Here is a 57,671-nt window from a genome sequence, read left to right as displayed (position 1 = left end):
AGCGTCCGGGACCGATAGAACGTACCGTGAAAGCACGTATGCTGTTGGCTCCTCCTACGTAGAACTGTTCGTTATAGGGAGCAATGGTCTTGTTACCGTATGCCCAGATTACTCCGGCCATCAGTCGTCCGGCAATCTGCTGCTTGTCGTTGATGTAGTAAAGCGGTCGTATCTCGCTCGAGAACTTCAGGAACTGTGCAAATGGAGTTCCGAGGAATTTCTTTTCTCTTTCTTTCAGACTCTTGCCGAAGGCTGCATAAATAAGTGAGGTGACATTACCTGCCGAGCTGAAAGAGTTTTCCCACCATATTCGCATCCGGCGGTGACGCCATGAATCATCGTAGGTAAAGGTATAGGTGACCGAAGGGATGAACTGGTCGTCCAGACTGTGAAACAGCATGGGGTTGGTCTGTGCAATCGAGTCGAATGTAGCCGTACGGTGCTGCAAATGGTTGAACGCCAGATGGAGTGGTGTTACGGTATGTTTCATGCTTCTTGACGGGCGGAAACTGTACGAAACGGTTCCTCCGAAAGACAGCATCTTGAAGTATCGTGCACGGTTTACCTGTTCGGCATAAATCTTGAAGTTCGTTTGCGACGGGAAGCGGAACGGGTCAATGCGGTCGCGTACCCATGGAAGTACAAGGCGAGGGAACTCCAGTGACAGGGCTGCTCCCAGTTCGTAAGAGTTCATGACAGACTTGTCGCCGTCGACGGTTGAGCTGGTCTGCCATTCGTATGAACCTTTCAGCTCCAGATTGAGTGAGGCTCCCATGCGGCGGAAGTTTTTACGCGACAGGTTGAATATGGCTCCGGGACCGGTCTGCTTGGTACTCTTGGTAGTGACGTTAAGCTCCAGCTCACTGTTGTAGGGCAAGTCGAACATGGCATTCACGCGTACGTCGAGTGTATCTTTTTCTGCTCCTGTACGGGGAGTATATTGAAACTCGTTGAACTTGAACACACCCAGTCGTGCCAGAGCTTCCTGGGTATAGTTCTGTCTGGTCTGCGAATAGACTTCTCCCTTACGGTACAGGAAACGCTTGCGCAGTACGCCGTAGCGGATGCCCGGCTTCTTTCCGGAGTAATAGATGGTAAAGTTGCGCATCTTCAGTGAGTCGTCAGGCTGTTCACCGTTATATCCCGTCAGGTACACAGAAGTATGTCCGATATGATACGTGCGGAGGGCTTCTTCGGGAATACTTTGCCGGGGTACAATCTTTAACTTGACGTACCCTTTGCGCATGATTGTATCGGCAAGGAAAGTGATGAATTCATTTCTTGCGTAGTAGTATCCGTTGTCGCGGAAGAGGTCTATCAGACGCTGCCGTTCCTGATTCAGGACCGTCACGTCGAAATTATCTCCGCTGTGTATCAGCCGTTCGTCGAAATGTGCATGAATCAGACTGTCGGTTTGTGGTCTGAATCCTTCGTATGTCACGGTATCTATGTAGTACGGATTTCCCATATCGATGTCGTAACTCAGTTTTACAGCCCGCGGGTTACGGGTACTGTCTACCCGGTAAGTTACTTTTCCGCCGAAATACCCGTAGTCGTGCAGCAGATTGGACGCTACTTTTATTCGGGTTTCTGGATTTACGGTAGAAACATATACCGGTTTGGCAGCCAGTTTTTTGAATATCCACTTTCCGAAGCCTTTTTCATACCTTTCAAAGCGATTGTATATCCATAGTCCGAAAGGTATCGGAAAACGGATATTGGGCTTTACCACGATGGCGTTGTTCGGAGCAATGCTGATAGCTCCTTCCGCTTCGGCAAGTGCCTTTTGTCCTGCCTTGCTCTTGTCTTCGTTGTTGATGGTTACTTTCTTCAATCCCAGATACAAGGTTTCCCCTTCCGGCAAGTGCTTTGTTGTAGAGCATGATACAGCCATCATGGCTGCAAGCAGAAGCGTCAGGATATGATATGTTTTATATTTCTTCATGGATATGTAATTATGCTTCAATCAGTTTTCTGTTGTTTGTTCGGGCTGTTTCTTTTTGCGGGAGCGGAAGATGAACAGTTCGCTTAGTTTGCTCACTTTCTTTCTCAGTACGATACCGGCTCCTGTTTCTATCACTTCACCGTCGAGTATGCTTTCGTAATTCTTGTCGTGGAAAATCTTGATGTAGCGTGTACCGCTGTTGTCCAGACGGTATTCCAGCGAAATGTTGTCGATAAACGACTCGTCTTGCTGCTGTACATCGTTTCCGGTAGATATTTTTCCTCCGATGATAACCTGGAAGCGGTTGTTCCAGAATCGTTTGGCAAACTGGAAGTTATAATCCGTACGGGTATTTCCGGTTGCGCCTTCATCGGTCGTTTCCATACCGAAGTTTATATCTATTGTTTTCAGTGCATTTCCTGCTATCTTGTTTATCTCACTTTGCAGGAACGAGTTCAGCATACTGTTGGTGTCGAATCCTTTGCCTCCGGTATTGCTTTCTGACATATATATACCCGTAACCAGCATGGTGACAGCCAGCTTGTTTTTCTCTTCGGCCGATCTGGCAGCGAGTTCGTTCTGCATGGCACCGTCGTCGGGAGCTTCGAGTGTGAAGGTAAAGCCCAGATCTTCCAGGCGGTTTGTCAGATTCACTCCCACGTTGAAGTTTACCATACGCGTACTTTCTCCATCGGAAGAAACCGACGCACGCACCCGTTCCGAAGCCTTTATGTTCAGATTCGGGTTCATAACGTTTCCGGTCCATTCGATATAGCTTCCATCCTGAATGTAGAAAGTCTTCAGCGGGATGATAGGCATTTCGTATTTCATTTCTCCGCTTATCAGCGAATAACGGCCGTTGAGCAGCATGTTTCCGTCGGGCTGATACTGGAATGACAAGTCGCCTCCACCTTCCAGCAGCATGTAGTTGCTTCCGCTTTCATTTAAGTTGACACGTGCCTGCACAGCCTCGTCGATGTGAAGTGTCATCAAAATATCCATACCTCCCAGCGACATGGCAGGAATGTGAGGCTTGGCTATGTGAGTCGTATCGCTGAAGTCCACAAACGTGACAGTTTCGTTCAGGCGGTCTTCTACGGTCAGCGGAGAGTCTTTCAGTACATAAGTGAAATCACTGCTTCCTAAAATATTCATGTTGCCTCTCATGGTAAGGGCATCCGACCGTCCTTTCAGCATGGCATTTACATCGACATAAATCTTACCGTGTACCAGCGACTCTTTGGTCTGTTTGGCATTGATCAGCTCAAAGTTATGCGCTTCCATTTTCAGGTTTATATCCATGGCAGCCATGTCGGTCATGTCTACGTAACCGTCTATGCTGAACGGTGTCTTTCCCTTGGTAAAGATGTTGAAGCGTTCGAATTTTAGTCGGCTGTTCTCAATCTTCAGCGGTCGGTTGTCGAGTTGCAGGTTCAGTGAAGCCTGTGGAATATTGATTATTACACTGTCAAGTCCTAGTTCTCCGTTCAAGACGGGCTGTGACGTGGAACCCTCTATGGAAATCGAACCGTCCAGGTCGCCTTTCAGCCTGGCTATATCATCGGAAATGAATGCGTTGGCTACCTTCAGCGGCAGATGATGCAGGTTCACATCTGCCGTCAGATTATCTTTATCATTTTTCCCCGTGGCAGAAAGGTACGTTCCGTTCAGGCTCATTATTTCTTCATCGTTCAGCATCAGGAAGCCGTCTATGCTGTGTTCTCCTGTTTCTTTAGGCAGATATACGGCACTCATTTCCCAGTTGCCCAGCTGTTGCTTGTTGTAGGCAAGGTTGTTGATTTCTATGTCGGTTGCAACTTGCATGCTCGACTCGCTTTGTATATAGTGTGCCTCGGCGTTGATAAAGCCGGCTATGTCGGGCATATATGGGATGATGCGCCGGAACTCAGCTATGTCTATCTGGTTGAGAGCTACGGTAAGATCCTGCTGTACGAGAGAATCCGGAGTAGAATATAAGGATAATCCGGAATGATTCTCATCGTATATCTTGACGTCGGCATGGATACGTCCCTCGTCGCTCAGATAGATATAGTTGCCGTGGTTCACCTTAAACGGACGATATACCAGAGTAGGATTGTCCGGAGTGATGTGCATGCTGATGCCGTTGGGGCGTAGCTGTGCCTTCAGGCCGAGATCAACTCCGGTTTCTCTTTTACCGTTCAGGTAACCTATTGCCAGTTGTGCATCGGTAGATCCGATATATCCGTTCAGTGAAATGTCGAAGGCTTCCTGACGTTTGTTGGCAAGAGCCTTTACACCACTGTAGAATTTCACCTGCACAGAGTCTTGCAACGTCTTGAAGTAAATCGTATCCAGTTGAAGACTGTCGGTCCGCAAGCCGTACAAGTCGATGGAACCGTTTAATCCGTCTTCCGGCGAAGTGCTGAAGCTGGCCCGCAGACGATTGTAGTTTACATGCTGTGAAGCCAGGAAGTTGGCCACCGGATTGTCTGATCCGGAGAATACTTTCAACTGTGCCGAAGGCAGCATTTCTCTGATCAGGCGCTGATTTATGTGTTTTTTCTTCCACTGCTCTCCAAACTCCTTGGCTACCAGGTCGCTCTTGCTCATAAACTTGTCGAGGCTGTTGGCCGATTTGAACAGGAAAGTCAAATCGCCTGCATTGACATATCCCCTTACCGAATCGGTAGCCATATCGAAACCGGCATGCAGGTCTTTGGTCCTGAAGTTTCTTTCGGCTGTTACGAGCTGTATACCGCTGACGGTAGCACGTGCTTTGTGGCGTTGCTTCATATCCGTCTGTGCATGTACCTCGATGTTCATCGACGAACTGAAAGGCGTGCTCATAAGTGACAACGCCTGCCAGTCTAACAGCCGTACATGAGTGTTCAGGTCGGCTTTTATCATATTCGGCTGAAGCAATGCCTGCAAATTGGCCGATACGTCTATTGCCCGGTTGTTGACATTCAGCATCATTGAAGCCTGAGAGTGTTTCAGACCGGCATCGAGTGTGACTCCGGAAAACAGAAGCGAGCCATACCGGAAGTGTGAAACCTCACCCTTCAGCAGAGCGGATGTTTTCGGAGAGAAAAAGTCGAATCCGTTTCCTTCGGCATGCAGTGAGGTCGAAAGTCCGAATATCGAATCATGCGGCATAAACTCGTGTATGTTGAGGCTGTCGATATTCAGGTCGACCAGATAGCCTTCTTTTTGCAAATCATAGTCAGCTTTTAAAATAACATTGGCTTTTTTGCCCGGAAAGAACTGCATGTTTGCTCCGAGCAGACTGCCGTTGACCGAAGCTTCTCCTTCCAGTTTCATGCCATGTGGCAGTACGACACCGCTGAGCATACTTTCTACAAAGTTCAAGTTGCCCGTTTCTACCGATAAGTTGATGTTACCGTTTCTCTGGAGACTGTCCATAGGCAACGTAATACTTCCCGTAGCCTGTGCACGGAAAGCATCCTGAATGCTTGCCGAGAGCGTGGTAAGACGAATCTCCTTCAAGTTTCCGTCTATGCCGGCACGTATCTGCAATGGGGCAGACGGATATTTTTTTATGAAATCTTCCGGCATTCCGGTGATAACCTTCAGTAAATCATTCTTGCCGATGTCAGCCATCAGACGAGCATTGATCATACCGTCTTTTTCAGCATCAGTCGCCTCCCAGTCCATAGATGCGCTGAATTCGAGATACGAATCGGGGGTTGTTATCTGCAACGACGGAACTTTCAGTGTCTTGGCATCCGATACCAGTTTTCCTTTTGTTGAAACAATTTCCAGTCCGGAGCGTTCCTTTAAGTTGAAGTCGCGGATATTGGCATAGATATCATTTCCGGCATAGTAGGCAGAATCTACATCCAGCTTGATGTTGGTAATGCCGATATGCGATGCATCGAATCCTTCGGCAGCAGGAAGTGTATTGGTATCAAGATAAGCACTACCGTTTGTCAGTTTAAGTGAACCTGCCGAGTATGCCGACTTATGTAAGTCAACCAGTCCGTTCCGTAGAGAAAGCTTTTCGAGCGATGTTGACATGCTGAATGTACCCAGCGGCATTTGCATGGCAAACGAAACGTTTTCGAAATCAACATTTTTCAGTTGTATTTTCCAGAAAACCGGTTGCGAGCTGGTCGTATCTGAGGCTGTAGTATCGGCCATGCAGATGGATAAATGAGTATCCTTTAAAGAAAGAGTGTTGACAATGGCAGTTTCCGGATCGAGCTCTACGCCATGTGAGGATACGAATAGCTCTCCCAGATTTCCTTTCAGCGTCATACCTTCGATGAGGTTTGCCGTATTTACAGATGCCTTGCTCAACTCCAGACCGTCAAGTTCGATTTTCTTTCTCAGCAGGGGAGTTAACTGGATCTTCGCTGTTAATTTCTTGGCATTCAGTATGGTATCCTGCTTGTCGATAATTACGGTATTGTTTACTACCAAATCTAACGGAAATGAAAGAGAGATTCTTCCTATCGAGATTTGCATACCTGTGGCTTCGGAAGCGTAGCGTGTAGCCGTGTTTACCAGAAAATTCTGAATAGGAGGTATGTATATCAGAATACATAGCAATATAAATAATATGAACGGAGATGCTATGGCGATCCCTGTCCATCGCAGATATTTTTTCATAGGCCAAGTCAAGCTGTATTGTTTGTGCGAATTTATATAAAATAACCGAATTAGTATTCATTTTGTTCTGGAACTATTTAGTTGTATTTATATAAATTCTTTACCTTTGTGCTATAACTTAATTTTAAAAGATATATTATGAAACCAACTTTGTTTGTTCTGGCTGCCGGAATGGGAAGTCGTTATGGAGGTTTGAAACAGCTTGACGGTCTGGGTCCCAATGGTGAAACAATTATGGATTATTCCATTTTTGATGCTATCCGTGGCGGATTTGGAAAGATTGTATTCGTAATCAGAAAAGATTTTGAAGAAGATTTCCGTAAGAAAATCATCAGCAAGTACGAAAACCATATTCCAGTAGAAGTAGTATTTCAAAGCATCGACAAGCTTCCTGAAGGATTTACTTGTCCGGCTGAACGTGTAAAACCATGGGGTACAAACCATGCAGTGTTGATGGGTAAGGAAGTGATCCGTGAACCTTTTGCCGTAATCAATGCTGACGACTTCTACGGACGTGACAGTTTTGCTGTAATCGGTAAATTCTTGTCTGAACTTCCTGAAGGAGCTAAGAATACATATTGTATGGTAGGATTCCGTGTTGGAAATACCCTGAGTGAAAGTGGTACAGTAGCTCGCGGTATCTGTTCTACCGACGAAAACAGACATCTGACAACAGTAGTAGAACGTACTGAAATTATGCGTATTAACGGTGTCGTTTCTTATAAAGATGAAAATGGCGAATGGGTAGGCATCGAAGATAATACTCCGGTTTCAATGAATATGTGGGGCTTCACTCCTGACTATTTCAACTACTCTGAAGAATATTTCATCGACTTCCTGAAAGAAAACATCGATAAGCCTAAAGCTGAATACTACATTCCGCTCATGGTCAATAAGCTGATCAACGATGGTACTGCTACTGTAGAAGTTCTTGATACTACTTCTCGCTGGTTTGGAGTAACATATGCAGCCGACCGTCAGGGTGTAGTTGATAAATTGCAGGCTCTTGCCGACTCTGGAGAATATCCTAGCAAGCTGTTCTGATAATTGAACATATACTATACAGGGAAATTTCCTTTATGCGTAAGCTTTGTGTTTGTCATGAAGTAAGCGTGTAAAGGAAATTTTTTTGTTGAAGTTATGCCTGACCGTTAAATATTGCGAAATGGATTTTAATCTTTTTTTCTGAATTTTGGTTAACTTTGCACTAATATAAAAGATATTATGAGGAAGCACATTTTATTTTGGCTGCTAGTTAACTGGATTGGATGGATTTATGCGGAATCGGTGGAAAAAGAGATTCCGCAGCTTCTTGCTACACTCGATTCTATATTAGTACAAACTGGAGAGTTGGCATCGCAGAAAGAGCTTAAAATAGCGCAATTGAAGAAAAAGTTATCGAATGCTGCAAATCTTGAAGAGGAATTCTGGATAAATAAAATGCTATATGACGAATCTTTCGTATTCAATGCTGATTCTGCAATGAAATACGTTGACCGTAATATACAGATTGCTACCGAACTTAAAAAGAAGGACTGGCAGGATGAATGGCTGATAAACCGTTCGTTTATGTTTGCTGCAACAGGATTGTTAAAAGAAGCAGGTGAAGTGCTGGAAAAAGTTGATTCTACCAGTTTGTCTGACGGACTGAAACTCTCGTATTACTATCAGCGTTCTTACCTGTATTCGCATTTAGGGCAATATATGGGCGACCAGAAGCAGGTTAATAATAAGTATTATAATGAGTTCGAGAATGCCAATAAGCACATGCTGGCCTTAGTCCGTCCGAAAGATCCCCTTTATTGGTGGTGTGTAGCGTCATGTAATGAACTCTCTCCTGAAGATAGCTTGTTTTCGGCCTTAGAGAACGTTGTATTGTCTTCTCATCATAATACACGGCTGGATGCAATGAACGCTTATGGCCTTTCGAATATGTATAAGCGGCTAGGAGATAAAGAAAAAACCATGATTTATCTGATTTATTCGGCAATGGCTGATTTGAGAGTCTGCAATCGCGATATTGCTTCGTTGCAGGAACTTTCATCGTTATTGTATGATGCAGGAGATATTGACCGCGCGTATGCTTACATGAATTATTGCTTGAAGGCTGCTTTGCTTTATCCCAACCGGGTGCGTATCATTAATATATCTACAGAATTAGATAAGATATATGCTAATTATCAGCAACGTGATATAAGATGGCGTAATTCATTGCAAAATTATTTGTATGTAGTTACTTTTTTCTCGATAATCCTGGTACTGGCCTTGATTGGTCTTTATCGTCAGACGAAAAAGTTGAGAAAGTCGCGTACAGAACTGGATTCTGCAAATCACTCTCTTAATCAACATGTTGTTGAACTTTCACAGATGCATAAACAGCTGGCCTTAGCCAATCAGGAGCTTCAGAACTTGAATGAACTGCTTAGAAGTGCTAACCAGAAGCTTCAAGAGTCGAATGATGTAAAAGAAGAATATATCGGATATGTGTTCTCTATTTGCTCGAACTATATCAGTAAGTTGGATGAGTATCGGAAAAACATTAACCGTAAACTAAAGACTGGTCAGTTTGAAGAGGCAAGACAATTGACTGATAACTCTTCATTGACTCAAAACGAACTTAAAGACTTTTATGCCAATTTTGATGCTATCTTTTTGCGGGTTTATCCTGATTTTGTAGCGGATTTAAATTCTTTGCTTCGTCCTGAAGAGCAGATTTTATTGAAAGATGCAAGCGAACTGAACACGGAAGTTCGTATTTATGCATTGGTCAGATTGGGTATAAATGATAGTGTCAAGATTGCTGACTTTTTGCATTGTTCTCCTCAAACAGTGTACAATCATAGGTTGCGCATGCGAAATAAAGCAATTATACCTAAAGATAAATTTGCCGAAGCTGTTCGCTTGTTGGGAAGAGGAGGCAAGTAATAGGAAATTCAAAATAGACTTTTTTAGCGGAGAGAACTTCTTGATTTAAGTTTTTCTTCCGGTTGAGAACAGGTCATAGTACACGCTATTTTGTAGTGTGCTATGGCTTGTTTTCTTGTATTGTTCATGTTTTAGAAAAGCTTGTTCTTTCCTGTTGTAATGGGAAGAAGAGGTAAATCTCATTCCCGAAAGCTGCTTTTCAGACTTGTAAAGGCGTATAAGTCACTCTATATGTCAATCGTATAGTTTACCTGTTAGTTTTATATATGCATTGATAATAAGTATGTTATCTTTTTGTAATCTTACTTGCTGACTTTACTTTAGAATAGATTAACGTCCTTTAGTATCTAATTTTGCTTCCAGAATTTTTAATCAAATATTCTATTATGTTAACTAAAAAAATTACTAGTATGAAGAACAATTTTCAACCGGTACAGATTACTCGGTTTGTATTGTCTCTATGTTGTTTATTGTGTTTTTCTGTTCATTTGTTTGCACAACAAATAACAGTAAGTGGAAACGTCAAAGATTCATCGGGCGAGCCGGTAATTGGAGCCAGCGTTTTGGTGAAGGGAACTACCAATGGTGTGATAACCGATTTTGACGGTAATTTTAGTATTGCCAATGTAGAAGATGGTTCTCAAATTGAAGTATCGTACATTGGTTATGTAACGCAAATGAAAAAGGCAACAGGTACACAACCTTTGAATTTTATTTTAAAAGAAGACACCGAAACTTTGGATGAAGTCATTGTAGTAGGTTATGGAATTCAAAAGAAAAGTGTTGTGACAGCATCTATCAGCCGGGTTAGCTCTGACGATTTGAAAAATGTAACTCCTACCCGTGTAGATAATATGTTGAAGGGACAGACTTCAGGAGTAACGGTTACTTCTGCATCCGGACAGCCTGGTGATGCTGCAAAGGTACGTATTCGTGGTATTGGTACCATAAACAATTCTGACCCTCTTTACATCGTTGACGGTATGCCGGTTGATGGTGGTATCGATTATTTGAATCCTTCTGATATAGAATCTATCGAGGTCTTGAAGGATGCAGCTTCTGCTGCTGTGTATGGTGCTCGTGCTGCCAATGGTGTAGTATTGGTTACTACAAAAGGAGGAAGCAAAGGAAAAGCTGTTATTAGCTATGACTTCTCATACGGTTGGCAAAATCCTTGGAGAAAGAGAGATGTTCTTAATGCAGTTGAGTACGAAACGTTGATGAATGAAATGGCTGTTAACTCAGGCAAAGATGCTCCTTATGCCAATCCGGAAGCAGCAGGAGAGGGAACAGACTGGCAAGATGCTTTGTTCAACTCTAATGCACCGATAATGAATCACCAGATAAGTGTCAGTGGAGGTTCTGATAAAGGTTCATACTTTTTGTCAACAGGATATTTCAAGCAAGACGGTATTGTTGGAGGTAATTTCGATCGTTCAAATTACGAACGTTTCACTTTACGTATGAATTCTAATTATACATTGTTCGATCAGACTAAAAACCGTAACTGGCTTTCATCATTTAAAATTGGAACCAATATCGGTTATACTCGTATTAAATCAGTAGGAGTTGATACAAACAATGAAAAAGGTGGTCCGTTGGGTAGTGCGCTGATGATTGCTCCTACACTCCCTGTGTATGCTGAAGATCCTGAAGCTGTATTGAAAGAATATCCTACAGCAATAAAAGATAAAAATGGAAATGTTTATACCATTGTTGGTGATGCGTATAACGAAATAACCAATCCGCTGGCTCAATTGGAGCTGCCGGGAGATGTAAACAACTCTGATAAATTCGTCGCTTCTTTCTGGGGTGAACTTCAACTGTGGGACAATCTTAAGTTTAAAACAACTTATGGTGCTGATTTGGCATTCTGGGGAAATGATGGCTGGATATATCCTTACTATCTGGGAAAGAGCAACAGTCAGACTCAGTCTTCTGCATGGTCGGGCATGAACAGAGGATATACATGGCAGCTGGAAAATGTATTGTCGTATGACAAGACCTTTGGACAGCACTCAGTATCTGTTATATTAGGACAGTCTGCAAAGAAATATCAGGGACGTACCTTGTGGGGAAAGAACTACAATTTGCAATCTCTGGATCCTGATAAAGCCAACATCAACTTCGGACAAGGAACAAAAGCCGATCAGGAAGCTACAGGACAAGCTCAGCCTTTTTCAACACTGGCATCTATGTTTGCTCGTGTCAGCTACAACTATGCTGAACGCTACATGTTCCAGGCAACAATACGTCGGGATGGTTCATCTAACTTTGGCCCGAATAACAAATATGCTGTATTCCCTTCATTATCTTTAGGATGGAATATCACAAATGAAAAATTCATGGAAAAACGTCCTGAATGGCTTACTTCTATGAAATTACGTGCAAGCTGGGGTAAGAATGGTAATGAACGTATTGATGCCTTCCGCTATACAGCCATTATGAACAGTGGTAACAATTATATTTTTGGTGCTAACGGCAATGAAGCTATTGTGGTAGGAGCTAAACCTAATGGATTGCCTAACCCTGATTTGAAATGGGAAGAAACCAGCCAGACTGATTTGGGATTGGATTTCGGATTTTTGGGTAATGCACTTACTTTTACAGTAGACTGGTATAAGAAGAAAACAGATGGTATGCTGATGCAGATGCCGTTGCCTGCTTATGTTGGTGATACTCCTCCGATGGGTAATGTGGGTAAGATGGAAAACTCTGGTATTGAAATGGATTTGTCTTATAGATTCCAGGTTTCTGATTTGAATGTTAAATTCGGAGCCAATGCTTCTTACCTGAAAAATAAACTGATCGAACTGGGTAATGCCGAAGGTTGGGCTAACTATGATGCTATCCAGAATATCGGAACAATTACACGTGCCGAAAACGGAGAACCTTTCCCGTTCTTCTATGGAAAGAAAACTGCTGGTATCTTCCAGAATTGGGATGAAGTCAATTCATATGTAAATTCAAAGGGAGAGAAAATCCAGCCTAATGCACAGCCAGGAGATGTACGTTTTGTTGATGCGAATGGAGATGGAAAGATTGATGACGCAGACCGTGTGAAGATCGGTAAAGGTATGCCAGACTGGACTGTAGGATTCTCTATCGCTTTAGACTGGAGAGGATTCGACCTGAATGCTTTCTTCCAGGGTACTATCGGTAATGATGTCTTTGATGGTTCTCGCCGTATTGACTTGAAGAGCATTAACCTGCCTTCTTATATGTTAGACCGCTGGCACGGAGAAGGTACTTCCAACAAATATCCTCGTTTGAGTGAAAATGATGAAAATGGAAACTGGTTGTCTTCTGATTTGTATATAAAAGACGGTTCATACTTACGTCTGAAGAATATTCAGTTAGGATATACTTTGCCTAAGGCTGTAACAACAAAATTCTTTGTGCAGAATTTGCGTGTATACGTTGGAGCTGAAAACCTGTTTACAATTACAGGCTACGATGGTTTCGATCCGGAAATTTCTTCAGGTGGTACTTCTTTAGGTGTTGATAAAGGAGTTTATCCTCAGGCCAAGACATTTACAGTTGGCGCAAATATTACTTTCTAACTTTTAAACTGAGAAAAAATGAAAAAATATTTTATATGTGGTGCTTTAGCACTAATGAGTTTGGCTTCTTGCAGTGATTCTTTTCTGGAAGTATATCCTACCGTGAATATAAGCGAGGATGAGTATTATAACTCGGAAGAACGTATTTATAGTGCACTGGTTGCTGCTTACGATCCTTTGCAGTGGCCTGACTGGGGACTGGGACAGTATAATCCTTTGAATCTGGTTGCAGATGTTATGTCGGACGATATTTATGCCGGAGGTTCAACAGAGCAAGATAATGAGCACTGGCATCGCATGCATAAGTTTACAGCTACTCCCGAAATCGTTTGCAGTAGTTTATGGAGTGTATTTTATTCAGGAATCAACCGTGCCAATATTGTTATGGCAAAAATGGATGGTATTCCTGGTATATCTCAGGAAAATAAGGAACGTTATTTGGCTGAAGCACATTTTCTGAGAGCTTATTATTATACATGGCTGTGGAAATTGTGGGGAAACATACCTTATTATACCGTGAATCCTTCTACTTCTCCTTATTTGGTAGAGCAGATTTCAGCAGATGAAGTGTATCCGAAAATTATAGAAGATCTGGATTATGCATTGGGAGAAAATCGCTTGCCCGAATCTGTTGATATTACAATGAAAGGAAGAGTTACCAAAGCTGTCGCACAAATGCTGAAAGCAGAAGTTGTGATGTATCAGAACGATGAAAGCCGTTATGCTGAAGTCTTGTCGGATATGCGCTCTATTATATCTTCTCAGTTGTATAGTCTGCATGATGATTTTGCTGGAATGTGGGAAGATGCAGGCGAATGGTGTGAAGAATCCATTTGGGAAATAAACTATCACGATCTGAATGCTCAGCGTAGCTGGGGAAATCCGATCGCTGCCGGTGGTACAGTTCTTCCTACTCTGATCGGAATAAACGAATGTAAAGATGAAAAGTTTGCAGGCGGATGGGGATTTGGTACCGTGAATCCGGACTTGTATAATTCTTACGACGATGATGACCAGCGTAAGGACGGCGGTATTTTGAATTTTGCAAAATATCAAGAAACTCATCCGAATGCTTCGTATACACCGCGCTATGAAGATACTGGTTATTTCTTGTTGAAATATTTACCTCGCCAGGGTGGAAATAGTCAGTGTACGGGTGACAAGGACTTGAATTATAGAAATAACTTACGTGTATACCGTTATGCTGAAACATTATTGAATGCAGCCGAACTGATATTGCGTACTGGAGGCGATACTGCCGGGGCACAAAATTATCTGGATCAGGTAAGAGCCAGAGCTTATCGTACTACTGTAGAAAATTTGGGAGCTCATAAGGTTGTTGCCAATATTGATAATGTTTTGGAAGAAAGACATCTTGAATTGTATGGTGAAGGTAAGCGTTTCTGGGATCTGGTACGTTCAGGAAAAGCTAATGAGGTTTTAGGAAGTCGTGGTTATAAAGATAACAAAAAGTATTTACCTATACCGTCTAGTGAAATCGATAAGTCTGCTGGAACTTTGACACAGAATCCATATTAATCACAATGAGGAAAGGCTTTTCAGTGATTTATATCATTGGAATGCCTTTCCTGAAATGTAAATAATTTGTTTATGAAAAATAAAATATACTTACTGTCGGCTTCTCTTATGGTGGCGACATTTTCTTTTTTTTCTTGTGTTTCATCCGGAGAAAAGGAAACAGGAAAAGATGAGATAGAGAAAAAGGTCGAGAGTCTGTTAGGGAAGATGACACTTCAGGAGAAAATCGGCCAAATGAACCAGCTGAGTCCGTATGGTAGTGAGGAAGAAATGTATGCTTTGGTCAAAGAAGGAAAAGTTGGTTCGTTTCTGAATATTGTAGATGCGGAAGTCGCAAATAAGATACAGAAGACAGCCGTAGAGCAGTCACGGCTGGGTATTCCCGTACTGATGGCACGTGATGTTATTCATGGATATAAAACAATTTTTCCGATTTGTTTAGGACAGGCTGCTTCTTTTAACCCGGATCTGGTTCGTGAGTCTGCCAGAGTTGCCGCTATTGAGGCTTCTGCCGATGGTATACGATGGACGTTTGCTCCGATGATTGATGTATCCCGTGATCCACGTTGGGGAAGAATTGCCGAAAGCTGTGGTGAAGACCCTTATCTTACAGCTGTATTGGGAAAAGCTATGATTGAAGGTTTCCAGGGAGATTCACTGAATGATCCGACTTCTATTGCTGCATGTGCAAAACATTTTGTAGGATATGGAGCTGCGGAAAGTGGAAGAGATTATAATTCAACCTTCTTGCCGGAACGCTTGTTGCGTAACGTATATCTTCCGCCTTTTGAAGCAGCAGCAAAAGCTGGAGCTGCAACTTTTATGACATCTTTTAATGACAATGATGGAGTGCCTTCTACCGGTAATAAGTTTATTTTAAAGAATGTCTTGCGGGAAGAATGGAAGTACGATGGAATGGTTGTTACCGATTGGGCTTCTGCTACCGAAATGATTACTCATGGCTTTTGTAAAGACGCTGCCGATGCTGCAAAAAAATCACTTGATGCAGGAGTCGATATGGATATGGTTAGTGGAGCTTTTTCTGGCAACTTGGAAAATCTGGTGAAAGAGAATAAAATATCCGAAAAACAGATAGATGAGGCGGTTCGTAACATCTTGCGCTTAAAATTCCGATTGGGCTTGTTTGAAAATCCTTATGTTTCTACTCCACAATCAGTAAAATATTCACCAGAACATTTGGCTAAGGCAAAACAGGCTGTAGAACAGTCGGTTATTCTTTTGAAAAATACAAATCAGACATTGCCTTTAAATGCTGACGAAGTACATACTGTAGCTGTCGTTGGTCCTTTGGCTGATGCTCCTCATGATCAGATGGGAACTTGGGTGTTTGATGGAGAAAAAGCACATACGCAGACTCCTTTGGCTGCATTGCGTGCTGTATATGGCGATAAGGTGCGTATTATTTATGAACCGGCACTGGCATATAGCCGCGACAAACAGACAACAGGATTGGCAAAAGCTGTCAATGCAGCTAAGCAAGCTGATGTCGTATTGGCTTTTGTAGGTGAAGAATCCATTTTATCAGGTGAGGCTCATTCTCTGGCCGATTTGAACTTGCAAGGTCTGCAATCGGAACTGATAGAAAAATTGTCACAGACAGGAAAACCTCTTGTTACTGTTGTTATGGCAGGCCGACCACTGACAATAGCTAAAGAAGTAGAAGAATCGGATGCTGTACTTTATGCTTTCCATCCGGGTACAATGGGAGGACCTGCTTTGGCTGATATCTTGTTCGGAAAGGTGAATCCAAGCGGAAAAACACCTGTTACATTTCCTAAGATGGTAGGTCAGCTTCCAATGTATTATGCTCACAATAATACCGGACGACCGGCATTGGAGAAAGAAATGTTGCTTGATGAAATTCCGATGGAAGCAGGACAGACTTCAGTGGGATGCCGTTCTTTCTTCCTTGATGCAGGTTCTACACCATTATTCCCATTTGGATATGGTTTGTCATATACGACATTCAGTTATGGTAATCTGAAGATTGTTTCGAGCAAATTGACGGTCAGTGATACATTGAAAGTTTCTGTTGAATTGAAAAATACCGGACGTTATGAAGGTACAGAGGTTGTACAGTTATATGTGCAAGATAAAGTTGGCTCTGTAACCAGACCGGTGAAAGAGTTGAAGCGCTTCCAGCGTGTCAATTTACAGCCTGGTGAATCTAAGCAGGTTATGTTTGATTTGCCGGTATCAGAATTGGCTTTTTGGAATATAGATATGAAGAAGGTAGTTGAACCGGGCGACTTTAAATTGTGGGTAGCTTCCGATAGTCAGGGAGGCTTGACAACTGAGTTTAATGTCGCAGAATAAATATAGGAGCTTTTTTTATGATAAAACAGATTATAGCACTCACTTTGGCCGGATGTTTATTTTCTTGCCAGCAATCTCAAAAGGAAGTTGGAAATCAACTGGATGAGAATAAATTTGTACATGTTGAAGGTGCCTGTCTGATAGAACCGGATGGAGATACCTTACACATAAAAGGTACTAATTTGGGAAACTGGTTAAATCCTGAAGGATATATGTTTGGTTTCACCAATACCAATTCTGCCAGAATGATTAACCAGATGTTTTGTGAACTGGTAGGACCTGATTTTACGGCCGATTTTTGGAAACAGTTTAAAGACAATTATATAACTCGTCGTGATATAGAGTTTATTGCCGGTTTGGGAGCAAATACAATCCGCCTTCCGTTCCATTATAAGCTATTTACTGATGAAGATTATATGGGACTGACAGCGGAACAAGATGGATTTGCACGTGTTGACAGTGTTGTTAACTGGTGTAGAGATAATAAATTGTATTTGATCTTGGATATGCACGATGCTCCGGGCGGACAGACTGGCGACAATATTGACGATAGTTATGGTTATCCCTGGTTATTCGAAAGCGAACGTAGCCAGCAGTTATTCTGTGATATCTGGAGAAACATTGCTGAAAGGTATAAAAATGAACCTGTAATATTAGGTTATGAACTGATAAATGAGCCGATTGCTCCGTATTTCGATAACATGGAGGAGTTGAATGGTAAATTGGAAGCTTTGCATAAGCGTGCTGTCAAGGCAATACGTGAAGTCGATACCAACCATATCATATTATTGGGAGGTTCTCAATGGAATGGCAACTTTAAGCCGTTTAAGGATGCCAAATATGATGATAAACTGATGTATACCTGTCATCGTTATGGCGGAGCTCCTACGAAAGAAGCAATTCAGGAATTCATAGCTTTTCGTGATAGTGTAAATTTACCTATGTATATGGGAGAGATAGGACATAATACTTCAGAATGGCAGTCATCTTTTTGCAAAGTCATGGAAGAAAATAATATAGGATGGACATTCTGGCCTTATAAGAAAAAGGATGACTCGTGTATAATGGGAATCCAGATGCCTGATAACTGGAATCATATTGTTGCCTTTTCTGAATCTCCCAGAGGCAGCTATGCCGAAATTCGTAAGGCACGTCCTGATCAGCAGATGGTACGGAAAGCGATGAATGATTTCATTCAGAATTGTAAGAAAGAAAATTGCATACCTCAAAAGGAATATATTCACTCGTTAGGTTTTAGTTTTCAATAGTTGAAATAGTTCTTGAAATATCATAAAACATTTAATATCATGAAAAAACAAATATTGTTAGGTGCGTTGGCGTTTGTTCTGTTTGCCTCTGTTTCGGCGCAGTCTGTCGACACACCTGTTTATTTAGATGATACAAAGCCTGTTGAGTTACGTGTTGAAGATGCCTTGTCCAGAATGACACTGGAAGAGAAAATTGCTATGATTCATGCTCAGTCTAAGTTCTGTTCTCCCGGTGTTTCCCGCTTGGGTATTCCTGAGATCTGGTGTACTGACGGACCTCATGGTATTCGTCCGGAGGTTTTGTGGGACGAATGGGATCAGGCCGGATGGACAAACGATTCATGTGTTGCATTTCCGGCATTAACATGTCTGGCTGCGACCTGGAATCCTGACATGGCTTTGTTGTATGGCAAGAGTATCGGTGAAGAGGCTCGCTATCGAAATAAAACTATTTTATTAGGACCGGGCGTAAATATTTATCGTACACCCTTGAATGGACGTAACTTTGAATATATGGGAGAAGATCCTTATCTTAGCAGCAAGATGGTGGTTCCTTATGTACAAGGGGTTCAAAGTAATGGCGTTGCCGCCTGTGTAAAGCATTATGCTCTGAATAATCATGAAGTCAATCGCCATACAACCAATGTGATTGTCGATGACAGAGCTTTGTATGAGGTTTATCTGCCTGCCTTTAAAGCTGCGGTACAAGAAGGTCATGCATGGAGTATCATGGGAGCGTATAATCTTTATAAAGACCAGCATTGCTGCCATAATCAATATCTTCTGAATGATATATTGAAAGGTGAATGGGGATTTGACGGAGTTGTTGTCAGCGACTGGGGTGGTACTCACGATACTGACGAGGCCATTACTAACGGTTTGGACTTAGAGTTCGGAAGTTGGACCAACGGACTGTCGAACGGAGCAAGTAATGCTTATGACAATTATTATCTGGCTAAAGCTTATCTGGATAAAATTAAATCGGGTAAATATACAACCAAAGAGCTGGACGAGAAAGTTCGTCGCATCCTTCGTCTTTCATTCCGTACGACAATGAACCGCAATCGTCCTTTCGGATCTATGGGAAGTCCTGAACATTTTGATGCGGCCCGTACCATTGCAGAAGAAGGTATCGTGTTGCTTCAGAATAAAGGAAATGTGCTTCCGATTGATTTGAATAAAGCTGCAAAAATAGCAGTAATTGGCGAGAATGCATTGAAGATGATGACCGTTGGCGGAGGTAGCTCTTCTTTGAAGGTAAAACATGAAATTTCACCGCTCGATGGCTTGAAAAAGAGAGTTGCCGGCAAGGCAGAAGTTCTTTTTGCAAGAGGATATGTCGGAGATGCCAGTGGCGAATACAACGGAGTTGTTACAGGACAGGATTTGTCAGATAACCGTTCGTCGGAAGAACTGATTGCTGAGGCTGTCAGCCTGGCAAAAGAATGCGATTATGTAATCTTCTTTGGTGGTTTAAATAAAAGTGCAGGTCAGGATTGTGAAGATGCAGACCGTGCACAGCTGGGATTGCCCTACGGACAAGATCAGCTGATAGAAGCTTTGTCAAAAGTGAACAAAAACTTGATTGTCGTAAACATATCGGGTAATGCCGTTGCTATGCCTTGGGTGAAATCTGTGCCGTCTATTGTTCAGGCATGGTTTTTAGGCAGTGAAGCCGGAAGCGCCATAGCATCTGTCCTTTGGGGAGATGTCAATCCTTCAGGTAAACTTCCTTTTACCTTCCCTGTTTGTCTGGAAGATGTTGGAGCTCATAAATTGGGTGAATATCCTGGTGTAAAGAGAGAGAACGAGAATATCTGGGATACGAAATACAATGAAGGTATTTTTGTGGGTTACCGTTGGCTCGATAAGGAAAATATTAAGCCTTTGTTTGCCTTTGGACATGGATTAAGTTATACTCAGTTTGAATACGGCAAGGTTACGCTGGATTCTAAAGAAATGACTCAGAATGGAAAAATTGTGCTGACAGTCCCTGTTACCAATGTAGGCAAGAGAGAAGGAGCAGAAATCGTTCAGCTTTATATTTGTGATAAAAAGAGCTCACTTTCTCGTCCGGAAAAAGAATTAAAAGGTTTCTGTAAAGTCAAACTGGCTGCTGGAGAAACTAAAACAGTTTCTTTTACAATAGACAAATTGTCTTTGAGCTTTTTTGATGACAAGCAGCATAAATGGATTGCAGAACCTGGAAAATTTGAGGCTGTTATAGCTGCTTCTGCGGAAGATATAAAGTCGAAAACCGTATTTGAATTGAAATAAGTTTTTAGTTAATCTTTGCAGATAAATATGTTCTTCCCTCTTTCGGCTTTGTGATACGAAGCTGGAAGGGGGAAGTTTTTTAAGGGAAGGGTTTGGTCTGCTCAAAATAGAAGTTTATTTTCTTTGTAACAGGATTAAAGCTAGAAGAGATGACTTTTAAAATTAGGTGCTAAAAAATACGCAGTAAATTTTCAGCGATAAAAAGTTGTATATTGATTCGTGATATAGTTGTAGTATAGGGTATAACGGGTGGGCTGGAGGTAGAATTAAGTGTTGTTACGCAGAATTTTTATTTATTAAAAAAGATATTTTTTGAATTGAATCCGTTTCTGTTATTCATAGAAGCGGATTTTCTTTTTATGTACTTGTTTCTTGTTTATAATGATGAATATTAGTGATTTATAAAATGTGAAATACTATTCTGGATAGTTTCTTTCTTTTTTTGAATAGATATTTTTCCTTGTATTATATACCTCAAATTACTTTTGCGTTGATTGATTTTTACAATCTTAAATTTAATTTATGATTTAAACTTTTTATTTAATGTTTTATGAAAAACTTGATGCATGTAAAACATGGTGGTATCTATTGGATACTGAGTTTTATTCTGGGGCTATCGGCATGTAAAGATAGCATATCAGAAGAAGGGAATATCCCTTATGATCCAAGTCTTCCTGTTGCGATTACAGGTTTTACTCCAGATTCGGGAGCGGTAAAGACACAGATGGTTATTGAAGGTGAGAACTTTGGAACGGATACATCCTTGGTTAAGGTTTTCATTGGCGGCAAAAAGGCTGTATTGATAAGTGCGAAAAGTAACTTTATCTACTGTATGGTTCCTGCAAAAAGTTATGAAGGAACTGTATCCGTTACGGTTGGTGATCAAACAGCTACAGCTTCTGAGAAATTTCACTATAATAGAGAAATGATGGTCAGTACGCTGTATGGAAAAGTGCGTGATGATGGTAAATATGATGTGGTAGATGGAGCTTTTGATGAATCATTTATAAATTATTATGGTGTACAAGAACCTACATGGTTCTCGTTTAATCCGAATGATTCAACAGAACTTTATATGTCGCAGGATAACGGAAAACCAATTCGTATTTTTGATTTAGACGAGAAGGTTGTTCGTACAGGTTTGACGACCGGTGAAGCTGGTACTCGTCGTATGAGAACCCTTTCGTGGACTGCGGATGGTGATACATTGATAGTAGCCAGTGATGATGGCGGCGGAGGCGATAATGACAAGGATCGTAAGAGTGCGATTTATGTTACAAAAAATGGAAACGGAGAATTTAGAAATGCTGGGGTGTTAGCTGCCGGAAGACAGTGTAACGGAGTAGCAATTCATCCGGTTAACCATGAAATGTATTATAATAATTTCTCGAAAGGTGTACTTTATCGTTTCGACTATCATAAATGGGGAGTAGGACCTGAAAACTGTATGGCACATCGCGAATATATTACTACTATTCAAGATAATGAATGGGAATTTAATATTGTGATTCATCCTAGTGGGGACTATGCTTATCTTGTTGTAATCAATCGTCATTATATCATGCGTATGAATTATGACAAAGCGAAAAAAACATTCGGTGTTCCTTACCTTATAGCTGGTGGAGTAGGTCAGAGTGCATGGGTAGATGGTGTAGGAGCTAACGCTCGTTTGAACTCTCCTTATCAAGGTGTCTTTGTTAAAAATCCGGAGTATGTAAAAGCTAATAAGAGTGACGTATATGATTTCTATTTTACAGATTCAGGTAACCATTGTGTTCGTGTGTTAACTCCGGAAGGTGTTGTTACAACGTATGCAGGTCGTGGTAGTGCAAACCTTAATAATGAAGCTAGGGGATATGTAGATGGAACACTACGTGGTGAGGCCCGTTTCAATAATCCTCGTGGATTGGCATACGATGAGCAAAATAATGTGTTTTATGTGGGGGATATGGATAATCATATTATCCGTAAAATTGCTATGGAGGATGAAGATAGTGCACATGAGTCGGATGAAGAGGAGATTAGTGCAGAGAATACAGTAAGTAATAAATGAAAAACACGGATAAAATGAAAAATATTATCACATTTCTTTTGGTGTTCTTCACCGCTACAACTGTTTGGGCTGAAAAAGTTATCGTATCGGGAACAGTTGTTGATTCAAATAAAGAGCCGCTGATAGGTGTAAACGTAACAGTAAAAGATGCTCCCGGACTGGGTACAATTACCGATATTGATGGTCGTTATCGGATTGAAATAGATGCATATAGCACTTTGTTGTTTTCATATATTGGATTTGATACTTATAAGGTATTGATCAAGGAAAACATGAAAGTGGTAAATGTCCAGATGAAGGAATCTTCGAATAATGTTATCGATGAAGTCGTTATTACAGGTACTGGTGCACAGAAAAAAATCAGTGTTACCGGTGCTATTACAACTGTCGGAGTAAAGGAACTTCAAACAGCTCCGGGTGGAAACTTGTCAAACGCCTTGGCAGGTAATGTTCCTGGTATTATGGCTATGCAGACTTCTGGTCAGCCGGGACAAAATACTTCTGAGTTCTGGATACGTGGTATCTCTACATTTGGTGCAAATACGTCTGCTTTGGTGTTGGTTGATGGATTTGAGCGTGATTTGGATGATGTAAATATTGAAGATATTGAATCTTTTTCTGTATTGAAGGATGCTTCTGCAACAGCTATTTATGGTTCACGAGGTGCAAATGGTGTTGTATTGATTACGACTAAACATGGTGGTGCTGGTAAAATCAATATTGATGCGAAGGTGGAAACTTCTTATAATACCCGTACTATTACACCTGAATTTGTAGATGGAATTACCTATGCAAATATGATGAATGAAGCACGTATTACTCGTAACCAGGAACCTATTTACTCTCCTGGAGAATTGGAAATTTTACGCAGAGGACTGGACCCGGATCTTTATCCGAATGTTGACTGGATGGGTATGCTGCTGCGTGACGGAGCTATGCAATATCGTGCGAACTTGAATCTGAACGGTGGTGGATCTACTGCTAGATATTTCGTGTCTGTCAGCTATTTGCAGGAAAATGGTATGTATAATACGGATGAAGCTCTCCGGAAGGACTATAACACTAATACAAATGCAGGAACATGGAATTATCGATTGAACACTGATATTGATATTACTAAGACAACATTGTTGAAAGTTGGTGTATCTGGATCATTAAGAAAATGGAATGAGCCGGGACTGTCAAATGATATCTGGAAATCTTTGATGTATCAGAATCCTATCAGTATTCCTGTTATGTATTCAAACGGTTATGTACCGGCTTATGGAACGGGAGAACAGACTAACCCATGGGTGCTGGCTACTCAGACTGGTTATAAAGAACATTGGGAAAATACAGTTCAGACTAATATCACGCTGGAGCAGAAGTTGGATTTTATCACTAAAGGATTGAGATTCGTTGGACGTTTTGGTTTTGATACATGGAATAAAACGAATATTGACCGTATTAAATGGCCTAAACAGTGGAAGGCACAGCGTCAGCGTGATGAGTATGGAAATTTAGTCTTTACTCAGGTTTCGGATGAACAGCTGATGACACAGAGAAGTTCTTCTGAGGGTAACCGTAAAGAAGTATTCGAAGCTGAGTTACATTACGATCGTGCCTTTAATGAGCATCACATTGGTGGATTGGTTAAGTTTAATTATGATACTCAGGTAGCTACAGTAAATATTGGTGATGATATTAAGAATGGTATAGCCAGACGTCATATGGGATTGGCTGGACGTTTCAGTTATAACTGGAAGTTCCGTTATTTTGCTGATTTCAATTTTGGATACAATGGATCTGAAAACTTTGCCGATGGTCATAGATTCGGTTTCTTCCCAGCTTTTTCTGTAGCTTGGAATGTGGCAGAAGAACCATGGATTAAAAAAATAGCTCCTTGGTGTAATATGTTTAAGTTACGTTACTCTTGGGGTAAAGTAGGTAATGATAATTTAAATATTGGAGGTACTCAATATCGCTTCCCGTATCTTTACACAATTGGTGATGGAGGAAGTTATCAATGGGGAGATTACTCCTACGATCGTAATTATGTCGGATTGAAATATACAGATGTAGCTTCTGTAGGAGCTACTTGGGAAGTTGCTACCAAACATGATGTGGGTGTAGACCTTTCACTCTTCAATGATAAGTTTACTGCAACAGTCGATTATTTCCATGAACAGCGAGATGGAATCTGGATGGAACGTAAATATCTGCCTGCTATTATTGGTCTTTCGGGTATCACTCCAAGAGCAAATGTTGGTAGCGTATTGTCTGAAGGTTTTGATGGTAATTTTGCATATCGCCAGAAAATAGGAAAGGTTGATATAACTGTACGAGGTAATATCACATATAGCAAGAATACTGTTCTGGAAAAAGATGAAGAAAACAATGTATATCCATACCAGATGGAAGAAGGTTATCGAGTAGATCAGGCTAAAGGATTGATAGCTTTGGGACTTTTCAAGGATTATGATGATATTCGTAATAGCCCGAAACAGGAATTTGGAACCGTACAGCCGGGAGATATTAAATATAAGGATGTAAATGGTGATGGTGTAGTAAATGATGGCGACCGTGTAGCTATTGGAACTACTACCAGACCGAATATGATTTATGGTTTTGGTATTTCTGGTACATGGAAAGGATTTGACTTGAACGTTCACTTCCAGGGTGCAGGAAAGAGTTCATTCTTTATTGATGGTCCTACTGTCTATGCATTCAGTTCAGGTGAATGGGGTAATGTGCTGAAGGATGTGGCCGAATCTGACCGCTGGATTTCTGCTGACATATCAGGTAATCCTGCAACAGAAAACCCGAATGCAGAATATCCTCGTTTGTCATTTGGAGGAAACAGTAATAACTACCGTGCTTCTACATTCTGGTTGCGTGACGGTTCATATTTGCGTTTGAAGACATTGGAGTTTGGTTATACACTTCCCAAGCAGATTGTAAATAAAATCATGTTCAATAATATACGTGTATTCTTCCGTGGAAGCAATATTCTGACATTCTCTAAGTTTAAACTTTGGGATCCGGAATTGCATAGCTCAACAGGTACAGAATATCCATTGTCTAGAAGCTTAACATTTGGTTTAACTGTTAATATTTAATCTTGTCTTATGAAAAATAAATATCTATTATATTCTGCACTTTTTTTGCTCTCAATGTCTTCTTGCGAAGATAAACTGGATGCAGACCGGTACTTTGGAGATCGTATGACTATTGAAAAAGTGTTTGCCGACCGTGATTATTCGGAAAGATGGTTATCTGATGCTTACTCACATCTTATAGGTGTCAATGCGGATGTATCAAGTAAGGGTTTTACGATGTATTGCTTTGCAGACGATATGTATTTTGGTGACCGTGATGATAAATATAAAAAATGGAAGAATGGTGAGTATGATGAAGGATGGGAACAAGGTCCATGGGGAGAATGCTATACCGGTATCTACCAAGCTTCAGTTTTTATACATAATATAGATCGTAATACAAAATTTACAGAAGAAGAACGTGCTGACTATAAGGCACAGGCTCGTTTTGTACGTGCCTATTATTATTGGCTGTTGTTGCGTAAATATGGACCTATACCTATTATGCCTGATGAGGGTATGGATTTTACACAAGAGTATGAAGATTTGGCTGTAGCACGCTCCAGCTATGATGAAGTGGCTAATTTTATTGCATCAGAAATGCAAATTGCAGCAAAAGACTTACCATTGGAGAGAGGTCCTTTAGCAATCGCTCGTCCTACTCGAGGAGCAGCTCTGGCTGCACGTGCTAAAGTATTGCTGTATGCTGCGAGCCCTATTAATAATCCTCATCCGAGTGATACTGAAAAATTCAGTGATATGGTAAATTTCGATGGAAAACATCTGATTGCACAGGAGTATGATGAAACTAAATGGGCAAGAGCTGCAGCTGCTGCTCTTGATGTGATGGAATTGCCTGGAAATCAGGCTAACGGGAGAAGATATGACCTTTATCACTTGGGAAGACGTACTTCTGGTTCTGTTGGATATCCTGTGACGATTGAACCGTATAAGGACGGAGATTTTTCTGAGCATACTTGGCCTGATGGATGGCAGGATATTGATCCGTTTGAATCTTATCGCTCATTGTTTGACGGAGAAGTAAGTGCTTCTGATAATTATGAGTTGATTTTTACACGTGGTCAGAACCAGTCTTCAGAAGGAGTTGATATAATGGTAGTACACCAATTGCCAACTAGTGCGACTGGTTGGAATACGCATGGTTTGACTCAAAAAATGTGTGATGCTTATTACATGAATGACGGTTCGGATTGTCCTGGAAAAGACCTTGAAATAGGAGGTGCTAATGGTACTGTACGTGAAACGGGATTTGTTGATGAAACAAATCAGGAAAACTATCCGGAATTGGGTGAACATCGTATTGGCGTTTCTTTACAATATGTGCAGCGTGAACCACGATTCTATGCTTCAGTCGCTTATAATGGATCAACCTGGTTCTTGCTGAACGAATCGAATGATGCAAACAGAAATCAGCAGGTATTTTATTATCGTGGTATGGGTAATGGATATAACAATAATAATGCTTTCTGGTTGCGTACCGGTATTGGCGTTAAAAAGTTTGTACACCCTTATGACACTCATGAAAATAGAGATATGGGTAGAATACGTCGAAAAGCAGAACCTGCTATTCGCTATGCTGAAATATTATTGATTTATGCTGAGGCTTTAAGTGAGCTTGATGGGTCACATAATATAGAGTCATGGGATGGAAGCAAGACTTATACCATAAAGCGTGATATAAATGAAATGAAAAAAGGTATTCGTCCTATCCGTTGCCGTGCTGGTATTCCGGACTATACAGCTGCCGAATATGCAAGTAAAGATTTGTTCCGGGAAAAAATTAAACGGGAACGTATGATTGAGCTGATGGGAGAAGGACATAGATATTATGATTTGCGCCGATGGAAAGATGCAGAAAAAGAAGAATCTCAACCTATTTATGGCTGCAATACGTTGATGACAGAGCAGTATAAAGATTTGTTCCATATTCCGGTAGTGGTACCTTCGTTGCCTACTAACTTTTCACGGAAAATGTATTTCTGGCCTATTAGTCATAGTGAATTAAAACGTAACCGTTTATTGACTCAGAATCCAGGATGGACATATAATGATTAATTAACTATAAACAGAAAAATAATGAAAAAGATATATTCTTATATTATTCTATTGCTTGTTTCATTTTGTTGGGTTTCCTGCAATAATGAATGGGAAGATGAACAGTACGAGCAGTATGTATCGTTTAAGGCCCCCATTGGTTCTAATGGCGTAACTGATATTTATATTCGCTATAAGAAAGATGGAAAGGTTACCTATCAGCTTCCGGTTATCATAAGTGGTTCAACCTTTAATGAGAAAGATTTGAATGTGAAGGTCGAAGTAGATAATGATACGTTGGGAATCTTGAATAATGAACGTTTTGGTCGTGAAGATTTATATTTCTTACAGCTTACACCTGAGCATTATAATTTCCCTGGTACAGTAAATGTACCGCAGGGAGTTGCTGTTATCACATTGCCTGTTGATTTTGACCTTACGGGAATTAATATGGTTAGAAGCTGGGTCTTGCCTCTGACCGTTGTAGATGAGCCGGGAACATATCTTGGTCATCCTCGTAAGAATTATGCCAAGGCTTTGTTGAACATTAAGCCGTTTAACGATTATTCTGGTACATATAGTACAACTACTTTGCAAACATTTATTTCGAATGAAGATGGTAGTTACGATCAAGCCAATCCGATTGTGAGAAATACCCGAACAGGACAGGTGGTAGATGAAAATACTATTTTCTTTTATGCCGGTGCCATGGAAGAGGACTTGATAAATCGTGAAGATTATAAGGTAAACTTTTACTTTAATCCTGAAACAAAAATGGTTGAACTGTCTACTAAAAATGAAAACCTGAAATTAGAGCAGTTAAAGAAAGACCAGGCAGCATATACCATTGCAGAGATTATGGATGAAGAACTTCCTTATTTGAAACACAGATATGTAATATTTAATATTGAATATACATTTGTCGATTATACATCTGTTGAGGGTAGAGAAATCCCATATCATGTAAAAGGAACAATGACTCTTGAACGTAAGATTAATACTCAGATTCCTGATGAGGATCAAGCTATTGAATGGTAAAGTTTTCATTATCATCATATAAATAATTTTTTTAATAGCGGATTTAATTGTTTTGAACTGTAAATTCTATTTTTTGAACAATTATTTCCGCTATTTTTTATCATTACGGCATACTTTTGCATCATAGGATTGAAAGATTTACAAAATGACTTTGAATCGGTTGTGGATTCAATCGGTTGTTTTTTTAGAAACAAGAACATTAATTAATTTAATACCAAAATAAGTAAAAACAATGAAGAAACTTACAGCTACAACCTTGTTCGCTATGGGGCTGTTTGCCCAGCTTCAGGCAACAGATTTATTTACTCCTGTACAAAAAACAGATTTAAGACTTCCTTCTGTGCCTTTAATAACTTCTGATCCTTATCTTTCTATTTGGTCGCCTTATGATAAGTTAAATGAAGGTACAACCAGACATTGGACTAATGATGAAAAATCACTTATTGGTGCTGTGCGTGTAGATGGAAAAGTGTATCGTTTCATGGGAAAACAGGCACTTGAATCTTTATTGCCTATGGCCGGAAGTGAAGAATGGGAAGGTAATTATACTTTTGATGCACCTCAAGGTGAATGGACAGCTGTGAATTATAATGCCGAAGGCTGGAAAAAAGGAAAGGGAGCTTTCGGTACAAATGACATGCCTGTTGTACGAACGAGCTGGAATACGAAAGATATTTGGGTACGTCGTGAGTTTAATTTGAATGATGTTCCGGCAGATACTCCTATTTATCTTAAATACTCACACGATGATGTCTTTGAATTGTATCTCAATGGAGAAAAACTGGTTGCTACCGATTATTCATGGAAGAATAATGTTGTTTTGGAATTATCAGACAAGGTACGTGCTAAAATGCGCGAAGGAAAGAATGTCATCGCTGCACATTGCCATAATACAACCGGAGGAGCGTATGTCGATTTTGGATTATATACAACTAATAAAGAAACAGCCGGATTTGAAAATATCGCTATACAAAAGTCGGTAGACGTATTGCCAACTCAGACTTATTATACTTTTACATGTGGACCGGTAGAGCTGGATGTTGTATTTACTGCTCCTATGTTGATTGATGATCTTGATTTGATTTCTACTCCTATCAACTATATCTCTTATCAAGCCACATCTACTGATAAGAAAAATCATGATGTTCAAGTTTATATTGAGACAACTCCACAGCTTACTATTAATGAGATGACTCAGCCAACCAGAGCACAAGTTATTAAGAAAAACGGAATCAGTTATGTGCAGGCTGGTAGTATCGATCAGCCTATTACAGGTCGTAAAGGCGATTTGATTTGCATAGACTGGGGATATGCTTATTTGGCAGGTAATAATGGTGCCAATACTTCTGTGAGTTTGGGCGACTATGTCGACATGAAGGCTGTTTTTGCAAGTAAAGGTGAATTGATGCCTGGACAAAATGAGGTAGTTACGCGTAATGCCGATGAAATGCCGGCTATGGCTTATTCTGAAGATCTGGGAAATGTTTCATCTACAGGAAAGAGTGGCTTCATGATGATCGGATACGATGACGTATATTCAATCGAATACATGTATGAACGTCGTATGGCATATTGGAAACATGATGGCAAGGTTTCTATTTTTGATGCGTTTGAACGTGCAAAACAAAATTATCAGAATGTAATGGAACGTTGCCGTGATTTTGATGCTATGATCATGAAAGATGCAGAGAAAGCTGGAGGTAAAAAATATGCTGAAATTTGTGCTGCTTCATATCGTCAGGTAATGGCTGCTCATAAATTGTTTACCGACAAAGAAGGTAATTTAATGTTCTTCTCTAAAGAAAACAACAGTAATGGATGTATTAATACTGTAGATTTAACATATCCTTCTGCTCCTTTGTTCCTTGCTTATAATCCTGATTTGCAAAAAGCAATGATGACAAGTATTTTCGAATATAGTGCAACTGGCAGATGGAATAAACCTTTCCCTGCTCATGATTTAGGAACTTATCCTATTGCTAATGGTCAGGTTTACGGAGGTGATATGCCGATAGAAGAAGGTGGTAATATGGTTATTCTGGCTGCTGCTATAGCTAAAGCTGAAGGTAACGCAAATTATGCTAAAAAGTACTGGGATTTACTTACTATCTGGACTGATTATTTGGTTGAATATGGTCAGGATCCGGAAAACCAGCTTTGTACAGATGACTTTGCAGGACATTGGGCACATAATGCCAATCTTTCTGTAAAAGCTATTATGGGAGTTGCCGGATATAGTGAAATGGCTAAGATGCTGGGCCTGAACAATGTGGCAGACGAGTATGCAGAAAAAGCAAAGAAGATGGCTCAGAAATGGATGGAAATGGCAGGAGAAAACGATCATTACCGTTTAGCTTTCGACCGTGCTAATACTTGGAGTCAGAAATATAATATGGTTTGGGATAAAATGTGGGGATTGAATATTTTCCCAGGTGTTATCGATAAGGAAATCAACTATTATCTGACAAAACAAAATGCTTTTGGTCTGCCTTTGGATAGCCGTAAGGAATATACTAAGTCCGACTGGATTATGTGGACTGCTGCAATGGCTTCTGATATGGAAACTTTCCAGAAGTTTGTAGATCCTTTGTATAAATATATCAATGAAACTCCTTCTCGTGTTCCTATCAGTGACTGGCATCATACAGATAGCGGAGAATGGGTAGGATTCCGTGCTCGTTCTGTAATAGGTGGATACTGGATGAAAGTCCTGATGGATAAAATGTTGGTAAAATAATCTCATCTGTTATTCTTAAAAAAGTCTGTATAAATTCTGTTTTGATAACTTATCATGGAGTTTATACAGACTTTATTGTTTGAAAAATACTTTTTTCATTATAATATATTGTTAATCTTGATATTCGATAATATTTATGAAGAAGAAATTTCAAATACTGTTTTTATTCTTGTTTGTGGGCTGTTCTTTATGTATGGCCAAAAAGATATCGGTGGTATACCCTCGAGTTGAAATGCAGGAGAATCCTTTAGGAATAGATCTTAAAAATCCTCATTTTTCATGGCAGCTGGCATCTGATGTAAAAGATGTAAAACAAATAGGGTACGAAATTCAGTTAGCTGCTGATTTGCGTGACCTTAAACGTGGTGATAATCTTATTTGGAAATCAGGTTTGGTTCAATCGGATAAAATGCAGATTGAGTATGAAGGATTGCCAATGCAGTCATGCGAAGAATATTATTGGAGAGTTCGTGTGCAGACAAATCATGGAATGAGTAGTTGGAGTGCGATTCAACGATTTTCTACTGGAATGTTGCATGCCGAAGACTGGCATGCTGAATGGATTGGTGAAAATGCAATGTCAAATTCAGGAGAGTCACAGACGGAACTTCATACACGGTTGGCTGCCAGATATTTGCGAAAAGACTTTCAGGCTTCGTCTCATATCGATCGTGCAACGCTTTATATTAGTGGATTAGGATATTATCAGGCTTTTCTGAATGGGAAAAGTGTGAGTGAAGATTTACTTACTCCTTCCATTACATTTTATTCTGAAACAGTATATTATAATACGTATGATGTTACTGATTTATTGCAGGAAGGGGATAATGCCTTAGGAGTTATCCTCGGTAATGGACGATATTTTTGGGTGAGAGGAAGTGGAATGGAAGGATTTGGTCTGCCTCGCTTATTGGCGCAACTAGAAATAGAATACACTGATGGTAGCAAGAAAATCATAGCTTCGGATGAAACCTGGAAAGTTACATCGAAAGGACCTATTGTCGCAAATAATGAGTTCGATGGAGAAGAGTATGATATGAAGAAAGAATTGCCCGGGTGGAACTTGAGCGGATATGATGATTCTACATGGAAGAACGTGGATATAATGTCCGTTCCATGCAAACGATTGTTAGCCCAGCCATCTCCGTCAGTTGCCATTATGGAACGCATTCATCCGTCATCGGTTACCCGACTGGCATCAGGAAAAGTCTTGATAGATATGGGACAGAATATGGTAGGCAGACTGAAAGCATCTTTTAAAGGAAAAGCAGGGCAAAAAGTTGTTATGCGTTTTGCTGAAATCATTAATCCTGATAGTACATTGTATGTAGCTAATTTACGTTCGGCGAAAGCTACCGATATTTTTACTCCTTCTGTTGATGGCTATTTTTCTTGGGCACCAGTTTTTGTTTATCATGGTTTCCGCTATGTTGAAATCGATGGTGTGGAAGGAGATCCTGATATCAAAGATTTTGTTGGTGAGGTTATGTATGACAGAATGCAGCAGACAGGACATTTCGAAACTTCAGATTTTATTATCAATCAGATTTTCAAAAATGCTTATTGGGGCATTAGAGGAAACTATCATAATATGCCGACAGACTGTCCTCAACGGGATGAACGCCATGGATGGCTTGGTGATCGTGCAACCGGCTGCTGGGGGGAAAGTTTTGTATTTGATAATGCGTTGTTATACCGCAAATGGTTGCAGGATATAGAAGAATCCCAACGTGAGGATGGTGTAATTTCAGCCGTATCTCCTCGTTTTTGGACTATTTATGCAGGAGATGTGACATGGCCGTCTGTTTATATCTTAGCAGCCGAAATGCTGTATCGTCATTATGGAGATGCTACTGCTATCGTAAAACATTATGATTCAATGAAACGCTGGGTAGAGTATATTTACAAGAACTCAATGAAAGACGGACTTGTGGTTCGTGATGAGTGGGGCGACTGGTGTATGCCTCCAGAAGCTCCGGAATTGATTCACTCTCAAGATCCGATGAGAAAAACTGATGGGGCGATTTTAGGTAGTACTACATTTTATGGATTGTTGTATAAAATGATTGATTTTGCTCGGATATCAGGCCATTCGGAAGATATTGACAATTATAAGACACATGCTGAGGCCTTGAAGAAAGCATATAATAAACGCTTTTTCAATTATGAAACTGCCCAGTATGGAAATAATTCAGTTACGGGAAATTTGTTGTCTCTTCGTTATGGGTTAGTACCGGATGGTTACGAAAAACGTGTTTTTAATAATGTCGTCGAAAAGACTGAAAAAGATTGTAAAGGGCATGTCAGCACAGGAGTTGTAGGAATACAGCATTTAATGAGGGGACTGACAGAACATGGTCGAGAAGATCTTGCTTATAAAATTGTGACTAATACAGACTATCCTAGCTGGGGATATATGATTGAAAAAGGAGCTACTACAATTTGGGAATTATGGAATGGAGACACAGCAGCACCTGATATGAACTCGGCTAATCATGTTATGCTTCTAGGTGACTTGCTGATATGGTATTATGAAAACCTTGCAGGCATAAAAAATTCAAAAGAATCTGTTGGATTCCGTCATATTGAGATGAAGCCATGTTTCCCGGACGGACTGGACTATGTCAATGCTTCTTATCAGTCTGTATCTGGTAAAATTGTTAGTAACTGGACTCGAACTGAAGGACGTTTTTCGTGGAATGTTACTATTCCTGCTAACTGTTCTGCAACATTGTATATTCCTTTATCTCTACATCCCGAAAAACCAGAAATGGCAAAAGCTCATAGTATACAGTGTGAAGGGGATAATTGGATAATTGAATTAGGCTCTGGAAACTATTGCTTTAAAAGTGACATGTAATAAAATTTTCAATGAAAGGTTAGATTTTTTTCTTTTCTGAATAATTTTTGCGTGTCAGGCTCGTTTCTTTTCCTCATCTTTGTAAAAGAGTTGTTAATACAACAGCATAAAAGGAGTGTAAATATCTCTTTTTATGCTGTTGATCCTTATTTTATAATTTTATTATTATGAAAACAAAAATATGGGCATCTATTGTTTTGTCTTTTGTGGCATATGGGGGAGTGGCACAAAATAGATATCACAATCCGATAATAGATGAAAGTTTGCCTGATCCTACCGTAATTCGTGCCTCTGATGGAACTTTCTGGCTTTATGCTACGGAGAATATCCGTAATCTGCCGATTTATCGTTCTACAAACTTAGTCGACTGGAGTTTTCAGGGAACTGCCTTCACTGATAATACACGTCCGCATTTTGTACCAAATGGAAGCCTTTGGGCACCCGATATCAATCTGATTGATGGAAAATATGTCTTGTATTACTCAATGTCTACATGGGGTGGCGAGTGGACTTGTGGAATTGGAGTTGCTACTTCTGATTCTCCTCAAGGACCGTTCGAAGATCATGGGATGCTTTTTCGAAGTAATGAAATAGGAGTCAGAAATAGTATCGATCCTTTTTACATAGAAGATGGAGGCAAAAAATACTTGTTTTTTGGAAGTTTTCATGGAATTTATGCTGTAGAGTTATCGGATGATGGATTGTCTTTGAAAGAAAATACCCGCCCGTTACGAGTTGCAGGTGATGCGTACGAAGGTACTTATATCCATAAAAGGGGAAAATATTATTATTTGTTTGCTTCAATCGGTCGTTGTTGCGAGGGGTTGAAAAGTACTTATACGACGGTAGTTGGAAGGTCTGAGTCTTTGATGGGACCCTATTGGAATAAAGAAGGCCGGTCAATGCTTGACAATCAGCACGAAATATTAATCAAGGGTAGTACTAATTTTGTTGGAACGGGGCACAATTCAGAGGTTATAACTGATAAAAAAGGACAGGACTGGCTGTTTTATCATGCTGTAAAAGTTGCCGATCCTGAAGGTCGGGTATTGATGCTCGATCCGTTACAATGGAAAGATGGTTGGCCTGAGGTAGAAAATAGTATTCCTTCAGATAGTCATGATAGTCCTGTTTTTTAATCAGGCATGTATAATTTATAAAGTATGATTGGATAATCTATGATTTTAAAACGATTTTTTTACGCTGCTGTACTGTTTTTATGTTTGCCAGGTATAGTATCATCACAAAATAAGGGAGATAAGAAAAACGGAAATCCGATATTTGCTGGCTGGTATGCCGATCCGGAAGGTATTATATATGGAGATACATTCTGGGTATATCCTACTCTTTCTTTACTATATGGTGAAGATGTTGAAAAATACGGTCAGGATTTAAAACGAGAGACAGATGTAATCAATCAGGAGTATAATCTTCAGACGCATTTTGATGCTTTTTCTTCCAAGGATCTGGTTCATTGGGTTAAGCATCCGGAAGTCTTGTCGATAAAAAATGTAAAATGGGCAAAATATGCTCTCTGGGCTCCATCGGTAATTCAGGCTAACGGGAAATATTATTTGTTTTTTGGTGCAAATGATATACAGAACGAGAAGCAAAAAGGAGGTATAGGTGTAGCTGTTTCGGATTCTCCGGCCGGACCGTATAAAGATGCTTTAGGAAAGCCACTGATTGATAAAATCATAAATGGTGCTCAGCCTATTGACCAGTTTGTTTTTCGTGATGATGATGGTAGTTATTACATGTATTATGGCGGCTGGAAACATTGTAATGTCGTGAAGCTTCGCTCTGATTTATTAGGTCTGGAGCCTTTTCAGGATGGAACAATGTATCGTGAAGTTACGCCTGAACAATATGTGGAAGGACCGTTTATGTTGAAAAGAAATGGCAAATATTATTTTATGTGGTCAGAAGGAGGATGGGGAGGTCCTGATTACAGTGTTGCTTATGCTATTGCCGATTCTCCAATGGGACCATTTAAAAGAATTGGAAAAATCCTTCAGCAAGATCCACAAGTAGCTACCGGAGCCGGACACCATTCTGTCATACAAATCCCGGGTAAGGATGAATATTATATCGTATATCATCGTCGTCCTTTGGACTGTAACCGTATTAATGAACGTCAAGTTTGCATTGATAAGATGGAGTTCGATGAGAATGGTTACATTAAACCTGTGAAGATTACTTTTGAAGGAGTTGCTCCTGTTAAATTGACAAAGTAAATATTTTGATTATAAGATAAGCCATGAAAAAACTGTCATTACTTATTTTTCTGGCAGGCTTTTTGAGCTTTGCCAAAGCAACCAACTATGCAGATTATGTAAACCCGCTGGTCGGCACTCAGTCTACATTCGAGCTGTCAACGGGTAACACGTATCCGGCCATCGCGCGTCCGTGGGGTATGAACTTCTGGAGCCCGCAGACAGGTAAGATGGGCGACGGCTGGATGTATCAGTACACAGCTACGAAGATCCGCGGATTCAAGCAGACTCACCAGCCCAGTCCGTGGATAAACGACTACGGACAGTTCTCCATCATGCCGATGGTAAACAAACCGGAATTCAATGAAGACAAACGTGCCAGCTGGTTTGCTCACAAGAGCGAAACTGCAAAGGCATATTATTATAAAGTGTATCTGGCAGAATACGACATTGTAACCGAGCTGACTCCGACAGAACGTGCTGCCATGTTCCGCTTTACTTTCCCCGAAAATGAACACTCGTATGTAGTGGTAGATGCTTTCGACAAGGGTTCGTATGTAAAGATTGATGCGGCAAACAACCGTATCATCGGTTATTCTACCAAGAACAGTGGCGGTGTTCCGGCTAACTTCAAGAATTATTTCGTTATCGAATTCGACAAGCCGTTCACTTATCAGGCTACCGTTGCCGACAGTATCGTAAAGGAGAACGGTACGGAACAGCAGGCAGACCATGCAGGAGCTATCATCGGATTTGCTACGAAAAAGGGAGAAACCGTACATGCACGCGTGGCTTCTTCATTCATCAGTCCTGAACAAGCTTTGCTGAACCTGAAGGAACTGGGTAACGATGATTTCAATACGCTGGTAGAAAAGGGCAAGGCTGCATGGAACGATGTATTAAGCAAGATTGAAGTGGAAGGCGGCAATCTCGACCAGTACCGTACTTTCTACTCTTGCCTGTACCGCTCACTGCTCTTCCCGCGCAAGTTCTACGAAGTGGATGCACAGGGACAGATCGTACACTACAGTCCTTACAACGGTGAGGTAGTTCCGGGATATATGTATACCGATACAGGCTTCTGGGATACATTCCGCTGCCTGTTCCCGTTGTTGAACCTGATTTATCCGTCTGTCAACAAGGAAATTCAGGAAGGTCTTATCAATACATATAAGGAAAGCGGTTTCTTCCCCGAATGGGCAAGCCCGGGACACCGTGGCTGCATGATCGGAAACAACTCGGCTTCCATCCTGGTGGATGCTTACTTCAAGGGTGTGAAGGTGGACGATCTGGAAACTCTTTACAAAGGTCTGATCCACGGAACGGAAAACGTACATCCGGAAGTTTCTTCAACCGGACGTCTGGGATATGAATATTACAACAAGCTGGGCTATGTACCTTACGATGTGAAGATCAACGAGAATGCTGCCCGTACACTGGAATATGCTTATAACGACTGGTGTATCTATAAACTGGCAAAGGACCTGAAGCGTCCGAAGAAGGAAGTGAACCTGTTTGCCAAACGTGCCATGAATTACAGAAACCTGTTCGACAAGGAAACCCTGCTGATGCGTGGCAAGAATAAGGATGGCAAGTTCATGGCTCCGTTCTCACCGCTGAAATGGGGTGATGCATTCACCGAAGGTAATAGCTGGCATTATTCATGGTCTGTATTCCACGATCCTCAGGGACTGATTGACCTGATGGGCGGTGATGACATGTTTGTGACAATGATGGATTCTGTATTCTCTGTACCTCCTGTATTCGACGACAGCTATTACGGTTTCCCGATTCACGAAATCCGTGAGATGACAGTGATGAACATGGGTAACTATGCACACGGCAACCAGCCTATCCAGCACATGATTTACCTGTACAACTATGCCAAGCAGCCATGGAAGGCTCAGTACTGGCTTCGTCAGGTAATGGACCGCATGTATACTCCGACTCCCGACGGTTATTGCGGTGACGAGGATAACGGACAGACTTCTGCATGGTATGTGTTCTCAGCACTGGGATTCTATCCGGTATGTCCGGGAACCGACCAGTATGTACTTGGTGCTCCGCTGTTCCAGAAAGCAACCATCCATTTTGAAAATGGCAAGAACATTGTAATCAATGCTCCTCAAAACAGTGAGACCAACTATTACATTCAGGACATGAAGGTAAACGGTCAGGAATATACCAAGAATTACATTACTTATTCTACTCTGCAAAACGGCGGTACGATTGACTATGTAATGGGTGACAAACCGAACAAGAACAGAGGTATCGCACCTGAAGATGCTCCTTATTCATTCAGTCGTGAGTAAAAGATATCTTGCTTATATCTTATTTTGAAAATTGCTTATTTATGAAGACAATATTTAATATCGTGCTTGGGCTGGCGTGTGTTGCAGAAACACTAAATGCTCAGGATGCCAAGGCCATATTTCAGACAGCAGAACCTTGGAAGCAGGAAACAGATATTCGTGCCGATGCCGTAATGGTATATGGCACGGTAGATAAACCGAATATGACCTTTGAACAGCGTATAGAATCATGGCGTAAAAGAGGATATGGCATTCAGTTTATGACGGGAGTAGCCTGGGGAGATTATCAGGACTATTTTTTAGGAAAATGGGATGGAGTGACCGATCATTTGCGCGAAGGACAGCGGGAAAAAAATGGTGCAGACATCTCGCATCTTATGTTGTTCCAACCGAAAGCTTTATCAGATACATGAAAGAAAAGCAGATAAAGCGGGTGATAGATGCAGGCATTACAGATATCTATCTGGAAGAACCTGAGTTTTGGATGAGAGGAGGCTATAGTAATGCATTTAAGGAAGAATGGATGAATTATTATGGAACGCCATGGCAGGATCAGCAAGGCTCACCGGATGTGACTTATCTGTCGAATAAACTGAAATATTGGCTGTATTATCGCGCCTTGGATGAGATATTTTCTTATGCTAAAGAGTATGGTAAGAGCAAGGGATTGGAAGTAAAATGTTATGTCCCTACCCATTCTCTGATAAATTATACTTCATGGCAGATTGTGAGTCCGGAAGCTAGTTTAGCTTCGCTTGATTGTGTTGACGGCTATATCGCTCAAGTATGGACTGGTACATCCCGCGAACCGAATTATTTTAAAGGGGTGCGTAAGGAGAGAGTCTTTGAAAATGCTTTTCTCGAATATGGCTGTATGAAATCGATGACAGCTCCTTTGGGACGGAAGATGTATTTTCTGACTGATCCTATTGAAGACCGTGCGAAAGACTGGACCGATTATAAAATAAATTATCAGGCTACTTTTGCAGCTCAGTTGATGTATTCGGATGTAGATACGTATGAAGTAATGCCATGGCCCGACCGTATATATCAGGGATTGTATGATATAGCAGGAACTGACAAAAAGCAGCGTATTCCCCGCGATTATTCTACACAGATGCAGATCATGATAAATACGCTGAACGACATCAAAGTGTCAGATTGTGCTGTTAGTGGAACTCACGGCATTGGCGTATTGATGGCAAACTCGATGATGTTCCAGCGTTTTCCTAATCATGACGGTTATGATGATCCTTCTTTCTCCAGTTTTTACGGACAGACCTTACCATTGATGAAAGACGGTATTCCGGTAGAAATTGTACATATGGAAAACTTGCCGTTTAAGCAAACATTGGCCGATGTAAAGGTTTTGATTATGTCTTATTCCAATATGAAGCCAATGGAAGAACGTTATCACCAGATGTTGGTCGATTGGGTAAAAAACGGTGGTGCACTGATTTACTGTGGAGAGGATATTGATCCGTATCAGCAGGTTCCTGAATGGTGGAATAAATCTCCTTATGCATATCATTCGCCTTCAGAACATTTGTTTGAATTAGCAGGACTGGACAGAAAACCGGCTGCCGGAAAATATACGGTGGGTAAAGGAAAAATACAGGTTATACGCCGCGATCCGAAATACTTTGCATTGGAACCGGATGGTAACAAAGTGTTTAAAGAGTGTGTATATTCTTTTTATAAGGAGGTGAGTGGTGAAAAAGTTGAACTGAAGAATAATTTTGTTGTCCAGCGTGGTGCATATGTCATTGCGGCCGTCCTGGATGAAAGTATTTCCTCTAAACCTGTACAAATTAAAGGGTTGTATATTGATTTGTTCGATAAAGACCTGCCTGTTATTTCTCAGAAAAAGATTAATCCGGGAGAGCAGGCCTATTTGTATGATTTGCGGAAAATAACAGAGAAGAGTAAAGCGCATGTTTTGTGTGGGGCATCAAGAATCAGTGATGAAAGACTGGGTGAGAAGGAATACTCTTTTATTGCTAAAAGTCCGTTGAACACGACGAATGTTTCCCGAGTTTATTTGCCTTCCGTTCCTAAAGAAGTAATGATAAATGGTGAACATTTTGACTGGAAGAGTAACTGGGACAAGAAATCTTCTACTTTGCTAGTTCGGTTTGAAAATAACCCCGATGGAGTAGAAGTAAACGTTAAGTGGTAAATATTGATATGATAACTCAATAGATTTTTTATAAAGAATGAAACGTATTGTTTTTTTAGATTATGTACGTATTTTCGCATGCTTTCTGGTAATGGTTGTGCATGCTAGCGAGAATTTTTATGGTGCTGCCGGATCTACTGATATGGTAGGTCCACAGTCATACCTTGCATCAGAGACAGACAGGTTGTGGGTATCTGTATACGACGGATTTTCACGTATGTCGGTTCCACTTTTTATGATTGTGTCTGCTTTTCTTCTTGTTCCGATGAAGGAAGGACAGAACATGTGGCAGTTTTATCGTCATCGCTTTATGCGCATATTGCCTCCGTTCTTGATCTTTATGGTTTTATATAGCACGTTGCCGATGTTATGGGGACAAATTGACTCAGCTACCTCGGTGAAAGATTTGTCACGTATATGGCTGAATTTTCCGACTTTGGCAGGACATCTCTGGTTTATGTATCCTTTGATAAGCCTTTATTTGTTTATCCCGATCGTTTCACCGTGGATCAGTAAAGCTAGTGCGAAAGAGGAACGTTTCTTTATTGTGCTTTTTCTGGTGTCGACATGTATGCCTTATCTGAATCGTGTAGCGGGTGAAGTATGGGGACAGTGTTTCTGGAATGAGTACCATATGTTATGGTATTTCTCAGGTTATTTAGGTTATCTTGTGCTGGCACATTATATACGTGTACATCTTACCTGGAGTCGCTCTAAACGTCTTTGGGGCGGTGGACTCCTGATGGTAATAGGTGCATTGTGGACCATTTATTCTTTTTATTGTCAGGCCGTTCCAGGTGAAATACTCTCAACTCCTGTAATCGAAATCGGATGGGCTTTCTGCACCATAAACTGTGTACTTCTTACTGCCGGAACATTCCTGATATTCAGCACCATTAAGGCTCCTTCTGCTCCACGGTGGGTAACTGAAATGTCAAAGTTGAGTTATGGTATGTACCTGATGCATATATTCTGGTTAGGATTGTGGGCTGCCTTGTTTAAGCACAATTTGGCATTGCCTACTGTTATGGCTATTCCTTGTATTGCTGTCTGTACATTCATTTCGAGCCTTATTGCAACGAAGATCATATCGCTTATTCCTGGAAGTAAATGGGTTATAGGATAAAACCATTGGATAATGATTTGTCATGAGATAAGATTGTAAGTTTTATCTTAGGTTGTTTATCATTTGTTGGGCAGTAATGTTAGTAGCAATAGTTGGTCTACTGACGTTACTGCCTTAAAACATAGAAACATATCTGTTACAGATAAGGTAAAACTTCAATTATAGAAAACCGTTAGGACAATTAAAGTATATACGTATATTTAAAGAACTACTTATATTTAATATGAAGACAAACACTGTAATTTGTACATTATTTATTTTACTTCCTTTTATATCGTATGTTTCGATAAAGAAGACGAAAAGTAGTGATGTGCTTCAGCCCGTTTCTTTTAATGAAGTAATTCTCGAAGATAATTTTTGGTTGCCACGTTTACAGATTTAAAAAGAAGTACTTGCTCCCTTTGCTTTGGAAAAAGTACGCCCTGCCATGGACAATTTGCGTAAAACCGGAAATTATTTAAATGGAGTGAAAGATGAGCTTCCATTCCCGCATCGTTTTGTAGCTTCAGACCTTTATAAAGTGATGGAGGGAGCTGCATATCTGTTGACTTTGGAAAAAGATTTAGCATTAGAGCATACGATGGATAGCATTATAGATCTCATCGGAAATGCACAAGAAGAGGATGGATATTTATATGAGGCTCATACAACTGGAGTTTCGGCTTCACATGAACATTGGGGAGGAGCTGGAATGGGAGATAAGCCGTACTCATGGGTAGTCCATAGCCATGAATTATACAATATGGGACATATGTACGAAGGGGCAGTTGCTTATTATCTGGCAACGGGTAAAGATAAATGGCTGAAAATTGCTGAAAAAAATGCACGTCATATAAACCATGTCTTTTTTGAAGGAGATCCTAAACATAATAATGGTAATCCTGTAAATCAGGCTCCTGGTCATCAGGAAATAGAACTTGCATTGGTTAAGCTATATCGTACAACAGGAGATTCACTTTATCTGAAGATGGCTCAAAAGTTTATTGATATTCGTGGTGTCACTTACCAGCCCGAAGGAGAAGGTGTAATGGCACCTAGTTATGCACAGCAGCATTTGCCTGTTCGTGAGCAGACTAAAGCGGTTGGACATGCTGTTCGTGCCACTTATCTTTATGCTGGTATGGCTGATGTATTGGCACAAACAGGTGATAAGAGCTTGCAGCCTGCTCTTGATAGCATTTGGAATAATATTGTAGATATGCGGATGCATATTACAGGGGGATTGGGAGCTATTCATGGTATTGAAGGCTTTGGTCCAGAGTATGTACTACCTAATAAAGATGCTTATAATGAAACTTGTGCCGCCGTAGGAAATGTAATGTTTAACTATCGGATGTTCTTGACAAAAAAAGACGCCAGGTATGTCGATGTGGCTGAGGTAGCATTATATAACAATGTGTTAGCTGGGGTGAATTTGGATGGGAATAAGTTCTTTTATGTAAATCCGTTGGAAGCTGATGCACGTAATGCATTTAATCAAGGCCTGAAAGGACGCTCTCCTTGGTTTGGTACGGCTTGTTGTCCTTCCAATATCGCCCGGTTGATACCTCAGATACCGGGAATGATGTATGCTCATACCGATAATGATATTTATTGTACTTTTTATGCCGGTACTTCTACAGTAGTTCCTTTGTCTGATGGGAAAGTAACGATTAAACAGACAACAAACTATCCTTTTGATGAATCTGTACGTTTTGAAATAAAACCAGAGCAGTCAAAGCAAAAGTTTGCCATGCATTTCCGGATTCCAACGTGGGCAGGCAAACAATTTGTTCCTGGAAAGTTATATCATTATTTAAATGATAAACCGGCTGAGTGGAAAGTTTTATTGAACGGGAAAGAGGTATCTGTGAAACCGCATAAAGGATTTGTTACCATAGAACGTGCCTGGAAAAGTGGAGATCTGGTAGAACTACAGCTTCCTATGCTAGTCCGTTACAATAAGGCTATTTCTCAGGTAGAAGCGGATATAGATCGTGTATGTATTACTCGTGGCCCGTTAGTATATTGTGCAGAGTCTGTAGATAATGTTGCCATGCCGGCAAGTTATGTTGTGAATCCATCTGAGGATATAAGTATTACTAAGGGAGCAGGTGCATTGAAATATATAGATTTTATAACAGTGCCTGCGCACTCTGTTCAAGACAAGGATGTACATTCTCTTACTTTACTTCCTTATTATGCTTGGGATAATCGAGGCGATGACGCTATGATTGTATGGTTGTCAGAAAATGATTCTTTGGCAAATGCATCTATACCTAAAATTTCTGAGTATATTTCGGATATAAAAGCTACACATACATTTGATAGGGATGATGTATATGCAATGTTGACCAATGGGTATCCAGCCAATTCTTTTGACACCTCTATTCCACGTTGGACAAGTTGGCCGCAAAAAGGTGAGGAGCAAATTGTTGAATTTATCCTGAAGCGTCCGATTGCACTGCAAAGTTTTTCTGTATACTGGTATGATGATGGTGGAGGTGTACAGGTTCCGAAATCATGGTCATTGGAGTATAAACAGAATGGAGAATGGAAAACTTTTCCAATTTATGTGACAGATGAATATCGGATGCTGAAAGACCAATACAATATGGTTCATCCGGGTAAAGATATCACCACTGAAGGGCTGCGTCTGAGAATTGTACCTTTGCCTCATGCAGCAGTTGGTATTTTGAGTGTACAAATTGAAGAAGTAAAATAAAAAACTTCCATTTACAGTTCAAGAGAGTAAAGAATCAGCCTTTCGCTTGTTCTGGCTAATTGGAAATTTTATTGCTGTCTGATAAAAACTGCGTAAAAGCAAAAGATTTTTATCAGACAGCAATTATTTTAATTGGAGATATAGTCTTTGGGAAGTACTCCAAATTTGGCTTTAAAGCATTTGGCAAAGTAAGAAGACGATCCGAATCCTGTACGTTCGAATACTTCTGTAACTCTGTAGCCTTCTTTTAGTAACTGTGCAGCTTTATTGAGACGGCAGTTTTTTAAATAGTCGTTAGGTGGCATTCCAGAAAGAGCTTTTAGCTTCCGGTAGAAATTAGAACGGCTCATGTTCATTTCTGAGGCAAGTGTGTCGATTGAGAAACCTTCATCTGCCAGTTGCTGCTCTATAATTTCTTGCATCTTTTTGATGAACTCCTGATCTTGAGGAGTTAACTGAATACCTGTTTCCTCTTCTTCCTTTTCTTCTGGTTTGGCATCAGGAAGGAACGAAGTCATATGTTGCTGGAATGTTGTGCGCAGTTTCAGCAAATTGCGTATTTGCATATGTAGTTGCAAAATCGTAAACGGTTTTTCTACATAGGCGTCTGCACCATACGAAAAGCCTTCAACCTTTGCTTCTGGCAAAACCTTCGCTGTTAGCAAGATGACAGGTATGTGTGAGTATTCGATATTGTTCTTGATTTTGGCACACAGTTCGAGACCGTTCATGAGTGGCATCATGACATCGCTGACTACAATATCTATATCATTGTCTTCGATGACTTGTAAAGCCTCAATACCATTTTTAGCTTTCAGTACATGGTAATATTTTTCCAGACCGGAGTACTCCATTTCCAAAAGATCAGTGTTGTCTTCCACCAGCAGTACACTATATTGAGGAGCATCAGGCGAATCATTGCTGTTATCGTTTGCGGCTGTATATTGTGAGTCTGGTATGATGCCTACTTCTTCTTTTTGTTCATTTTTGCTGTAGATAGGAAGAGTCAGAACGAATGCTGCCCCGCCCAGATGACTGTCTTTTACGCAGAGTGTTCCGTGATGGGTTTCGGCCAGTGCAAGTGAATAAGCAAGTCCGATACCGCTTCCCTGAACAGATTTTTCGTCAGCTATCTGGTAAAAGGTCTGGAATATTTTTTCTTTCTCGTTGTCTGATATGCCAGGACCGTCATCTTCTACCCAGATAGAAAAATCTGTGTCATTCTTTTCGATACCTATTGAAATTGCCTTATTGGCATATTTCATTGCATTACTTAATAGGTTGACCAGTATTCTGTTGATCTTTTCACCGTCTATCAGTGCTTCAAGCTGAAAATTCTCAGGTATATGGATTGACAGGCTGATATTTCTTAAATCGGTAGATCCGATAAACTGTTGATAAATATCATTAATCAAGTGGCATATATCATGCTGCTGAAGGTGAAGTTTGATTTCTCCTGATTCTATTTTCTGAAAATCAAGCAGTTCATTGGTTATTCCTAGCAGGTAATCCACATTCTTGTTGATAACATTTAAGTACCGTTCCTCCATTTTTCTGTCTATGTTCACATGCATGATGCTTTCCAGAGGAAGTTTAATTAATGTAAGAGGTGTTCTGATTTCGTGAATCAGGTTTATGAAGAAGTTTACTTTACTTTTGTATACTTCTCTGTCTTTTTCAATCTGATATTCTTCTACTCTTTTCCGATATTTTCTTTTTAAATGTTGTTCTCTTTTATGTAATGTATAGACTATACTGCCGATTATGCATAGTGTATAGACAATATATGCCCAGATAGAACGGTACCAGGGAGGAGTGATGATAATCCATAACCGGGCTGTCTCCTCATTCCATTGCTGGTCGTTGTTCGAGCCTTTTACCAGTAAGCAGTATTTTCCTGGCGGAAGGTTGTTGTAAGACGCAAAATTACCCTCTACATTATTGTACCATTCTGTATCGAATCCTTCCAGTTTGAATGAAAAATGATTCTTTTTAGGATTCTGATAGCTTAAAGATGAGAAATAGACTGTAAAGCTATTGTAATGGAAAGGTATTTTTATCTCTTGGGTTAAATAAATGGGTTGCTCAATGTTCAGTAATTTCCGTATATCCAAAGTTGTATCTGTGTGTGTCAGCACAAAATCGGTAATATATACAGGAGGTATGAACGTATTCTTCTGAACCAGCGACGGCTTGAATGAACTGAATCCGTTGACTCCTCCAAATAACAGAATTCCTTCTGATGTCTTGTAAGAAGCACGTTCGCAGAACAGGTTTTCCTGTAGTCCGTCAGATGTAGTGAAGTGCTGGTACTCTTCTTCTTTTTGAGGATTTATTTGGGTCAGACCGATGTTACTGGTAACCCATAGATAACCTGAAAAATCCTGCTCTATAGAGTATACTACAAGTGTAGACAACTGTTTATTGTTGCTGTTGAAAGTAGTGAATGTTTCTGTTTGCGGATTAAATTGGCAAAGACCGTTTCCATTGGTTCCCAGCCATATCTTCTGTTTGGAGTCTTCAAATAAAGTTACGATGGAGTTACTGCTTAGAGATGTGTTTACTCCTTGTTTATGTTCATAGTGTTTCCAGTAATTGTCTTTTCTGTTATTGTAAAATATTCCGTTGTTGGCAGTTGCTATCCAGAGATTGTTGTGCGAGTCTTCGTAAATGTCTGTAATGGAAATCATGGCTCCGACCGATGTTTCTACTCTGAAGTTATCTTCTTCCGAATTATAATAACACAGTCCCCAGTTGGTTCCTATATAAATGGTTCCGTTGTTGCACTTATATATTTTTTGGATGTTGTCACTACATACTGTATTGGGGGTATTATACGAGTGGTGATAACTTTTTATTTTTCCGTCGCTCAGGTTAAGCACTTTCAGACCGTTCGAGAACGTTCCGATCCAGAGTTCGTTTCCGTTCAGGCAAAGAGTTCGTATATCGAAGATTTGTTTTTCTTTTTCTGCCAGGTTATATTCCTGAATTTCTTTACTGTCTATATTGTATTTGAAGAGTCCTTTTTGGGTACCTATCCAGATAATACGGTGAAGATTATCCTCGTAAAACGTGTTTACGATTGGATTATTAGGTATAATATGCTGGTTGAATATCTTATTTTTGGGTATGATATGAACTGCTCCGGCCTGATTGGTTAAAGCCCATATTCCACCTTCCTTATCTTTCATGAAAGAATTAATATTCTGATTTACAACGGCATTGTTGATGTTGTAGGTTTCTGTTAACTCCGATAATACCTGTGTCTTATAGTTGTATAGAAAAACACCGTTGTCTGTACCGATCAGGAATGTTTCCGGATTGAAACTGATCAGACATTGTATAATCTGAAATTTGCTGGATTCTAGTCTGTGATATGTTGTCTGGCCTGACGAAGGATCAATCTCGAATAAATATTTGCTGTCAGTACCTATCCATAGCCGGTTATTTGCCGCTAATATAGAATTAGCTTTCAATGAAGTTGTGTTTGTCTTTTCTGCTTTTGTATGCAGGGGATATGAGTGAAGCAGTTCTTGATTCTTGTTAAAACATAATATCCCCTCTTGCAAAGACGAAACATACAACTTTTCGTTTTTGGCATCCACATACATATCCCATATAAATGATTGACACTGGTTGTTTTGTTCCAGAACCTTGGTCTTCAGGTTATAGAAAAATACTCCCTGCCCTAAAGTGGCTATTGCGATTTGATCATCAGAAAACTGGACTATCTTTCTTACTTCACTGCTGATCGATACTCCGAATTTAGTTGTCTGTGTAAATGCCTTAAAACTGTTTTTTCTGTCGTAAATGTATATACCGCAGTCGGTTCCTATCCATATTTGACGCTGCTTGTCTTCAAATAGGGAAAAGATAAAATTACTGCCCAGCGATTGTGCCTTTTCTTGTGAAGAAGTTCGGTATATTGTATTTTTTTGTCCGTCAAAACAATTTAAACCATTATTGGTTCCTAGCCAGATAAAACCGTAACTGTCTTGCAGAGCACACCATATTGTATTGTGTGACAATCCGTCTTTTACTGTATAAGAGTCGATTACGAATAACGAAGAGGCTTTTATCTGATGATTGAATAAAAGAGCGAATAGTATTAAGAAGTATTTAATTAAGTGGCTTTTCGATAGCATACGTCAGTCTTATATAATGGTTTTTCATGTTTAGGTACAAAGTTATAATATTTATCTGTTTGAAGGGAATAAATCAGATTTATTTGCGCATGAATAGTCGGATTAGATTGAGTCTTGCTTGCATTGATATGTATCTTTATATAATTAGAAAAACAGAATTCTGATTTTCACAGAATTCTGTTTTGGAGTAGTATGCTCGGCATGAGTATTAGCTAACGGGTGCAAGTCCCCAATGAGCCCTAATAGCGGGAATCATACAGCCAATAGCAAGGGTGTCCATCGTGAGGTGGAATCTGAAAGAAGCTGGCGGCAAACATCTGGTCTGACGAACAGAAACTTCATATAAGGCATAAAAACCGTGGGTAAGGTTGCTACCCAAACCAAAGCCCTATAGCTATTCGGAACGGTTAATGTAGATGAAGCAGACATAAGATTGAAAGTTAATACCCTTATCCGAGGAGGTCTCACGGACGCATGAAAATAGAAAAAAAAATCGAAATCAGCGGAGTAAAGCTTGCCGTGAGAAGTCAGCAGAAGTCATAGTAGCAAACGAGCCGATAGGTTTGCGAAGGACTGAACCTAATAATTAAACGATAGTAATTGAAACATACCTAATGAAAGAACGAATGCAGAAAACATTATCCGAAGTTAATGACTGCCCTCAAAGAGATAGGTCGGAAACCGAATGGTATGAGGGAGTGCAGACTTTCATGTGGATATGTGAAGACAACATCGTGGAAGTACCATTCGACAAGGAACACCTTTTCGAGCAAATCCTGAGTCCTGCGAACCTAAACCGAGCCTATAAGGCAGTGATTGGAAACAAGGGCTGTGGCGGTATCGACAATATGTCATGTGAACAATTGTTTTTATGGCTATTAGCCAACAAAGATGCGCTCATCCGTTCCTTGATGGACGGTTCTTACCGTCCGAACCCCGTCAAAAGGGTAGAAATCCCCAAGGACAATGGCAAGATGCGTCTATTAGGAATCCCCACTGTGGTAGACCGTTTGGTGCAACAAGCCATTAACCAAGTTCTGAGTCCTATATATGAGAAACAATTCTCCAGGAGAAGTTATGGCTTCCGTCCGAGAAGAGGTTGTCATGACGCGGTGAGAGGAGCCCAAGAGATAATCAATACAGGCTACACGTACGTTGTAGACCTTGACCTTGAACGCTTCTTCGATACCGTGAACCATAGCAAACTCATAGAAATTCTCAGCCGTACTATTAAAGACGGCAGAGTTGTCAGTCTGATACACAAATATCTCCGAAGCGGTGTAATGAACAAAGGTCTGTTCGAAGTGAGCGAGGAAGGAACTCCCCAAGGAGGACCACTAAGTCCATTGTTAAGTAATATTATGCTCAACGAGCTGGACAAGGAACTCGAACGCAGAGGACTTCCTTTTGTGCGGTATGCCGATGACTCGATGATATTCTGTAAGTCCAAAAGGGCAGCAAGAAGAGTCAAAGAATCCATAACCCGATTTATAGAGGGAACTCTATATCTTAAAGTCAACAAGGAAAAGACTGTAGTATCGTATGTTCGAGGAGTGAAGTATCTCGGTTATTCCTTTTATGTAATGAAAGGCAAATATCGCCTTACAGTACACCCTAAATCCAAAGCAAAGATGAAATTGAGCCTCAAAGAGCTGACTAATCGTAGCAATGGATGGGGATACGTCAAGAGGAAACAGAAGCTGAAAGATTACATACGTGGGTGGATTGGATACTATCACCTTGCCGATATGAAACGCTTTCTTCTTGACACAGATGAGTGGTTAAGACGTAGAATACGTATGTGTATATGGAAAGCTTGGAAGAAACCCAAGACCAAGGTGGGGAACCTCATTAAATGCGGTATAGAAAAATATAAGGCATGTGAATGGGGTAACACTCGCAAAGGTTATTGGCGTATCGCTGACAGTCCTATATTGAAAGTGGCGATAAATAATGATAGCCTGCGAAAAGCAGGATATCCTACCTTAATGGGCTCGTATCTCGAATGGTATCCAAAATAGGAACCGCCGTATGCCGAACGGCACGTACGGTGGTGTGAGAGGTCGGTGAACATGAAAATAGGAGATAAACACCTATGATTAATGTTTACCTCCTACTCGATTTTGAACGTATAGTCTTAATTTTTTTTTCAGTGAATGGATTGCAGGAACCAGCGGATATCATTTTCGTTTAGTCTCTGCTTTTTCAGCAATTCGGGGAGGCTGTCGTAATTTTTACGGAACTCATTGATGCGGTCGGCAAACGAACTGTTATCATAAGTTACGGCTCGTCCGGTTGTTTCCATATCACCTAGTTCCTCGATATAATCGATGCTGGCGTTTCGGTATCTCATTTCAACAAAACTCTTTTTCATTCGTTTGAATTTGCCATACAATCCGTCGTTTATTTCCGGTTGGTTGCTGTCATAGGTTACCTTAACCGTATATGCACGTTTGCAGTTACTGTCGGGCAGTGAAATGCTGAGCTTCAATTCAGTACCATCGTAGCTGTATGCCGCTTCCTTACCGTTGACGGTAACCCGGACTGCTGGAGCAGAACCTAAAATATCGATACTGTAATTGCGCTTTTTAGGCATGCCTTGATAATTACCTTTGCGTTCACCAATATTTACGGTCAGCGTATTTTCGTCTCGAACAGATGAAACTTGAGTACGTGCATACTGCTTCTGGTAAGTCTGGTCATTACCGTTGTCTTCATAGAACGAGAAAGAACCGTTTCCTCCGGGGAATAATGTAAATCTGACAGTCTCGTCATTTCCGTGCAGATTCTTTACGTCACCGTAGAAAGGAAGTATGGCTCCGGCTTTTACATACACAGGATATTCGTCGAGGGTAAAGACACGTTCTACAGTCTGTCCGCCCTTTAGCAGTGTACCGGTATGCCATTCGTACCAGTCGTTTCCGGCAGGCAGCCACACCTTTGTTGTAGCGAAGCCATTGACCATAGGCGATGTAACGGGGGCTATGATCATTTCATCTCCAAACATATACTGGTTTTTAAACTGATAAGCTTCTTTGTCTTCCGGATAGTCGTAATACATCGGACGGCAGAGTGAGATACCTTCGTCATATGTCTTGCGTGCCATGGTATAAGTATAAGGAGCTATCTGATAGCGCTGGCGTATCGTGTTGCGCAGTACACCGAGATATTCCTGATTGAATACCCAGGGCTCTTTGTTCATAGCCGAGCTTTTCATGGAGTGTGTACGCATAATCGGACTGAATGCTCCGAACTGCATCCAGCGCACAAATAGTTCTTTGTCCAGCTCCGATACGCCTTTGGCAAACTGGTGACCTCCCAGATCGTGACTCCAATAACCGTAAAGCACATTAGATGCGGTAGAGTTGAAGTAGGGGAGAAACTCCAGCGTTTTCCATGTACTGTAGGAATCACCGGAGAAACCTATCTGATAACGGTGATTTCCCAGGCCTCCCCAGCGGTGATACAGCAACGGACGGGTTGTACGGTTGCGCTCCATGTCGCTGAACAGTACATAATTAAGCCACCATGTATTGTTCAGTGTCTTTATATGTCTGTCGAACATATCCTGCTGCCAGTCCAGCCACCAGAAATCTACTCCTTCTTTTTCCATCGGGCGCAGAATGGTATTCAGCCATCCGCTCATGAACCGTTTGTCTGAACCGCAATAATCTATCCGCTGCTTGCTGCTGGGATCCATTCCCATCCAGTTAGCCATATCTTTGTATCTCTCTTCGTATGGCTCAATGCCGCCGGCAGGGTGCAGGTTGAGTGTAACCTGCAGTTTTTTACCTTTCAGATACTGAAGGAATTGTGCCGGATTTGGAAAAAGAGATCTGTTCCATGTATAACCGGTCCATCCGCCTCTTCCCGGGTTTACGTAATGCCAGTCCATGTCGATGACTAACACATCCAGCGGTATGTCGTATGCATCAAATTTGGCAGTCAGATCCCGAAGTTCGTCATCAGAATAACTCCAGTATCTGGACCACCAGTATCCGAAAGCATATCGTGGAGGTAAAGGTACTTTTCCGGCAAAAGTGGTAAAGTCTTTGAGAGCCTTCTTGTAATTATGTCCGTAGGCCATAAAGTACCAGTCCTGTCCCTCACCGGAAGGGCGTTCGGTTACCCATGCCCATTCCGAATCATCGAACAGCAGTCCTTTAGAGTCGTCTATCAAGGTCCATCCGTCGGTCGACAATATTCCGTCTTCTATCGGCATAGGCTTATGGTCACCATTGTCATTCCCGTTTCCAACGAAAATGTCGCCGTCGTATCCGTCTAACGTGCGGAATGTACCTTTCAGATTTCCGGCATTGGTATCACCCGGTTTCCAGTGGAAGGATGGAGTGATATTTTTTGAATCAATAGCCAGGTTGCTTGCAGTAAACTTTCCGCTGTCTTTCTTGTATTTCAGAGTGAATTTGCTGGTTGTAATTTCAATCCACCCATCCGAGTCGTGTACTTGAAATTCTGCCGGTGCATAATTCCTTTCGACGGCTACGAAAGACGGAGAGTTGACAAACTTCCCGTCTTTCTGCCATTCCATACGAATCGTTCCGTCACTGATTATCGTAAAGCGAGTATGTTCGTCCTGATATGCGACATTAGAGGTATTATTGTCTTGTGCCGGCATTTTTATGCCGGAGCAGATGCATAGCAGTAAAATCCAGATTGTTCTCATTGTTTCTACTAAATGAAATTAATTAGCCGGGAAAAGCAGCATTAGTGCCGGTATTCCCGATGCGGAATAACTGTCGATAACTTCATTTCCCGATAACTTCTTTGTGTATTCTCCTCCACAGATGTTGCGGGTTTTGTCACGGTTGCTCCATCCGGTAGCGATTGTTTTTTTCAGGAAGGGGACATATTGCTGCTGTCCGCAGTCATATACCAGCATTGCAATATACTGTGAGAAAATTGCTGTATAAATCCCTTGCTCTATACCGCTCTCGAATGGTAACACTCCATGTTCTGCCGACATGTCTTTCACCGTATAGTCTGTTGCCAGAATAGCATTGTCCAGGTATTTTTTATCTCCGGTAGCTTTGTACAAGAGTACAGAAGCACCGATGAAAGTTGCCTGATTGTACACATGGGTTTTCCAGGCCGGTTCGTGCTGTCCGTGTCTGCTGTCGGCTATTCTTCCTGTTTGCTTGTCGAACAGATTCTCTACACCCCAGTCGTAAATTTCTTTTGCTTTGGCCAGATACTGTTCGCGTGTCTGATACAGAGGAATTTTGTCTGCTGATGGCTTTCTGTTTTTAGGTACACTGTTGTAAAGTGTCATCGCAGCTACGACTGTCGGGAAATTGATACATGCCATTTTTCCGTCACGGTCACTGTCGTTTGGCTTTGGATGCTGTATCGGCTGCCATTGCCAGAACATCCCGCCTTTCTTCGGGTCGTATGAACCGGTATCTCCGACTTTTTCTGAGCCATACCATACACGGCTGAAGCTGGCTTCCGAGAGTTTCAGATATTCATCGTCGCCGAACAACTGGTAAGCACGTGCCAGTGTGATGGTCCACCACTGGATATCGTCGTAAATAAACCAGCCGGTATTTTCATTGTTGTCATGAAAGTTGAATCCGGCATATTGTGCTTTATTTCCTTCAAATATTTTACGGCTTAATTCCTTGAATTCCTTTTTACGCTTTTTATCTCCCTGTTTGCAAGCCAGGCGATAAGCGTTCATCGACATGTCCCAGTACATCGGCTGGCACCAGATTGCAGCAGCTCCTTTCCAGCGGTCTACTGCTTCTGGAAAGGAAGTATCGGTCTTGTAAATGTATTTTTTACTGTCAAGAAAAGTCTTGTTGAAGCCCTCATAAGCACTCCATACGTCCTGATTGGTATATCCGTCATTTACGGCAGATGCGGACAATACCGTACAGCAACCTATTACTGAAATATATTTTCTAAGATTCATGATGGCTTATTATTCTACAACAAATTTAAAGATTGTATGGCTTGTATATTTTTCTCCCGGACGTAATACGCATGAAGGCCATTCAGGCTTGTTGGGCGTATCCGGATATTTCTGAGTCTCCAGACATACAGAAGCGCGGAAGTTGTATTTGGTATTTTTCTTTCCGGTTTGTGTGCCATCCAGGAAGTTTCCGGTGTAAATCTGGATTCCCGGTTCGTCTGTATAAACTTCCAGTTTGATACCGCTCTGTTCCGATTTCAGAGAAGCACATACTTCGTTGATGTTCCCTTTGGTATCGAGTACCCAGTTGTGGTCAATACCGTGACCGTTTTTCAGTTGTTCTGTTTCTTCATTCAGACGTTCTCCAAGTACGGCGGGCTGGCGGAAATCCATCGGAGTTCCTTCTACCGGAAGAATTTCACCAGTTGTCATGAATGTACTGTCTACCGGTGTGAAGTGGCTGGCATTTACCATTAATAAATAATCAGCATTTCCTTTGGCTGGATCTCCGTCCAGATTGAAATAAGAATGGTTGGTCATGTTGATGATAGTCGGTTTGTCTGTTTCCGCTTCGTACTTCAGATCGATGGCATTGTCGTCTGTCAGTCGCATGGTAACCGTACAGTTCACGTTTCCAGGGAAACCTTGTTCCATATCTTTGGCGTAGTAAGACAGTTTCACCTCACTGCTGTCTGTCTGGGTAGCGTCATATACTACATACTGGAATCCCTTAGGACCACCGTGCAGACAATGCCCGTAATTGTTCTGTGGCAATTGATAAGCTGTACCGTCCAGTGTAAAACGTCCGTTTGCAATTCTGTTTGCATACCGGCCGATACTTGCTCCGTAGTCGGAAGGATATTTTATATAATCCTGAATAGAGTCGAATCCTAATACCACATCGCGCATTACTCCGTTACGGTCTGGAGCCATCACCGAAACGATTCGTCCGCCGAAGTTGGTAACACACACTTCCATGTTGTTTTTGTTCTTCAAAACAAATAGACCAGTCTTTTTTCCGTTTATGTCAGTAACGAAGTTCTGAGGGTTCAGACCGGAGTCTGTGAGAACAGCAGAATTATCTTGTTTGTTCCCTACGCATGCAGTTAAGAATAATGTTGATAAGATAGATGCAATTAATGTTTTTTTCATAAGCTTATTAGTTTGTTTATACAAAAGATACCTGTCCCTTAGAACAGACTAAGCAAAGAAAGGCTTTTTACATTAATTTAAACAAAAATCTTTATTCAATGAATAATAATATCTGCTCAAATTACCGTTCATCCCCGTTCCTACCCTTTCTGAGACCTTTTCTCAATGTTTTTTCTCATTGTCAGGAGTATTTTCATACGTCCGCACAGATGCCAGATTGCCAGTATGCCGAACAGGATACCTGCCTGATAATGCAGTATTCCTAAATGAGTGCCGGCATTTTCCCGATGCAATATCAGGATGAGGCCTGTCGCACTTGTCAGTAAATAAACGGCCGACAGACAAACCGTAACCTTGCTGCGTTGCCTGAATCTTTCGGGCAAGCTTTTATACCATCCCCGGTGAGCCCTTATGTGTCCAGTGGGCAGGATGAGAAACAATACTCCCCATACGATATGTGTAACTCTCCAGATTTTTACATTTGACTGTACGATACCATGACCTGCCGCATGGATAATCAGACCGGTAATAAGAGTGAGCAGACATATAGCTGCCAGAACGAGGTCGATGTAGAATGTTCTTTGTTTCTTCATGATTATTATTTGTTAGGGTTAGCCGGTACAGTTCGGGGTATGTCCGGCATACATACTTCGTGTTGTTCCGGATGCAAAGTTAGCCCGATGAAGAAACGGAGGCAATGGATAAGATAGGGGAGTACTTGGACTATTTATGGTTTTTGCGGAAGTCTGTTGGAGATATTCCTGCTGTTTTCGAAAAGAGCCGGGTAAAGTAAGCGTAATCTTCAAATCCGAGTTCCTGAGCTATTTCCTTTACGCTTTTACTGGTATATATCAGGCTCCGTTTGGCTCTTGTCACAATTTCATATTGTATGTTCTGGCTGACACTGAACCCCGTCGTCCCTTTAACCGCTTCGTTGAGATACATGAGCGAGATATTCATCATGCGTGCATAGTAACTGGGACTGTGGCTGTGCTCTACATGCTGTTTGAGCAGGTTTCTGAAGGTGATGGTATGCTCCACATAACGTTGGGGCAGGCTATGAGCCGTTTGCTTGGAGGTGATAGCTTCTCCGATGATGTCGATGATGGCAAGCGACAGGTGCAGTGCCAGTGTCTGTGGATGTTTGCTGGTCTGTGCCAGTTTGCCGGCCAGGATGGTAAACAGCGATGTAAGTTCAGTCTGCTGTTCCGGTGACAGTTCTACCGTCTGTGTGCCAAGTGTATATTGTTCGAAGGATCTTTTGGAATTTTCTTCAATGAATGCGCTGTCAATCATCAGTATATACGCATTCAGTCCGGTAGCCTGTACAAAGCTGTGTACCTGTCCGGGTAATACCAGAGCGGCACAATGCGCCGTCAGCCTGTAGCTGTTGAAGTCTATATGGATGTCACATTCACCCGATTCGACGAAGCCGAACATATAGTAGTCATCCTGATGCGCATAGTCGACAGGGGTATGTTGTATGCCGTCTGCTGAAAATACACGAAGGTGTATGCCAGTATCGGAGATATCGGAAGCTCTGTGTTTGGGCAGTTTTTTCATCGGGATATATAAAAAAGAAAAACCACCGATAATTTAGTTATCGATGGTTTTCTT

At 41.0% G+C, this 57,671-nt stretch carries 27 protein-coding genes and 1 pseudogene (1 of these 28 running past the window's edge); 20 read left to right on the top strand and 8 right to left on the bottom strand.

Features of this window, described 5'->3' with window-relative positions; translation table 11 throughout:
• On the bottom strand, positions 1-1,945 hold the 5' portion of the coding sequence (tamL, locus tag ACDG22_RS00140; protein ID WP_270230460.1) for a translocation and assembly module lipoprotein TamL. The gene continues 389 nt to the left of window position 1, outside the view; 1,945 of the gene's 2,334 nt are visible here — the first part of the coding sequence; the start codon lies at positions 1,943-1,945; the stop codon falls past the left edge of the window.
• A 21-nt stretch (positions 1,946-1,966) separates the two neighbouring features.
• Positions 1,967-6,559 (bottom strand): translocation/assembly module TamB domain-containing protein, encoded by a 4,593-nt coding sequence (locus ACDG22_RS00135; RefSeq protein ID WP_270230459.1) that lies wholly within the window; start codon positions 6,557-6,559, stop codon positions 1,967-1,969.
• A gap of 138 nt (positions 6,560-6,697) precedes the next feature.
• Here ACDG22_RS00135 and ACDG22_RS00130 point away from each other — a divergent pair, with 138 nt between their 5' ends.
• The 19 genes and pseudogenes from ACDG22_RS00130 to ACDG22_RS00040 all read left to right on the top strand — a co-directional run bounded on the left by ACDG22_RS00130 (position 6,698) and on the right by ACDG22_RS00040 (position 44,825).
• Entirely contained in the window at positions 6,698-7,603 is a 906-nt protein-coding gene (locus ACDG22_RS00130) for a glycosyltransferase family protein (protein ID WP_007570933.1), read from the top strand.
• Positions 7,604-7,783: 180 nt separating this feature from the next.
• On the top strand, positions 7,784-9,484 hold the full coding sequence (locus ACDG22_RS00125; protein WP_270668916.1) for a DUF6377 domain-containing protein: 1,701 nt from the start codon (positions 7,784-7,786) through the stop codon (positions 9,482-9,484).
• A 410-nt stretch (positions 9,485-9,894) separates the two neighbouring features.
• Entirely contained in the window at positions 9,895-13,047 is a 3,153-nt protein-coding gene (locus ACDG22_RS00120; protein ID WP_022125450.1) for a SusC/RagA family TonB-linked outer membrane protein, read from the top strand.
• An 18-nt stretch (positions 13,048-13,065) separates the two neighbouring features.
• Entirely contained in the window at positions 13,066-14,586 is a 1,521-nt protein-coding gene (locus tag ACDG22_RS00115; protein ID WP_270212506.1) for a RagB/SusD family nutrient uptake outer membrane protein, read from the top strand.
• 72 nt (positions 14,587-14,658) lie between these two features.
• A complete protein-coding gene (bglX, locus tag ACDG22_RS00110; protein ID WP_270230457.1) occupies positions 14,659-16,923 on the top strand; it encodes a beta-glucosidase BglX in 2,265 nt (754 codons plus the stop codon).
• Positions 16,924-16,940: 17 nt separating this feature from the next.
• A complete protein-coding gene (locus ACDG22_RS00105; protein ID WP_270212504.1) occupies positions 16,941-18,191 on the top strand; it encodes a glycoside hydrolase family 5 protein in 1,251 nt (416 codons plus the stop codon).
• Positions 18,192-18,230: 39 nt separating this feature from the next.
• The gene (locus ACDG22_RS00100; RefSeq protein ID WP_270230456.1) at positions 18,231-20,468 is read left to right on the top strand and encodes a glycoside hydrolase family 3 C-terminal domain-containing protein; all 2,238 of its coding nucleotides are present in this window, start codon (positions 18,231-18,233) and stop codon (positions 20,466-20,468) included.
• A 550-nt stretch (positions 20,469-21,018) separates the two neighbouring features.
• Entirely contained in the window at positions 21,019-22,521 is a 1,503-nt protein-coding gene (locus tag ACDG22_RS00095) for an IPT/TIG domain-containing protein (RefSeq protein ID WP_270230455.1), read from the top strand.
• A 14-nt stretch (positions 22,522-22,535) separates the two neighbouring features.
• The gene (locus ACDG22_RS00090; protein ID WP_270230454.1) at positions 22,536-25,619 is read left to right on the top strand and encodes a SusC/RagA family TonB-linked outer membrane protein; all 3,084 of its coding nucleotides are present in this window, start codon (positions 22,536-22,538) and stop codon (positions 25,617-25,619) included.
• Positions 25,620-25,628: 9 nt separating this feature from the next.
• The gene (locus ACDG22_RS00085; protein WP_270230453.1) at positions 25,629-27,674 is read left to right on the top strand and encodes a RagB/SusD family nutrient uptake outer membrane protein; all 2,046 of its coding nucleotides are present in this window, start codon (positions 25,629-25,631) and stop codon (positions 27,672-27,674) included.
• A 21-nt stretch (positions 27,675-27,695) separates the two neighbouring features.
• Positions 27,696-28,691 (top strand): DUF4973 domain-containing protein, encoded by a 996-nt coding sequence (locus ACDG22_RS00080; RefSeq protein ID WP_270230452.1) that lies wholly within the window; start codon positions 27,696-27,698, stop codon positions 28,689-28,691.
• 232 nt (positions 28,692-28,923) lie between these two features.
• Complete coding sequence (locus ACDG22_RS00075) at positions 28,924-31,428, top strand: glutaminase family protein (RefSeq protein WP_007570920.1); 2,505 nt, start codon at positions 28,924-28,926, stop codon at positions 31,426-31,428.
• A 136-nt stretch (positions 31,429-31,564) separates the two neighbouring features.
• Positions 31,565-34,288, top strand: coding sequence for an alpha-L-rhamnosidase (locus tag ACDG22_RS00070; protein ID WP_022125442.1), 2,724 nt, complete (start codon positions 31,565-31,567; stop codon positions 34,286-34,288).
• A 167-nt stretch (positions 34,289-34,455) separates the two neighbouring features.
• On the top strand, positions 34,456-35,427 hold the full coding sequence (locus ACDG22_RS00065; protein WP_022125441.1) for a family 43 glycosylhydrolase: 972 nt from the start codon (positions 34,456-34,458) through the stop codon (positions 35,425-35,427).
• Between the two features lie 39 nt (positions 35,428-35,466).
• The gene (locus ACDG22_RS00060) at positions 35,467-36,525 is read left to right on the top strand and encodes a glycoside hydrolase family 43 protein (protein WP_370858742.1); all 1,059 of its coding nucleotides are present in this window, start codon (positions 35,467-35,469) and stop codon (positions 36,523-36,525) included.
• Between the two features lie 23 nt (positions 36,526-36,548).
• Positions 36,549-38,816, top strand: a complete 2,268-nt coding sequence (locus ACDG22_RS00055; protein ID WP_302973370.1) for a GH92 family glycosyl hydrolase — start codon at positions 36,549-36,551, stop codon at positions 38,814-38,816.
• Between the two features lie 41 nt (positions 38,817-38,857).
• A pseudogene (locus ACDG22_RS00050) lies at positions 38,858-40,995 on the top strand (hypothetical protein).
• Positions 40,996-41,032: 37 nt separating this feature from the next.
• Positions 41,033-42,121 (top strand): acyltransferase, encoded by a 1,089-nt coding sequence (locus ACDG22_RS00045; RefSeq protein ID WP_007570899.1) that lies wholly within the window; start codon positions 41,033-41,035, stop codon positions 42,119-42,121.
• A gap of 427 nt (positions 42,122-42,548) precedes the next feature.
• Positions 42,549-44,825, top strand: a complete 2,277-nt coding sequence (locus tag ACDG22_RS00040) for a glycoside hydrolase family 127 protein (protein ID WP_022124761.1) — start codon at positions 42,549-42,551, stop codon at positions 44,823-44,825.
• Positions 44,826-44,953: 128 nt separating this feature from the next.
• Here ACDG22_RS00040 and ACDG22_RS00035 read toward each other — a convergent pair whose 3' ends face one another.
• Entirely contained in the window at positions 44,954-48,970 is a 4,017-nt protein-coding gene (locus ACDG22_RS00035) for a hybrid sensor histidine kinase/response regulator transcription factor (RefSeq protein WP_270669204.1), read from the bottom strand.
• A gap of 614 nt (positions 48,971-49,584) precedes the next feature.
• On the opposite strand from ACDG22_RS00035, the gene ltrA reads away from it, so the two are divergent.
• Positions 49,585-50,991: a group II intron reverse transcriptase/maturase gene (gene ltrA / locus ACDG22_RS00030; RefSeq protein WP_270212933.1), complete on the top strand. Its 1,407-nt coding sequence runs from the start codon at positions 49,585-49,587 to the stop codon at positions 50,989-50,991.
• Between the two features lie 128 nt (positions 50,992-51,119).
• On the opposite strand, the gene ACDG22_RS00025 is transcribed toward ltrA, so the two are convergent.
• The 5 genes from ACDG22_RS00025 to ACDG22_RS00005 all read right to left on the bottom strand — a co-directional run bounded on the left by ACDG22_RS00025 (position 51,120) and on the right by ACDG22_RS00005 (position 57,617).
• Positions 51,120-53,654, bottom strand: a complete 2,535-nt coding sequence (locus ACDG22_RS00025; protein WP_370858741.1) for a glycoside hydrolase family 31 protein — start codon at positions 53,652-53,654, stop codon at positions 51,120-51,122.
• An 18-nt stretch (positions 53,655-53,672) separates the two neighbouring features.
• Positions 53,673-54,902 (bottom strand): glycoside hydrolase family 76 protein, encoded by a 1,230-nt coding sequence (locus tag ACDG22_RS00020; protein ID WP_022124935.1) that lies wholly within the window; start codon positions 54,900-54,902, stop codon positions 53,673-53,675.
• 9 nt (positions 54,903-54,911) lie between these two features.
• Positions 54,912-56,054, bottom strand: a complete 1,143-nt coding sequence (locus tag ACDG22_RS00015; RefSeq protein WP_022124936.1) for an aldose epimerase family protein — start codon at positions 56,052-56,054, stop codon at positions 54,912-54,914.
• A 140-nt stretch (positions 56,055-56,194) separates the two neighbouring features.
• On the bottom strand, positions 56,195-56,647 hold the full coding sequence (locus tag ACDG22_RS00010) for a hypothetical protein (RefSeq protein ID WP_022124937.1): 453 nt from the start codon (positions 56,645-56,647) through the stop codon (positions 56,195-56,197).
• 130 nt (positions 56,648-56,777) lie between these two features.
• The gene (locus tag ACDG22_RS00005; protein WP_270212501.1) at positions 56,778-57,617 is read right to left on the bottom strand and encodes a helix-turn-helix transcriptional regulator; all 840 of its coding nucleotides are present in this window, start codon (positions 57,615-57,617) and stop codon (positions 56,778-56,780) included.
• Between the last annotated feature and the right edge of the window lie 54 nt (positions 57,618-57,671).

The organism is Phocaeicola coprocola (genome assembly GCF_041333015.1).
Taxonomy (GTDB): Bacteria; Bacteroidota; Bacteroidia; order Bacteroidales; family Bacteroidaceae; genus Phocaeicola; species Phocaeicola coprocola.
This window is presented reverse-complemented; position numbering and strand designations above follow the sequence as displayed.

What these genes read in the sequence shown, in the direction of transcription:
- ACDG22_RS00135 (WP_270230459.1), bottom strand. Translation starts at nt 6,559, where the DNA reads ATGAAAAAATATCTGCGATGGACAGGGATCGCCATAGCATCTCCGTTC.
- ACDG22_RS00130 (WP_007570933.1), top strand. Translation starts at nt 6,698, where the DNA reads ATGAAACCAACTTTGTTTGTTCTGGCTGCCGGAATGGGAAGTCGTTAT.
- ACDG22_RS00125 (WP_270668916.1), top strand. Translation starts at nt 7,784, where the DNA reads ATGAGGAAGCACATTTTATTTTGGCTGCTAGTTAACTGGATTGGATGG.
- ACDG22_RS00120 (WP_022125450.1), top strand. Translation starts at nt 9,895, where the DNA reads ATGAAGAACAATTTTCAACCGGTACAGATTACTCGGTTTGTATTGTCT.
- ACDG22_RS00115 (WP_270212506.1), top strand. Translation starts at nt 13,066, where the DNA reads ATGAAAAAATATTTTATATGTGGTGCTTTAGCACTAATGAGTTTGGCT.
- bglX (WP_270230457.1), top strand. Translation starts at nt 14,659, where the DNA reads ATGAAAAATAAAATATACTTACTGTCGGCTTCTCTTATGGTGGCGACA.
- ACDG22_RS00105 (WP_270212504.1), top strand. Translation starts at nt 16,941, where the DNA reads ATGATAAAACAGATTATAGCACTCACTTTGGCCGGATGTTTATTTTCT.
- ACDG22_RS00100 (WP_270230456.1), top strand. Translation starts at nt 18,231, where the DNA reads ATGAAAAAACAAATATTGTTAGGTGCGTTGGCGTTTGTTCTGTTTGCC.
- ACDG22_RS00095 (WP_270230455.1), top strand. Translation starts at nt 21,019, where the DNA reads ATGAAAAACTTGATGCATGTAAAACATGGTGGTATCTATTGGATACTG.
- ACDG22_RS00090 (WP_270230454.1), top strand. Translation starts at nt 22,536, where the DNA reads ATGAAAAATATTATCACATTTCTTTTGGTGTTCTTCACCGCTACAACT.
- ACDG22_RS00085 (WP_270230453.1), top strand. Translation starts at nt 25,629, where the DNA reads ATGAAAAATAAATATCTATTATATTCTGCACTTTTTTTGCTCTCAATG.
- ACDG22_RS00080 (WP_270230452.1), top strand. Translation starts at nt 27,696, where the DNA reads ATGAAAAAGATATATTCTTATATTATTCTATTGCTTGTTTCATTTTGT.
- ACDG22_RS00075 (WP_007570920.1), top strand. Translation starts at nt 28,924, where the DNA reads ATGAAGAAACTTACAGCTACAACCTTGTTCGCTATGGGGCTGTTTGCC.
- ACDG22_RS00070 (WP_022125442.1), top strand. Translation starts at nt 31,565, where the DNA reads ATGAAGAAGAAATTTCAAATACTGTTTTTATTCTTGTTTGTGGGCTGT.
- ACDG22_RS00065 (WP_022125441.1), top strand. Translation starts at nt 34,456, where the DNA reads ATGAAAACAAAAATATGGGCATCTATTGTTTTGTCTTTTGTGGCATAT.
- ACDG22_RS00060 (WP_370858742.1), top strand. Translation starts at nt 35,467, where the DNA reads ATGATTTTAAAACGATTTTTTTACGCTGCTGTACTGTTTTTATGTTTG.
- ACDG22_RS00055 (WP_302973370.1), top strand. Translation starts at nt 36,549, where the DNA reads ATGAAAAAACTGTCATTACTTATTTTTCTGGCAGGCTTTTTGAGCTTT.
- ACDG22_RS00045 (WP_007570899.1), top strand. Translation starts at nt 41,033, where the DNA reads ATGAAACGTATTGTTTTTTTAGATTATGTACGTATTTTCGCATGCTTT.
- ACDG22_RS00040 (WP_022124761.1), top strand. Translation starts at nt 42,549, where the DNA reads ATGGACAATTTGCGTAAAACCGGAAATTATTTAAATGGAGTGAAAGAT.
- ACDG22_RS00035 (WP_270669204.1), bottom strand. Translation starts at nt 48,970, where the DNA reads ATGCTATCGAAAAGCCACTTAATTAAATACTTCTTAATACTATTCGCT.
- ltrA (WP_270212933.1), top strand. Translation starts at nt 49,585, where the DNA reads ATGAAAGAACGAATGCAGAAAACATTATCCGAAGTTAATGACTGCCCT.
- ACDG22_RS00025 (WP_370858741.1), bottom strand. Translation starts at nt 53,654, where the DNA reads ATGAGAACAATCTGGATTTTACTGCTATGCATCTGCTCCGGCATAAAA.
- ACDG22_RS00020 (WP_022124935.1), bottom strand. Translation starts at nt 54,902, where the DNA reads ATGAATCTTAGAAAATATATTTCAGTAATAGGTTGCTGTACGGTATTG.
- ACDG22_RS00015 (WP_022124936.1), bottom strand. Translation starts at nt 56,054, where the DNA reads ATGAAAAAAACATTAATTGCATCTATCTTATCAACATTATTCTTAACT.
- ACDG22_RS00010 (WP_022124937.1), bottom strand. Translation starts at nt 56,647, where the DNA reads ATGAAGAAACAAAGAACATTCTACATCGACCTCGTTCTGGCAGCTATA.
- ACDG22_RS00005 (WP_270212501.1), bottom strand. Translation starts at nt 57,617, where the DNA reads ATGAAAAAACTGCCCAAACACAGAGCTTCCGATATCTCCGATACTGGC.